Origin of the sequence: uncultured Pontibacter sp. (assembly GCF_947492645.1) — a bacterium.
GTDB lineage: Bacteria > Bacteroidota > Bacteroidia > Cytophagales > Hymenobacteraceae > Pontibacter.
The window spans coordinates 57,672-114,489 of the sequence record NZ_CANLMZ010000016.1 but is presented as its reverse complement, the minus strand read 5'-3'; the positions used below and the strand labels follow the sequence as shown (position 1 = coordinate 114,489).

Here is a 56,818-nt window from a genome sequence, read left to right as displayed (position 1 = left end):
ATTTCCGAGGGCGTTAGCTCCAGGTGCTTCAGGCGGCGCCAGTACTCGGCATCATGGGTATCAAGTATAAACTGCTCGGGCAGCGGTTGCGGCTCAAATAAGTTTTCTGTAGTGATGGTACCTTCATAAAGCAGTTGCTCAGGCAACAGGTCATACTTAGCCATCGGGAAACGGTGGCCTTCTGGCAAGCTGTGGGCAAATATATCAGACCAGGCAATTTTCAGCATATCACAAAGGTAACAACTATTCGGCTACTGAGGTTTGTAACAAACTACCTGCCTTACACAAAACTGTGCAAAAACTAACTTTTTTAGCAACAGAAATGTGCAAAGTGGATAACCTGTTACACTTTCAACTTTTAGATAGCTGCTCTATATTTTACCTGTGCACAATTGTGGATAACTATGTTAATTACCTATAGTTATCCACTAACCCTTGTTAGTTTTTAATAGCTACCACCCTGCAATCTTTACAATTTTATATTTCTGAGCTAAAAAGTATAGTTTAGCCCCCTTTGTTTGCTAAAAATTTTATCCTGCGTTAGCAAATTAATGCCTCACCTTTTCAAGTAGCTGCCTCGCCTCCGTTAACCGGCCATCGCTGCAGGCCTAACCTGCATGCACACGCAACATTATAAGTAACTACTTAAGTATAAACTTATAAGCTTATGTACATTTAATAACCCCAAAGGCTATGAAAAAATGCTTTACTATACTATTGCTCACACTTTATACTTTAACCGCAGATGCGCAGCTAGGACCTACCGCTCAACAGCAAGACCATAACCTGTATGGTGGCTTTAGTGGCCCCAATGCCGGCTTCGGTTTAAAGGGAGGCGTTAATTTTGCAGAAATAAATGGCAGCGACAAAGCAATGCTTGGAGATATAGATGGGTATACCAGCTTTCATGCAGGCATTTTTGCACAGCTTGCCTTAAGCAACTTTTTCTCTATCCAATCTGAGTTGTTATACTCCAGAAAAGGTTACGAACGCACCGACTCCACCTTCAGGTTCGATTACCTCGAGCTGCCCGTGCTAGCTGTCTTTAACCTTACTGACAACATCAGCATACACCTGGGCCCGCAAATAGGCACCATGGTATCGGCCAAACAAGAAGGCAAGGAAGTAAACCTGGATCGCTTTAACACTTTTGACTACGGCGTGGCAGCCGGACTAGAAGCCCGCATCAGTCGTTTCAGGTTGGGCGGACGCTATAACCTTGGTTTTGCAGATGTTATAAAAACCAATGCAGCAGGGCAAAACGTAACCTCTGATATAAAGCAAGGCGTATTGCAGGTATACCTTGGCGTCGGCTTTTGATGCACCTGGTTTGTAACAGCTAAAGTGCGCAGGATACAAATCGTTTCGGATACTGGAAACGTAATTATAATAGTGCTAATGGTGTAGCCTGGCTCTGCCTTAAGATTTAATATATGACTAAACGATACCTGCACATCCTAAAGTATAACACCCTTGCCTTGTTATTTTGCCTGGCAGGATTCACGGCCTGCGACACTTCCGTTAAAACAGATAATGCCCTGGTAGGAGAAGCCATAACCACAAAAACCAAAATCAAAGCCCCTACTGTTTTTTTGATTGATACCGCTAAAAGCCAGCTTACCTGGATTGGCGCCAAAATGACTGGCCGGCACAACGGTTATTTTAAAATAAAAGAGGGGGAACTGCACCTGAATGAAAGCCAGCAGGCCAGCGGCAATATCCTGATTGACATGACCACCATGCAGGCTGATGATAAAACGATTGACAAGGCCAGTAATTTAAAACTAACGAAGCACCTTAAATCCGAAGACTTCTTTGACTGTGAAAAGTATAAGACTGCTGCTTTTGAACTAACAGCGCTTGCCCCCTACGACAGCTCACAGGTTAAGCCTACCCAACCCCGTACTACCCCCGATGATGCGCTTCGCGTAAAAAATCCTACTCATTTTGTTACGGGCAACCTAACTATCAAAGATATAACCAAAAGCGTTACATTTCCGGCCAGGATCACGTTAGAGGATAACCAGCTAAAAGCTAAAGCAAACTTTAACATAGACCGCACAAAGTGGGGCCTTATATACCGCTCCGACAAATCCCTTGGCGACCAGACTATACGCCCCAAAGTAAATATCGGATTCGACATTGTAGCCACAGCACAGCATAACTAAGGCTGCTCACCCCTGTACTAAGCTTACCTTTTTAAACCTTTGCATGCTAAATAAGTAGTTAATGCGTTTCTAGGCAAAAGCCAAAAAGTATAAAGTATGAGAAAACACCTTTGCCTGCTACCCTTGTTGCTGTTTACACTTGCTGCGCAGGCACAGAGCGAGGCCGTATCTGCGTTTAATCTGGAGCAGGAAAGTATACTCAGAGCGGGCATGCTGGTATTGGGGGGCTGGGCAATAGCTAACATTATGCTGGCAAGTTTTAAGCTAACCAATACAACAAGGGCCAGGCGCTACTTTTACCAGATGAACCTGTACTGGAATATCGTTAACCTTATTATCGCCGGGGTTGCCCTGCATTATATTGTATCGTCTGCAGAGGGCACAATGGCCCTGGCAGAAAGTGTGCAGCAGCACGTGTGGTACAAAAAAGTACTCTACTTAAACATCGGGCTTGATGCTGGTTACATCATGCTTGGCGCTTATTTAAAGCAGCGCTCTAAAACAGCTTTGTTTAAAGGAGAGCAGTTCTTGGGCTGGGGCAGGTCAGTTATACTTCAGGGGCTTTTTTTGCTGGTGCTGGATGTGGTGCTGGTAGTAGTACTGGAGGGTAACACCGAGAAGTTGTTTGAGCTAATACCCGGAAATTAAAACCAAAGCGCCGCTCCTTAATAAAAGAGCGGCGCTTTGGTTTTGTAGCTTAAACTGTGCCTGCTAACGGTCATGCTTGCCTTCTGCAAACTCTTCAATCATCTTTTTATTAAAGGCAGGTATATCGTCGGGGTTACGGCTGGTTACCAGTCCCTGGTCTACTACAACTTCCTGGTCCACCCAGTCGGCGCCGGCGTTTTTCAGGTCGGTTTGCAGGGTATGGTAGCTTGTCATTTTGCGGCCTTTTACTTTGCCTGTTTCAATCAGCGTCCAGGGGGCATGGCAGATAGCGGCTACTGGCTTGCCACTTTCCATAAATTTATTTACAAAGCTTACAGCTTCTTTATTCGTGCGCAGGTTATCCGGGTTCATCACGCCGCCGGGCAGCAGCAAACCATTATAGTCGTCTGCATTTACTTCGCTTAGCTTCTTATCAACCTTAAACTTATCGCCCCATTCGGTGTGGTTCCAGGCTTTTATCTCGTTGTTTTTATTTGGCGATATAATGTGTGCTTCGGCACCTTCATCTTTCAGGGCCTGCAGGGGCTTTGTCAGTTCCACCTGCTCAAATCCTTCCTCTACAAGTATAGCTATCTTCTTTCCTTCTAGTTTATTAGCCATTTTTAAGTTTGTTTGTGGGTTATACATGTTTTAAACTAACTAACGGCACCCTTCCCATTTTTGTTAACCACACCCTAAGGTTACACCATTCGCTCAGCCAAAAATTTTTCCGGATTTGTTTTGATGTTATGCATTTAAGAACTTAAGTTTGCATCATTATTTATAATTAGTCTAAATAAACAGAACGCAGCTTAGCTGCATAACTGATAACTCTCCTACCATATACTAAAATGAATAAAAGATTTACACTACTTGCGTTGCTGCTCATGCTTTGCCAACTGGCCTGGGCACAAAACTCTGCTCTCCAACGTGGTGCTGCTATCAGGGGCCAGGTAATGCAGGCAGAAGGCCAGCCTTTAGCTGGTGCCAGCGTTGTGGTTGAGAACACGCAGCTTGGTGCAGTTACCGACGAAAACGGATATTTTGAGATAAAACACCTGCCTGAAGGCAACTACCAGGTAAGGGCCATGATGATCGGTTTTAACAGCATCACGACAGAAGTGCGTATCAATCAAGGCAAATCAGAAGAGATCAACTTTAACCTTAAAGTTAAGGCAAACCAGATGGCGGAGGTTGAGGTTTTTGGAATCAGGGACAAGCAGCCAGAGAAATTAGACGCCATTACCCGCCTACCGCTTAAACCAAGCGAGCAGATCCAGAGCATTTCGGTTATATCAGAAAAGCTAATTGAGCAGCAAGGTGCACTTACCGTTACTGAGGGTGTGCGCAATGTGCCGGGCGTTTATACCTATGCAACCTACGGTGGCGTAAGAGAAAGTATTTCTTCGCGCGGTTTCCGAGGCATCCCTACCCTTAAAAACGGCGTGCGCGTAATGACCGACTTCCGTGGCCAGGGCTTTTCTACGGACATGCAAGGTGTAGAAAGCGTGCAGGTATTAAAGGGAGCAAGCTCTATTACGATGGGTGCCGCTACTGATTTAGGTGGCCCGGGCGGTATCGTGAATATTGTTACAAAAACACCAAAATTTGAAAACACAGGCGCTGTTTCGCTTCGTGCCGGCAGCTGGGGATTGATCAGGCCTACTTTTGATGTGCAGCGTGTACTGGACAAGGGCAACAAAGTGGCCATTCGCTTAAACGGTGCTTACGAGAACGGCGGCAAGTTCCGCGACCACATGGACAACGAGTCGTTTTACATTAACCCATCCCTGGAGTGGCGGCCAAACAACCGCAGTACCTTAACCCTGGAGATGGATTACTTTAAAGAAGAGCAGGGCATTGACGTAGGTACTGTAAACCTATCAGTAGGCAACAAAGAAAACAAGATCTACGACCTGCCGTCGGAGCGTTTCCTTGGTTTTGAGTCTGATAAAACGGACCTGAAGCACTCAAGCTACACAGCGCGTTACAACTACAACATCACCAACAACTTATACGTAAGGGCCGCTGTATTTAACTCTAACTATAACTACGATGCCGTTAAGTCAAACCTGGCAGCGCTGAAGCCCAATGCTAAAACAGGTGTAAACGTGAATGAGGTAAACTGGTACAGACGTTCTATCGCGCACAACTCAACCCGCGAAGATAACAGCACCGTATTACAGCTGGACCTGGTAGGCCGCAAAATACAAACAGGTAAGATCAACCATACTTTCCAGGTAGGCACCGACTATCGCTACATCGACCTGTTCCAGCCTACTTACAATTCTCTTGCCATCGACGAGATCAATGTGTTTGACCCGGCAACTGTAAGCCATACATTACCAGAGAACGTGCCAGCATTTGAGCGTACAGGAGGCACCCAATCTTACGATTACCGCTTCGGGGCTACGTTTCAGGATGTGATTCAGCTGACTAATTGGGCAAGAGTATACGGTGGCGTGCGCTACAGCACGAACAAAACGAAAGACGACGGCGAAGAAAGCGCTACAACAGAGTTCTGGAACCCGCTGGCTGGTGTGATGTTTACTATCAAGGACGGTATAAACATCTTTGGTTCTTACACCAACAGCACCAACCCACGCTCGGCTGCTGTAGTTGATGCAAACGGTGAGCCGCTAGGCGCAGAGCGCATCGACCAGCTTGAGGCAGGTATCAAGTCAGAGTGGTTTAACGACCGCCTGCGCTTTAACCTGACGTTCTTCAAGATCAACAACAAAGACATGAACCTGAGAGCCTTTACCGTTGATGAGAACGGTGTTGTACTGGAGACAGGCTACTACATTAAAGGCGGCAACGATGAGCGGAAAGGTATAGAGGTAGAATTAACTGGCCGTGTACTGGAAAACCTGGAGATCGTAACCGGCTACTCTTACATAGACGCACAGTATAAAGACCACACTACTTTTGTACAGGGCTCTGCGCCAAACAACACGCCAAAGCATACCATTAACGTTTACGCCAACTACACGTTAAAAAGCGGCTTGCTGCATGGGCTTAACTTTGGTGCGGGCGCTTATTATCTTGGCGAACGCCCTTACAACGACTGGACGCAGGATGGCGTGCAGTACCACAACATCGACCCAAACACCGCTCCTTGGTTCAACAAGGCATACACGATCGTAAACGCGCAGGTTGGCTACGACTTCAAGAAGCATTGGGGTGTAAGAGCATTGTTTAACAACGTGTTTGACGAAGTAGGATACGACGCCTACCGCACCAGCTTCATCGACAGAATTCAACCAAGAAACGTGTCTGGTGTAGTTACTTATAAATTTTAATTAGATTTATTCCAAATAACAAAAAAGCTGCCGATATTTACCGGCAGCTTTTTTGTTAGAACTAAAACTTATCTCTCCTTACCTCTCACTTATTATGAAAAAGTATACTTTGCGGAAGCTCTTTAACGATGTGCACTTGTGGCTTGGCATTGCCAGCGGCCTTGTGTTATTTGTAGTTTGCCTTACGGGCACAATTTATACTTTTAAGGATGAGGTAGAGGAGTTTATGGCTCCTGAGAAATACACAGTAGAGGTGCCGGCCAATGCACAGCCAATGGCCCCAAGTATACTGATTGCGAAGCTGGAGCAAGAGCTAAAAGGCAATGTGGTAAGTATAAGCATACCTGAGGATAAAAGCAGCACTTACAGCGTAGGCGTGGCCCCGGCAAAAGGGCCTGAAGGCGACAAAAGAGCTGAGGGTGGCCCGAAAGGCAAGGGTGGCGAAAAAGGAAAACAAGGTAAAGGCGGAGAAAAAGGCAAAGGTGAAGGAAGCGGAGGCAGGCCAGCTACTTACTACGTAAACCCCTATACAGGCCAGGTAGTGGGCACACCTGAAAGCGCTACCGCAGCGTTTTTCTCTACCATCATGAAACTGCACCGCTGGTTGCTGATTGAGGGCGATGCAGGCAAAATAATTGTAGGCGCTTCTACGATCATCTTCACGTTTCTGGTACTTACAGGCCTGGTGCTGTGGTTCCCGGTAAAGCGCAAAAACTGGAAACAAGGCTTAAAGATCAAAACCAACGCTAAATGGAAACGCGTTAACCACGACTTGCACAACACCCTGGGCTTTTACTCCTCAATTCTGTTGCTGATAATGGCGCTTACAGGCCTTTGCTGGTCTTTTGAGTGGTACCGCCATGGCCTGAGCAGCGTAATGGGTTCTGAGGTTTTTAAAGGCCGTAAAGAGAAACCAGCCACCATTGCCGCTGCGCCCACTACAGCCACTACAGAAGATTACATACAGCAGGCTAACTTACTCCTGCCTTACGCCGGCGACCTGCGCGTGTCGCTGCCAGCAGACGATACAACTGCCGTGGTTATACAGAAAAGCAAGACTGGTTTTTTTGCGCTTGCAGCCTCTGATAAAGTACAGCTGAACAAGCACAACGCTGAGCCGCTTAAAGTTGATAAATTCTCTGATAAAGCCCTAAACGAACAAGTTGTATCGCTGATAAAGCCGCTGCACCTGGGCAACGTATACGGCACTTTCTCCAAGATTTTATACTTTATTGCGTGCCTTGTAGCCACTAGCTTACCAATAACCGGTACCTTGATCTGGATAAACAAGCTCCGCAAAAAGAAGAAGCCAAACAAGGCGGTTCGTACCGCAGGAGCTGCCACAGTAGCAAGCTAAATCCAAAATAAGATCAGCAGCAGCCACGGTTTATACTTTAAGCCGTGGCTGTTTTGTTTACACCATATAACCAGTACTTCCAAGAACAAAAATTGCTCCTGATTATACTTTGCCCGCTGTTTACAAAACCCGCTGTAAATGTTAATTTTATGCAGCAACACACGTATATTTTTGCTGCACACGTTACTTATAGGATGATAACACGAAAACTGAACCTGTTACTGGCCGCGCTGGCATTTATACTTATCTCGGCACCTGCTTTTGCCCAGCAGGTAAAAGTAATAAAGTATAAAGAGCTGGAGCAGATACGCAACGCCCCGCACGATACCTTGTATGTGGTAAATTTTTGGGCAACCTGGTGCAAACCTTGTATCAAAGAGATGCCATACTTTGAAGCGCTGACCGCGCAATATAAAAACCAGCCGGTGCGCGTAATGCTGGTAAGTATGGATGCTGCCGAAGACCTGGAAAAACGCGTTAAACCCTTTGTGCAGAAACGCAGTCTAAAATCGGATGTGCTACTGCTGGATGAGGTAGACGCCAACACCTGGATAGACAAACTAGAGCCAAAGTGGAGCGGTGCCATACCTGCTACTATGGTGTTTAACAACAAGCGCAAGCAGTACGAGTTCGTGGAGAAAGAGCTATCGCAGGAGGAATTGCAAAGTATAATCTTAAAGTATAAACCATAACATTTACCTCTATGAAAAAACCGAACCTACCTCTCGTGTACATGGTGTGCCTGCTGCTTGTGGGCGTGTTACTGGCAGCTGTTCCTGCCGACAACGGTTACCAGGTTGGCGATACAGCCCGCGATTTTAAACTAAAGAACGTTGATGGAAAAATGGTATCCATGGCTGATTATAAAGATGCCAAAGGCTTTATAGTTACCTTTACCTGCAACACCTGCCCATACTCAGTTGCCTACGAAGACCGTATCATCGACCTGCACAAAAAGTATGCGCCAAAAGGCTACCCGGTTATTGCCATCAACCCAAACGACGCAACGGCATCGCCTAAGGATTCTTACGCCGATATGCAGCAACGCGCCAAGAAAAAGAACTTCCCGTTTGCCTACCTCCACGACGAAACCCAGGAGATAACCAAAGCCTACGGTGCCACCCGCACACCGCACCTGTACATTGTGCAGAAGCAGAAAGACGGCAAGTATAAGGTAGCCTATATAGGCACCATAGACGATAACTCCCGCGACGCCTCTAAAGTAGAGAAGAAATACGCTGAAGCAGCCCTAGACCAAATGGTAGCCGGCAAAACGATAAGCCAACCAAACACCAAAGCCATTGGTTGTACCATTAAGTGGAGAGAAGCGTAATTTAAGGACAAGCAAAAGTAAAAAGTCCCTGCCAGGTTATGTGGCAGGGACTTTTTGTTTTAAAGTATGCTAGCCGTATATAAACGGATATACTCGGGTAATAACACGGATATAGATAGTCCGGCTATTTAACGAAAGGCGTATTTCTGAGCAAATTGCCAACACAACACCATTATACCTGCAATTAAATCCCTCATTACCAATACACTACATACTACTTAATTTAACACAGTATAGTATTTGCCAGATAACAGCATTAGTATTATCTTGTATTGTGTAAACCCTATATGGTTACCTGCAAAAGCAGTTTTTAATCTAAGTAGAAACACCTTCGCATATATAGCAGATAACCGGAACTGCTCCTTATATACTATAGTTAGGGGCAATAAGAAATTAAAGTGAAAAAGCTCATTTGTTTAACTCTTGCTTTGGTCTTTGGTTTTTTTGGTTGTAGTAGATTCGACAATCAAAAAATAAGCTTTCTAGACTTAAGGTTAGGTATGCCCTATTATGAATACAACCATTTAATCAGTAAATATCTAAAGGATGGTGTTCTCCTAGAGAAGATTATTGAAGAACCCTACGAGCACAAAAGGGTGCTTATTTATAAATGCAATGTGATAAAAAGGGACGGTATACTTGAGCCAATATTCTTTACCGACAGATTGGATAGTTTTAGAATCTTTTTTGGTCAGGGATTGGGTTACGAGCAAAATGAAGAAATATCTAATAAGGAATATTCTGAAATTTTAGAAAAGTTAAAGCTGGAATACGGGCAGCCCATAGAAAATCATAAAGACCCTGACACAGAGCACAGACAAGCAATTTGGGAAGCTGAAAATTTTAAGGTAAGTGCGGCTTTTGTCCCAGAAAGTGAGTTAAGTTCAGCGCACATCAGTATCATATACAACCCAATTGGAGATTTAGAACTGGAATTGGAAAAGTATAATGAAGAAAAGAAGTCACAAAGAGAACAGCAAAATTACTAACCCCTAACCCAACCTATAAGTTATGCTTTGGCTTCGCCTCGCACACCTTATCAGGCAAACCGTTAGGTGGAATAGCAAGTATGGCAAAGCAAGTTTGTCTTTGCTTTGCGCACCCTTCTTTGAATTTTAAATAGAAATCAAGTGGCAAGCTTTAGAATAGAAAAAACAGTCAAGATTTTATTGCTTAGCCTTTTGGCTGTTTTACAGACGGCTTGTAGGTTCACTGAAAATGGATCCGAGCCAGGAGGAGCTCACCAATTCTACATTGAGCTACAGGAGGACGATTGGGTGAAGAAGGCCGTAATGATGTACGCAGAGTGTTACAATCTCGACAATAAAAGCACTGTAATCAATATATTCATGTTCCTTGGTGACACTAGAAAAGTGATTACTGTCAATCATTCTATCCTAAGCTATGCGGAAACGAGGGATTACCCTTTAAATTACACGGTAGTTGAGGGCTTCTTAGTGGCAGTTTATTCAGGTTTGGAAGAACAGATCAAGGATAACCCTGCACAAGAAGAATTTGAAAGCAAAATTAAGGAAATGGGGATTGAGTTATTGAAGGACCCTATTATATTCGATCCTGTTTCATGGAGCTTTATCAAGTGCAACGAAGGTGAAAAAGTGGTAAAGAATGATGGTACAGGGTTGATTTATAACCAACTGCCCTGTGAATTTGAATTGGAGTATTTTGAAAAAGAGGGAAAGATTCGAGTTGTAGTCGATTCTACGTATGCTTTCCCAAATTGAGTGGAGAGAAATTAATTTATAGTAGTTAACATCTTAAACAGAGACAAGAATGTTTGCTACTATTGCCAATATTACTTCACCTAACCCTGTACATAAGTTAAGCTTCGGCTAAGCCTTGCTCACCTAATATACAACACCGTTAGGTGGTATTCAAATTATGAAAAGATTAGATGGTGCCAAATGAAGTAGTTGAAGAAATAGCAAAGTATCTATTGGGTCTTACCGTTCTTGTTTCATTCCTTTGGTACGTCATCTACAGACTTATGGAAGGATGGTCAAAAAGAAAGTCATTCATCTTCATAAATGCATCAATACTTGTCATCTATACCATTTACTTCATCAATGGTAGAATTTATCATTCTGAATACGGCGGAGCTTTGGTGTGGGGCTTCTACATGTTGTTAGTACCGTTCGTTCATACTATCATAATGGGAATTGTAACATTTATAATTAATAGGAATGTCAATAGAGATTAAGAAATGGGAAGCCTTTTGGGAGTTAGTCTTAAAGAAAATGGATATTCAAGAATAGTAGAAAGAATTGAAACAGAACCCCACCTAACAAAATCTATAAGGTAGCTTCGCCATCTTATAGCAGAGCCGTTACTTGCAAGCTGAAAACCGAACTTATGAAGAAAATTGGAACAATAATTTTAATGCTGATTTCATTCAACTTAATTGGACAAAATCTGGCTGAATGTGGAATTGATAATAATCCGAAACTCACTCAAGCGGAATCTGAATTTCTGAATGAATATATGACCGAACATAATAAGCAGAATTTTGACTTTACCGATAAAAAAGTATTTTTCGTAACGGGAAACAGCGGAAATAAATTCGGAACGAAATCTGATTATTTTGACAAAATTAAGCAACGGAATCAAACTGATGATAAAATCGCCACTTGGGTTGTAAAACTGACCGAAAAAGAACAAATCGAATCTGGTTATGATGTTATTGTAACTTATTGGGTTAAGGTTGTAACAGAAAAGCGCAAACGAAAAATATTGAGCGAAATAAAAGCCAGCAGGTAACATCGGCTATAATTTACTGCTACGTATTTTTTCCTTCGGAAAAACCACGCAGCCGTGAATGGTTGGTGTTTTTTTACTAAATTTAGTGCTTAACCTACCGCAGCAAACCATAGCCGAAACACGTTGCGGTGTATTTACTGATGCTAATAAGCAAAAGTAAAACGGGAAGCGCCTGCTTTATTTGCTACAGAAGCCTTTGATTTTATAACTGCACCTAAGACCTACAATGTAACCAACTTTACTTCTAGGAAAAGGCGAAGCGTCACTATTAAAAGAAAAGAACATTGTTAGAGGTAAAGCAGGAAAGGAGCACTTAACCAGATTAGTAAGCGCTGCCATATGGATACTTTACAGAGATTTCTTATCTTGGTATTACATCCACCACAATGGCAGATACTCTATACCCCTACCTCAAATAATGAAAAACAAATTCACGTTCGCCCTACTACTGGTGCTGCTCCTTTGCGCTACCACCTTGTATGCTCAAACTGCCGATACCACAAAAACGGTTATAAACAATGGGGTTGGCTTAGGTTCTGTTATAGCCGTTGTTGCCTCGTGGTCCAGAAACCGGTCTATACTTTGGGCCATACTTCATGGCATTTTCAGTTGGCTGTACGTCATTTATTTCGCCCTGACCCGAACCGCCAACGAGCAGGCATAAAGCAACTTCTGTTTACCTTATTCTATGCAGTTTCCTTTTCATCGCCGGGCAGCGGCAGTCCTGTTGGGCTGATGGCATTTTCGGCGCGCTGTGCTGGGTTCATAAACTTGCGGTGTTTCATGCCTTCTATGCGGGCTTCCACCTCATACTTGTTGTTGTAATAACCTACCCGCCACGACTCTGCCAGGTACAGCCACAGAAACCTGAAAAACCCATGCTCCTTAAACTGCCTGATGTGGCACAACTCATGTGCCACCCAACCATTATCTTTCATGAAGTCATCGCGGCTAACACCACTTAAATAGATGGTTTTGCCCAACACCATTGCCACATTGCTACTTTTTAAAACCACACGGGCAATGCGGGCAAATAAAGAATGTTCTACAATTTTAAAGTCCATTACTCTATCTCCTGAATTGTATTTGATACACTTGCTTTTTTAATTAAAAACTGCACTTTAAGGATAAACAAACACCATTTAAAGGCAGATATACCACATTTACAGGCAAATAGCTTTAGCCCTTTGTTTGGCTCTTAAATATTTTGTACTTATTTTTGAGCGCTGCTAGGCCGTACAGGCTTTAATTGCAGCGCATCAAGCAGGATTTAGTGCAATTTTCCTGCTTTGTTTAGAAAATAAAGGTGTAACTGTTTGCCAACTTCGCGCTGGCCGATAACATGCCAAACCCTATGACTAAAACCATTGTATTAACTGCACTTGCCGTTATCTCTGTTGTATTATCCTTCTTCTACGAAGTAATACCAGCTAAGTCGGCAACGCCAGCAAACACAGCAGCATATGCTATTACCCCCTACGCAATAAATTCAGGCGAAGACATGGTGCGCGCCCTCGAGTTGTACGAACCCGTAGAAGAAGAGAGTGAGCCAGAGGTAGAAGCATACTACTCTAAAAAGCTGAACATGCGTTTTGCCAACCCAGATGCCCGGGAACTGGTAGAAACAGTAGCCAAATGGATAGGAACCCCTTACAGCTACGGCCGCAGCTCCAAAAAAGGTACTGACTGCTCGGGTTTTGTATCTGCCATTTACCGCGATGTGTACGGTGTGGATTTAAGGCGCAGCTCTCACTCTATGTTCCAGGAGGTGCAGCGTATAAAAAAAGACAGCCTGCAAACAGGAGATCTTGTGTTTTTTCGCCGCAGCCCCAAGCAGCCGGTCTTTCATGTAGGCATCTACCTCAAAAACAACAAATTCATACATTCTGCCACTAGTGGCGGCGTAATGGTAAGCTCTTTAAAAGAGCCATATTACCGCAATTACTACTATGCCGCTGGCCGTGTAAATTAAGGCGGCCCAACAACGTATACTTAAGCCACGCAGTAAACCCTGCGTGGCTTTTTTTGTTTACAGCATAAACAACAATTTTACTGGCATCAAGTATAGGAAGCTTATCGTTAGTTCAGCAACTTTGCACCGCAAGTATGGCTACCTGCAAGTGCCTACGCTATAGCAAAGCTAAATTTCGTAAATTAACACAACCCGAATCAGAACGTAAAAAACTATGGAGAACCAAAGACAGGATGGCAAGAAGGTAGCCGATAGCAAGATCTTTAAAAATATCCTTAACAAGGCGGAGCAGTACCTGAAGCACCCTTCTAAAATAGCCAGCCTGCTAAACGATGCATTTAAGAAGGCAACGCATAATAAAAGTGTAGGCACGTTAGCCGGCGAGGTATGGGAAAACCTGCAGTTGCTGTCGCGCATGATAAAAGCTGCCACATCCGGAGAGTATAAAGGCATCCCAACAACTACACTTGTAGGTGGCGTGGCTGTTATACTATACTTCCTGATGCCGATAGACGTGATACCGGATTTTATACCTGTAATTGGTTTATTGGATGATGCCAGCTTGCTTGCCTGGTTTATGGCAAGTATAAAATCTGAACTGGATAAGTTTAAGGAGTGGGAAAGCAGCAGGCCCGCCGAAGAAAAGCAACCTGCTGATGAGGCCCACAATGCGGATCCATCGTTTGGCACACCAAAGTTTGCCGACCAGGCCGCTGGTACAGTTACTACTGAAACTGATAAGAGAGAATAGCATAATTTAACCGCAACTAACTATGGAGACAAAAAACACAGGCAAAGACAGCAACAAGCAAAGCAGCCAGCCTAAAAACCAAAACCAGGAAAACCCTTCGAAGGATCATACTTCGCAAGGGCACACAACAGGTGCCCAAGTCTCTTCCACCAACAGCAAAGAGCCAACCCTGCGCGGCTCTACCACCGACAGCAGCCGTGTACACAAAAACCGGCACGACGACCTGCCAACAGGCGGCAACATACGGTAACGTAAAGTATAAAAACAGGGGCGGCTACACCAGTAACCGCCCCTGTTTTTGTTTTAATTAGCTTAGCGCTGCCTGCCCTGCTTATGCAAATAAAAAAGAGCCGCAGCTGAAGCTGCGGCTCTTCCGGGTAAAGGGTGAAATATAATTAAAGGGATTAGGGGTTATTTCCAGTCTGGCATCTCAGCATCAGAAAACAAAAGCACTCTGTTAGACCCATCCGCTGCATTCATTGCCCATACTTCTTTCTTGCTGATACCATCATTAGACGTGTTTACAAAAATTATCTTTGCTCCATCCGGAGAGAACCTTGGGTTCAGATCATTTGTGCCAGCCGGCTTATTCACAGAAAGATCAACCACACCGGTTCCATCTATATTCTGAACAAAGATGCGCGCATCAAGCTGTCTGCCTTCCGGTGTTTCAAAGCCTGCCACATCCTGAGTATATATTACCCGGCGGCCATCTATAGAGAATGACGGGCTCTCAACCCTACCTGGCACATTATCAACCAACAAGGCCATACCTGTTCCATTTGCATTCATGATATAGATTTCCGAGTCGTTTATATTTGAGCCAATGGTTTGCATAACTATTTTACTTCCCTGCGATGTCCAGTCAACAGCCCTGAAGTGCCTGTTTTGTGGCGCTTTGGCCAGCAAGGTTAAGCCAGACCCATCACGCTCCACGCGGTAAAGGTTATCGTAGTTGGCGTACAATAACTGTCCTCCATCCGGAGACCAGGCAAAACCGATGCCCTGGTTGTGATAACCCGCCACAGGTACTGTCGTTACTTGTTGTTTGTCTGAGCCATCGCGCTTCATGATATAGATATGGTTTTCTATACCGGCATTAGAGGAGTAAGCTATCTCGTTTCTTCTTGGCGACATAACAGGCCACCATTCTCTACTAAAGCTGTTTGTAAGCCTGAACACATTTGTTGGTGCACCATCAGAACTGTAAATGTCGTAGTTGCCGTTTACGCTTTTTGCAAACAGGTACCTTGCATCTGGCAAATCAGCAGTTCTAAATGTCCAGACTGGTCCATTTGTAACGTTGCCATGGTTATCTTTTGCAATTACCTGCCAAAAGTAAGTTGTGCTGTAGTTTAACTGCGAAGCAACAACGGCTGTATCGCTTTTACCCTGAGATATGATGTTCTTCTGGGTGGAGCCAGACACGTACAGTAACACATCGTATTTTAACGAGTCGCCTTTATCCGGGTCTTTTCCTTGCCATCTCAGCGTAACAGCTATAGGCGCATCTACCGAATCCACTTTTGGCACCGGGTTATATGGACGCTCCGGCGACGCCTGCTGCTCTTTGCTTTTAGATAGCACAATAGTGATAGCCGAAATATTCTCTTCAGCTGCTTTCTTTGATTCTTTAACTGCAACAGCTACAGTTTCTGCGCCATAACCATTCTTTTTAGCCGACACAGTATAGTCCCCCCAAGGAACTGCGGTAATTTTAAATCTTCCGTTTTCATCTGTTACAATAGCCGATGTAGCAGGCGTTGTGGTAATGCTCGCAGCCGGAATAGCTACCCCCGTTTCTGCGCTAATCACCACTCCTTCAATCAATCCCTCTCCTTTTGGCTCTATTGTATCTTCGTTGCAGGAGGCAAGCCCAATAAATAGCGCAATAAAATAAAAAAGCTTAAGGGTAGATGCTGTTTTGAACATAATATATTTCTCTAGATAATCACAGATCAAAGTAAGTCGGGTTACGCATTACGCACTTATAGTACATCCATAAGCACCACAACCGTAAAGTACTATTAAATTATAATATACTGATATACGAATATTAAATGAGATAGTTTATACTCTTAGAGATATATTCAAATTTTATGTGAGCTTGTAAACATTTTGTTAAAGGACCAGGACAAGCAGCTTTAATTTGGAGGAGAGGGCACCTCTAAAAGAGGAGCATGGGAGTTTGCAATAGCGTAGCTATAGGAGTTTACACAGTCTGGGTAAAGTATACTTTTGTACCAACAAACCTTATGCTTCTGATTGATTATTGGCAGAACCCACCTTAGCTTATCTGGGGTAACTGACTGTGGCTGCCGCCACTTCTTGTAGCCCATTATATACTGTCAGATCCAATTTATACGCACTATCAGATGAAAAGGAAACCGACACCTTTGAGAGAACTATTGCTTCTCCAGCCGCAGCCCTTACAGCACCTGATTGGCTGGATATAGATGATCCTGATCTGCTAGTGCGCTTACACTTAAATTTATAAGTAAAAGCCCCGGCCTCTGTTGTATTATTTTCAAAGACACCTTTTAGCTTTAAATTATTGCCAATTACTTCTGTTTTGATACAGGCAGCATATCTTTCATCAGTCTTCACAGCATATATATCTTTAAGGGTAGGGTATAGTTAGCAGGGGTTAGTATTCTAAGTTTTACGGATAGCCTACTTTTTTGCACCCGCTGCCGGAGGCAAACCTACATTGCTCTGCTCAATCCTGATGTTCATGTTGTTGCCCTGCTGCACCACCTTATAAGGCTTTGAATTAGAGCTCGTTTCTACTTGGTTTATCGTGTTATTATTACCTATCTGGATTAAAGTATAATCCAGCTGCCTGCCGTGAACCCTTTGATTGACCTCATTAAAAGCGCCTTTCTGCACTACTGTAGAAGAGTTGCCTACGCCATCCAAATCACCTGTATAAGAATTCCTGGTACCAACCTGGGTTGCTGATATACTATTGCCTGCACCTTGCTGTGTAACTGCAGCTCTGTTTAGTACGCCAACCTGCTCAATAAATGCACCATTAGGGCGTGATGACACATTCCGTTGAGCAACGGACGCATAATTTGAAGTACCAGCCTGGTAGACATGTACTTTTGACTGAAGGCTGCTTTTTGCTGTTATTTCAGCAACTCTTTCAGATGCGATGCTTTTAACTAATTGCGTTTCGCTTTGGGTATTTTGCGCAAAAGCCGTCACCTGGAGCAACAGCAAGCATAAGGTTATAAGTAAGTTACTTGTTTTCATAAATCAACATTAAAACGAAAAGCGGTTAAAAGTAAAATATCCGCGATGGAGAAACCCCACCGCGGATATTTAAGGTATTGATATTACTGAGTGATTACTGCAGTATTTCTGATACCACTCTGACCAACTACAGCAGCGTTACCTGCTCCACCTTGTCTCACAGTAGCTGAATGACCCCAGCCAGCCTGACCAACTACAGCTGTACCGTGCTCACCCCACTGATGCACATCAGCAGAGTTACCTCTACCAAGTTGTCCAACAAGGGCAGTATTGCCGTGGTTTTCCTGTAATACTGTAGCCAGGTTATCTTCGCCTGATTGTGCAACTACTGCAGTCTGGTAGTCACCAGTTTGCGTGATAGTTGCTTCGTTACCTTCACCCAACTGAGCTATACCTGCTACATGGTACTCACCATCCTGATCGATAGTAGCCATGTTGTCGTAACCGGCCTGCGCAACACTAGCTAAGTTGTCGTCACCATCCTGGTCAATAGTAGCCATGTTGTCAGCTCCGCCTAACTGAGAAGAATAAGCAGTGTTATCGTCGCCGTCCTGCATGATCTCAGTATCATTGTCATCGCCACCAACTTGAGAAACATAGGCCGCGTTATCATCACCAGTCTGCTCAATGTCACCATCATTATTTTCGCCACCTAGCTGAGTAACCTCTGCGTAGTTGCGAGCACCATCCTGATCGATATCAGCTTCGTTGTCGTAACCGCCAACCTGAGATACTACAGCTGTGTTTCTGTAGCCATCCTGCATAATTTCGGTGCTGTTCTCTTCGCCACCTACTTGAGATACACCAGCCATGTTAAGAGATCCATCCTGCTCAACGTCGATATCATTGTCTTCGCCGCCAGTCTGAGCTGCACCAGCCATGTTTCTGAAGCCATCCTGATCGATATCAGCTTCGTTGTCTTCGCCACCGAACTGAGAGATTCTGGCGTCATTACCAAGACCATCCTGATCGATGTCAGCATCGTTATCTTCGCCACCAGTCTGAGCTATAGCAGCTCTGTTCATTGTTCCTTCTTGTTCAACAGCAGCGCTATTATCCAGGCCACCAAACTGAGCCACAGCAGCTCTGTTCATAGCACCTTCCTGGCTGATTGCAGAAGCATTGTCTGCACCATTAACCTGTAATGAAGAAGCAGCGTTGCTGCGACCTTCTTGAGCTATAGCAGCTCCGTTTCCTGTACCGTTTACCTGGCTAGCTGCAGCCACGTTTAAACGACCTTCTTGGGTGATTGCTGCTGCATTGCTTGTTCCGCTTTGAGCAAAAGCTGGAGTTGCAGCTAAGAAAAGTGCTACTGCACTTGCGTAGATCATACGTTTTTTCATGATTTTTGAATTATTTAAGGTTTCTATATTGTTTATATAAGCCTTATACCATGCAGAATAAATATAGTTACATTATATATATGTTTTTTTTATATTTTTTTAAATAATTATTATACTTAATTAATAAATATAACTTTTAATTGATTAAGGGATGATCTTAAATACAGAAAGCCAGGCAGTTACGCTTGGCTTTCTGTATTTAATTATAAATTATAGTTTATTTATACAGATTTAAGTAAAAATTTAAGCCCACTTTAGCAGTCCAGAAGTAATCATTAAACCTACCCTGCTCTACACTATCAAAATTATCGTTCATCAAGTAAGAACTAGATACATTTAAATCCAGGCCAACTCTATCTGTAACCAGATACTCAATACCTAAACCTGCCTTCACATATGGATCGAAACTATCGATAGAATAGCTTTGCTGATCGCTGTTATACAAAAGTGCGCCACTACCCAACTGGAAGTAGGGTGTATACCTAAGCTTCGGAAAAAAATTATAGTAAAGGTTTGCTTCAGCGAAATTAGTTGACACATTAAAATAAGTTGCTGTTGCTAAGTTACCTCTCCCTGCTTTAATGTCTACAGCCAGGTTGTTACGTGAACTTAATCTCAAACCTCCTTCCATAAACGTTTGCACTTTTTGCCCTGAGTAGTCACCTTTATACAACATTAGCCCAACTCCACCGCTTAACCCTAAGGCTCCACGCCTAACAGCAACATACCTTCCGTTCACATCACTATTTTCTACCTGCTCTTTTTCCTTAGCGTACTCCCGGAACAATGGAGACTGCAGGTCGTCTTTATTTTTAAGTTTCCAGTACCCTTCCTGCACCCCTTCAATAATTAAACTTTGCACAGCTTTATCTATGGCCTCTTTCACAGCCATTTCGGAGGGCTCGTTGTAGGTGAAACCTGTTTCAGCCTCAAGCAATCGCTTAAACTTAACATACCGGAATATTCCGATGTCTACTGCCTGCGAAAGTATAGTTTTAGACGTGTAAACCGTTTTCAGAATCTCGCCTGTGCTGGTAGAAATAGCCCTAAGGTATACCGTTACTTTGTCTTCACGGTACTGGCCTGAGCCACCCGCTCCAAAATAGCGCAAGCCAGCCCCGCCGGTTATTACATTTGCATCGTAGGAAATAATGCCACCCTCTAAAATAATGCCTGCAAATAAAAGACCCGGCAGGTTTGGCTCAGGCTTTTTAGTGATGGCTTCTGCTTCTGCACGTGTCGATCTGATAATCTTGCGCTCGTTCAGCAAATTGCCCAGGTTTTCACGCTCAATGGGAGTAAACCAACCCGACTCCTCTAGTGATTTAAGCAAAATGGTAGTAGTACCTTGCGTAACAGCAGTAGACCAGCTGGCACCATTAACAGATGGCTTATATTGGCCCGTCTGGTCGCGAAACTTATAAACCGCTGCTACTATTTTTTGCTGCGGCGCAGGCAGGTTAACCAAATCGGCATTACCAGGTGCAGGGGCTCCCAAAGATGCCCTAGTAGTTTGGAAAGGCTGACCCAGATTAGGGGAACATGCCGGCATGGCATATATAAATGCAAATAAAAACAAGGCTTGACAACCTTTTTTAAGCTTATACAACATAACTATAAGGGTTAATTGGGGTGGTAAGGCTATGGGTTATTTTGGCGCGAAATAGGAACCTTGTGGGGTTTAGTAGTAGGGTATGGTTACAGAAGTACGGTCTCCTGTGGCACTATCCACAATAATGATATTTATACCTTTACTGTCTTCTGTCACATCGATTTTATAAGAGCCAATTGTATAGCTCCCTGGCGTAATGCCATCCTCTCCAAACTGAGAAGTCACTAGTTGCCTTGACAACTGGCTTAATATCTGTCGGTTAAGATCTTTTTTAAAGTCTTGCAAAGGATTGTCTTCAAAAAGGCTTTTTTGGGATTCTTGTTTAGGATCTTTTAGTTTGTCCTGCGCTTGGGCAGAATTCATCATCCAATTATAGTTATAAGGATCGCCCCCAAAAGCAGGGTTTTTAGCCTGATACACAAAATCCTGTGCCATTGCCTCTCCTGCTCCTATCAGACAAAATGCCGCGAAAAAGCATAATGAGTAAAAAACTTTTTTCATAAGGGTATCTATTTTGATTTACTTTATAAAAATCAGAAAACTTCTTTTGCTCTTTTACCCTCAGCTTCAAGCTGTTGGTTTAACTGGTCTTGCAGTAAGTAGTCATACACTACAGCAACCATATAAGTAGCCACCTCCTCAATTAAATCGTACCGAGGCTGAAGGGCTTCTTCAAAAATTTTTTGTTCATTTACAGTTATGGAAACAATGGAACTGTTACCTCGCGCAGGCTGCTCTTTAATTAGCACAGTAAAGTTTTTTGCCATTGGCGGAGCTTCCCATTGCATCAGAAAAATATCATAGAAGTCGCGCCCTACCTTTGTAATCGTTTCATCTACTACTAAACCATCAATCTCCAGATCAACTGAGTTCTGCAGGCGTTCTTGCAGCAGCTGGTTTAGTAAACCAACTGTTTGCTGTTTATTTGTATTCGATATAGAGATAGAATCTTCTTTAGCTGCTGTATGCTCATAGGCTTGTGCGTCACAGGTATGCGTGTATCCCAAAACAAAGTACAGGCAGCCTAAGCATAGCAAGCTTTTTATAAATAACCCTTTAAACATACCCACAGAAAATGAACTAAATAAATATTAATTTAGCTTTATATAGTGCATATACTTTACTTACACTAAAAAGTTTAATTCAAAATAAAATAATGCCTATTACCTATTAGGTATCCCTACTCCCTATTTTATCATTACCTAGTTGTGAATTGTTGTAGGCTCATCTCTTAATTCGAAAGAATGCAGTTAAGCTACATAAAGGGGTATTATGACTATTGAGAAGTATAAAAGTGAAATGCCGATTGTATATGCAATTTGTGGTAAACCGGAGCAGATCTGCTTTCAGATTAGCTTATATGTATAAGCAAACAACAAACATACTATGCAGAGACACAGCAGATATTAGAGAGAAACATGAATGCAATAATTTATCCGGATGGAAACCGCTAGAGCATCAGCCTCAACAGCATACTTCAAATCAAGCTAAACGCCTTTATTTTTGCACTAAAGCGTGTTTTAAATCTTAAAAAAGGCATTAAACACTTGCTTTAAAACATTAAAATATAGAACAATACTAATACTTAAATTTACTTAAAAACGAATAAAAGGCGCTTCAACTGTAGTTTTGTAAGGAAATTATTCTTTATATTTGACCACAGGAATTTGTATTTTAACTTTTTAGCCAAAGTGTCTTCATCATTTTTACGACTTACATCCGTTAATGTACACATTGACGGAATCGGGAAAGTTCTTATTGAGCGAAGCGATAAAGCAAAGCGACTGAGCATTAGCGTAAGGCCCCTTAAAGGTATACGCGTAGCTGTGCCGCCGCACATCAGCTTCGAAAAAGCAGAACAGCTCATTTACACCAAGTCAGACTGGATAAAAGAGCACCAGGCCCGCATGCAAAAGCAGGAACAACAGGTAACGGTATATGACGGCTCTACGGAGTTTAAAACCAAATACCATACGCTACGCCTGCTCACCCATGCGCAATACAGCATGCGTTGCGTTATCCAGAACGGGTACATCAATGTTTTCTATCCGGCACACAAAGATGTTCGGGACACAGAAGTACAGAAGTTTATCCGGCAGTCTATAGAGGAGGGTTACCGCAAAGAGGCAAAGCAGTACCTGCCGGACCGTGTGGCTTACTTTGCAGATAAATTTGGGTTTGAATACCAGAACGTGTTTATCAAAAATGCAAAAAGCCGTTGGGGCAGCTGCTCCCACACAAACAACATCAATCTTAACCTGCACCTAATGCGCCTGCCAGATGCGCTCTGCGATTATGTGATACTGCATGAGCTGGCACATACTGTAGAGAAAAACCATGGTCCGCATTTCTGGTCGCTGCTTGATAGTGTTTGCGGCAACGCAAGGTCGCTTGATAAAAAACTGAAAGCTTACCGTATTTCAATCTTTTAGGTTAAAAGCTATCGACTAACTCTACTAAGCCCGAATAAATTATTTTCTTAAAACCTTTTACTGGCGCAGCCTGTGCCAGTAAGAAGTGCATCTAGTAATTACAAGCCATACTTTATATGATGGCCTTTGTATAAAAGCACAAAAAAAGCGCGGAGCATGCTCCGCGCTTTTTTTGTGTAGCTCTCCTAAATTAGCTGGCTTTCCTAATAGTGTGCGTAGACACAAAGTCAATAAAATCGCCTACTTTGTCTATTGGCACTTCATCAGGTATGGTAATCTTAAAGTTCTTTTCTAGTTCAAGAATGATATCCACCAGGTCTACAGTATCAAACCCGAAATCCTGAAGCATTCTGTCGGCCCAAAGGCGGTCGGCTTTTATCTCTTTTGTTTTGCTAATGATACGGATAACCTCTTTCTCAATAGCGGTAGTTGTAGCAATCATAGTAGTTTAAACGGTGTATTCTCTAACTTTCCCATTAACCTGGCGTCCTTCCTGCTCCTGCAGCTTTACTCCGCCACGTTTCCTGTTTTTGATTAATCTATCTTTTAATTTTTCGTTCAATAAATACATTACTGGCACAATGAGCAGCGTAACAACTGTAGCAAAACCAAGGCCGAAAATTATTGTCCAGGCTAGTGGCCCCCAAAAAGCTGCGCTGTTACCTCCCATAAAGAAGTTCGGCTTGAACTCTGTAAACAAAGTATAAAAGTTAAGGTTTATGCCCAGCGCTAGTGGTATCAGCCCAAGTATAGTGGCTGTAGCCGTAAGTATAACCGGGTTTAGGCGCGTTTTACCTGCTTCTACAATCGCTTCCTTAAGCTCCTTCCCTTCTTCCAGCAGCAAGTCTGTAAACTCAACTATCAGAATACCATTCTTAACCACAATACCTGCAAGCGCTACAATTCCCACACCCGTCATCACAACGGATACATCCATTCCAAAAATGGAGAAGCCCAGTAATACGCCGATGATACTGAACAGCACCTCCGATAGTATAATAAATGGTTTGGACACAGAATTAAACTGCGTTACCAGGATCAGGAATATGATGAGAAAGGCTGCAACAAGTGCCAGCAACAAGAACTGGAATGTTTCCTGCTGCTCTTCCTGCTGACCACCCATACGCACCTCGTAGCCTTCTGGTGTCTGGAACTGCTGAAGCGACTCTTGTATCTGCTGCACCACTTCGTTCGCATTGTAACCATCCAGCACGTTAGACTCCAGGGTAACCATGCGTTTCAGGTTTTTGCGCTTGATACCACCATAGGTAGTACCATATTCTATACTGGCCAGCGAAGAAAGCGGGATTTGACGCACCAAACCAGAATTCATGTCCCGATAAGTAATGCGCATATCCAGCAAGGCATCAATATTCTTGCGGTAAGGCTCTGCGTAACGCACTTGTATCGGGTATTCGTCTTCGTCTAGTTTAAATTTAGATGCCTCTTTACCGAAGATGGCTGTGCGAACCTCAGAGCCAATCTGGCCTGTGCTTATACCTTCGCGGTTGGCACGCTCACGATCAATGTTGATCACAATCTCCGGTTTGCTGTCTTCCAGGTCAGATTTTAAGCCTTCTATACCCTCTATCTGCTGGTCGCTGATGTATTGCTCTACGTTTTTAGAAAGTGCGATAAGCTCTGCAAACTCCTCACCTGATATCTCGATGCTGATAGGCTTGCCCACCGGCGGACCATTCTGCTCCTGGTCTACTGTAATCTCAGCGCCAGGTATGCCTTTAACTGATTCACGGATCTCGTTAAGAAAATCAGCAGAAGTTTTTTCGCCTACGCGGTCCATGTACTCCACGAAAGCTACCGTTACTTTGCCTTTATGAGACTGGGCAGTTGTGCTGCGGTCGTTTTGGTCTCCGGCACCAATAGCCACATTGGATATAACCGACTCCACATCTGGGTTATCTTTGCCAATAACGTTGTAGATGCGGTTCTCCACTACTTTTGTAACCGAATCTGTAACGACCTGGTCTGTACCAACCGGCATTTGAATGTAGGCATACACAAAATTAGGGTCGCTGGCCGGGAAGAAGACTACTTTAGGAGGCCGTAAGAAGGTGATAAAGCCCGACAGGAAAAGCAGCAGCACAATGCCTGCAAACACACCCACGGGTCGCCAGCCCACCAGTACCCAACGCAGCAATTGCTCATACTTTGCCATAAACTTAGGCAGCGCCCCTTCCTGAAATTTCTGAATGAGGCCAGTAAATACAAATTTGTTTAAGGCAACCAGCACCACTACCAGCATAACCAGGTTAGCCATACCATATGAGCCTGTTATGTAAAAAACAACAGCCAAAACCAGCGCTACGGCCATAATAATTACAAAGCGCTTACCAGTCCCCCTTTTAGATGTCGCCTGCTCTTTTTTCATGAATGAGGCCGCAAACACAGGGTTGATCACAAAAGCCACCAGCAACGAGGCCATCAAAGTGATGATGAGCGTGATAGGCAGGTAAAACATAAACTCACCAACAATGCCCGGCCAGAACAGCAGCGGGAAAAAAGGCGCTATAGTTGTAAGCGTACCAGCCAACACAGGCAAAAACACTTCGCCGGCTGCCACTTTTGCTGATTTTGTAATACTCAGATTGGAAGTATGGAAGATACGGTGCGTGTTCTCTATCACCACAATAGCATCATCCACAACTATACCCAAAGCAAGCAGGAAAGCGAACAGCACAATCATGTTGAGCGATATATCCAGCGAGTGGAATATCAGGAAGGCCACAAACATGGATATCGGTACTGACAAGCCTACGAATATGGCATTAGTGGTACCCATAAAGAACATGAGTATCAGCGTAACCAGCACAAACCCGATTATGATCGTGTTGATCAAATCGTTTAGTGTGTGCTTTGTCTGGGTTGCCTGCTCACCGGTTACAGTTACTTTGAGGTCTGATGGCAGCACAGAGCCTTCCATCTCATTTAGCAGGTCTTCTATTTTGTTTGATGCCGCAATCAGGTTCTCACCGCTTCGCTTGATCACGTTGAGCGTAATTACCGGGGAGTTATCCAGGCGGGCAAAGCTTTCCTGCTCTTCAAACCCTTCTTTTACAGTTGCTATTTCCTTCAGCTGTATATTGCCGCCAGACATCGACTTTACAACAATGTCGCCAATCTTATTTGGGTCTACATATTGGCCAACAATACGCACAGAGCGCTTCATTTCGCCAACGGTTACGTTACCACCCGAGATCGTCATGTTTTCCATGGCAATGGCACGCTCAATATCACTAAATGTAACCTGGGCCACCTGCATTTTATACATGTCTGCATCCACCTGCACCTCTTTGTTAAGTGCGCCGGCCATGTCTACGCGGGTTATTTCAGACAGCCCTTCTATGCGGTCCTGTATATCTTCGGCATAATTCTTTAACTGGTCCAGGCTGTAGTTGCCAGACACGTTTACCTGCATTATCGGAAACTCCGAAAAGTTTATATCCTGCACGCTTGGCTCCTGGTCCAGGTCTGTAGGTAAATCTGGGCGGGCTTTATCTACTGCATCTTTTACCTGCTGCTTCGCTTCTGCCACATCCACATCGGTGTTAAACTCCACCGTTATCATCGAGAAATCCTGCAGGGAATTAGAGGTAACTGTTTTAACCCCTGAAATGGCCTTTATCTCTTTCTCGATTGGCCGCGTTACCAGGTTCTCCATATCAGACGGCGACGTACCCGGGTAAATAGTACCTACGAATACTGTCGGGATTACAATATCAGGGAAGTTTTCCTTCTGTATGTTGATGTAAGAGAAAATGCCCCAAATCGAAATAATGATCGTGATAATGTAGATACTGGTCTTGTTATCAATAGACCAACTGGTCGGCTTGAATTCTTTCATAGTTTATACTTTAAAAGTATGGCTTACTTCTGCGTCAGGTTGTCCTGGGTAAATACCACTGGCTGCCCCTCATTCACGTTCTGGTAACCGGCTGTAATCACCTGATCATCCGCGCTAAGGCCGCTCAGCACTTCTATGTTACCCTTGTAGCTCATGCCTGTTTTGATTTCTCTTCTGGCTGCAACATAATTCTCACCATCTTTTTTGGCCACGTACACATAAGCTGTTTTCTCGTCTTTCTGCACCAGGTTGATAGGCAGCACAACGGCGCCTTCGTTTTTGTAGTCTTCGATGCGCACTACAGCTATCATGTTTGGCTTCAGGTTAATGTTGGTCCCGTTCTTCAGGCGTAATTCAATGCTAAAAGTGCGGCTGGCAGGGTTTATGAAATTGCCTACCACGTCCACTTTCGTCTCTACCTCCTGGTTCAGGTCCGGAAAGAAAACTATTGCGTCATCGCCCTTATTTAGTTTATCCTGGTATGCCTCCGATACTTCTGCCACAATTTTACCTCCTTGCGTGTTTACTACACGGATAATACCCACACCAGGTGCCACAGCCTCACCGGCGTTGGGCATTACATCATCTACCACACCACTTATAGGAGCCTTGATGTTGTACTGATCGCGTTGCTGCTGCAGCGTTGCCAAGCTGCGCTCCAGAGCCTCTTTGTTGTTTTTAGCGGTCAGGTACTGCATTTCGGTACCTATCTTCTGGTCCCACAGGTTTTTCTGCTTTTCGTAGGCAATGTTGGCCAGGTCCAGGCGGGTTTTTACTTCGGCAACATTCTGCTCCAGCACCTGTGCATCTATAGTGGCCATGGTCTGTCCCTTAGCTACTTTGTCGCCACGCTGTACACGCATACTTGTCAGCACACCCGGCACCTTGGCGCTTACCAGTACATTCTGGTCAAAATCTACTCGGCCCTGCACCTCCAGGTAATGGCGGAAGGTATCCTGGTTAACAACCTGCACCGTTACAGGCACCGTTTTCTTTTCAGAAGCAACAGTTTTACCTTCTGCCTTTAGTTCTGTTTCCAGGGTAGCAATCTGCTCCTGCAGCTTTTCCTGCTGCGCTTTCAGCTCCTTTAGCTGCGTTTCTTTATCGGTACTGCCGCCGCAGGCAGCTAAGCCTAGCAACAGGGCAACAGATGATGTTCTTAGTATTCGTCTCATGGGGTTGGTAGCAATTTAGTTTTTCGATAGTTTTATTTTGTAAGCAAGGTGCCGGTTGCTCTCTCTAAATTCACTTTTGCAATCAGAGCGTCGTAAATGGCAGCGTAATAATTTGTCTGGGCCTGGCGCAGATCAGTTTCTGCAGTAACCACTTCCAGGTTAGAGCCTACGCCCTCCTGAAACTTGATTTTAGAAACACGCGCAATTTCTTCTGCCAACTCCAGGTTCTCGCGCTGCGATTCCAGCACATCCAGCGCATTGGTAAGCTCTGTTGCTGATTGGTCTATTTCCAGGTCTATACTTTGGCGTAGGGTTTCAAAACCATACTTTGTATTATCGAGCGTAAGCTTGGCCTGTTGTATCTGGTAGTGCTTGCGCAACCCGTCAAAGATCGAAAGCTGTATCTGCCCGCCTACATAGCCGTACTCCAGCCAGTTCCTGGTTTTGGTTATCTCTCTAAACTCGTTGTTGGCTGCATTGTAACCGTACCGGGCATTTAAGTATAATTTAGGCAAATAACCTGATCGCCTGTTGCGCAGGTCCAGTTCTGCCAAATCGCGCTGTGTCTCAAGTATAGAATATTCGATGCGGTTGCTGTAGTTAAAGCTTTGAGGCGCTGCCTGTGCTGTGCTCACTTCCACTTCATCCAGCTTATCAGTTAATACAATGGCCTGGCGGTGATCTATACCCATCTGGAACTTCAGCAGACTTTCGCTTAGCACCATCAGTCGCTCCGCCTTTTGCTTCTCTACCTTCAGGTTGTTAAGCGACACACGCAAACGGTCTACATCCAGTTTCTCTGCCACACCGTTTTCAAACATTATTCGGGTCTGGTACAGCACCGTATCCAGTCTGGAAATATTCTGGTTCAGGAGCCCAATGCGTTCACGGTTTACCAACACACCGTAGTATGCCTTGGAAACCTGCTCGGCCACCTCAATTTCGCTTTGCGTAGTGCTTTTCTTCGATAGTTCAGTATAGGTTTTTGCTGCCTTCAGGCCGATAAGGTAGGTGCCATCAAACAGAAGCTGGCTGCCGTTGAGCAAAGCATTACCTGTATAGGCTGGCGTAAAAGTAACGGGCACAAACGTACCTGGCTGCGGCGACTCCGGGTCATTAGGGTCGTTGAAAAACTCTGCCGGCAAGAAAGTCTGCTGCTGTATAAAGTTATCGCCAACATCCAAAGTGCCACTTATCTGCGGCAAGCCCATTGCCCTTATTTCGCCAACCTTTGCCTTGTCAATCTTTTCCTGGTTGCGGGTAACCTGCAGGCTTGCGCGGTTCTGGAGGGCATAGTTTATACTTTCCTGCAGGCTAAACGATTGTACGCTTTGCCCTTGTGCGTAGGTGGAGCCGATCAGCACAAACAAGGCACCCATCAGGCTTAGGTAGTTTTTCATAATTTTATTTCGATAGTAGGTCGTGTTATTCTTCTTCAATGCGTTGCTTATACTCGTTAATCATTTTGTGCCCGCGCAAAGTGGCCATGCCCAGCATATAGTGCTCCAGCATATCCAACTGTACTTTTTGCAGGTTAAACTCGCCTGGCGGAAACAGCCTGACATCATAAGCTGCCTCAATCTGGGCAAGACGCAAACGTGCCATTATCTCAACATCCAGGTCGCCTCTGTACAGCCCCTCGGCCACGCCACGGAGTATGTTCATCTTTAATTTCTCGAGCATAAAGTCATACTTGTGCGCCATCCAAAGCTGCCAGCTGTCGCCGTGATACTTCTGCACATCATGGAAAATGGCAGGATGCACTTTTGCCACAAGCCGCTTGGTCATTTCCATTAAACTCCAAAGTTCTTCTATAGCATTTGCGGCACCTCTCATTGAGCACATACAATCCTCTTCCATCTCTTTAAGGAAGCACTTGCAGGAGTAATACACTATTTGGTCTTTGTTATCAAACCACTTGTAAATGGTTTTTTTAGACATCGATAGATGCTGCGCAATGTCATCCATAGACACACTTTTAATACCCTTCCGGCAGAAGAGCTCAAAGGCGCTCTGTGTGATTTTAATTTTTAACTCTAGATTCTCTACTGTCTCCATTTCGGCACAAAACTATGGAAACGTTTTTCATTACCAAAGTTTCCAATGTTAAATTTTGTGTACCTTTTAAGTTCAGATCAGGGTTTACAAGGCTGTATATGAACAATATGCAATTTCACGATATTCACTAAGCTCAGCCCATAGCATATATGAAACAGACAAACGCAACAGAACACAAGACACAAGGCATCTACAGCCGTATGAATGGGAACAGGAGTTCAGAAAATTGCCAGAAGCAGTCTCTGTAAAATCACAATCCTAATACAGACCTTAATTTTGTATATCCGCTCTTGCTCAGGGGTATGCGTATGCCGCTTTTAAGTAAGGCCACATGGGTGTCTTTTTCGAGAGGCTCTATGCGGGTGAGGCTGGAAAGGGCAAGTATAAAAGAGCGGTGCACGCGCACGAACTGGCTTGGGTTAAGGGTTTGTTCGTAGTAGCCCATGGTTTTCTTCTTCAGGAAGGTACCGTCTTTGGTGTGTATCTTCACATAATCATCGTAAGCCTCCAGGTACTGTACATCAGCAACTGGTATAATGCGTATGTTGTTGCCGGCTTTAACTACGATCCGTACCTGTTCCTCGGGTTGCTTGGCAGGTGTTTCTTCCAGCTGCTGCAGTTTAGCCTCAGGCACTATGCTTTTTCGTTTTTCCTGCCACTTTTGCAGGGCGGCATCAAAGCGTGCTCTGCTAAATGGCTTTAGCAAATAGTCTACGGCATTGGCCTCAAATGCTTTAATGGCGTACTCATCAAATGCTGTGGTAAAGATAACCGACGGCGCATGCTCTACCAGTTCCAGCATTTCAAACCCATTTATTTTAGGCATCTGCACATCCAGGAACACCAGGTCCGGCTGGTGCTGCATAATGGCTTTTACACCTTCAAAGCCGTCGCCGCACTCCTGCGCCACTTCTATATCCGGGTGGTTTTGCAAGTACTCAGCTACTATACTTCTGGCCAATGGCTCGTCATCAATAATCAGGCACTTACTCATAGTTTTGCGGTATCTTGATAGTGGTTATAAAAGTATGGTCTTTCTGCTGCGTTTTTAGCAGGTCCTGGCGTGCGTACAGCAAGTATAGCCTGCGCTGCACCGAACTTAACCCGAAGCCTGTGCCTCGGTTTGGCCGCGCAGTATCAGGGTCGTAGGGGTTTTGCACCTGGAGCTGCAGGTAATTATCCTCTGCCGATGCTTTTATACTTATGGCAGTTTCACCTATCGTGTCGTAAAGGCCAAACTTAATGGCATTTTCTACTATGGGCTGCAGCAGCAGGGCCGGCAGGCGCATACTCACCGTTTCATCCTGCACTTGTAAGGCAGTTTGCAGCCTATGCCCAAAGCGCACTTTTTCTATTTCCAGGTATAAATCAAGGTGTTTCAGTTCTTCTTCTAGTGTTACCAGTTGCTGGTCCTCCTTGCGTAGTGTGCCGCGTAAAAAGTCAGACAGCTGGTGAATCATGGTTCTGGCCTGCTCTGGCCTTGCCCCAACTAGAGCGCTGATGGAATTTAAGCTGTTAAACAAAAAGTGCGGCTGCAACTGTTGCCGCAGGCTGTAAAGCTCGGCTTCGCGCGCCAGCTTATCGGTAGCCGATTTCCTGCTTTCTTCCAGTTGCCGGTTTTGAGTGTAATACCACATCCAACTCAGCAGCACCATCAGCAGCACCATCAGCCAGGCAAACACCATGCGCACAGGCAGCGTGGCATCCACAAAAGCCAGGTAGCTACTCTCCCCTTTAAGTATCTTGCCTATAAGGTAATCGAACAACAGGATACAGATACCTGCCATACCCATACTCCAGCCAAACAAATAAGCCCCTTGCTTTATACTTGGCTGGTAGTAGCGCAGCCCCGTGCCCATAGCATAACCACCGCTTACCAGCAGCAGGTTTGTAAGCAGGGCATCGGTAATGGCTATACTTAGCCCCACCCCCACTAGCCACAGCAGTACCGCATGCACCGCACTCCAAAGTATAGCCCAGCCTAAGTATACCAGTAAGACACGTAGTGGAGACATCACTTATACTTTAGTAACTCTTGATTTGAAGCCCGCCAAATAGTGAAGTGCCTTTTATAATGAGCACTTTGTTAGGATCGTAGCCTCCGGGCATTATCGGGCGCTTATCGTCTATACCGCCAAGTATGGCCACCGCTTCAGACTTTATTTCCCAATGCGCAGGAACCACCAGCGTAGTGCCGCCAAAGATCTGGGTAGCCTCCAGTACTGCGGGCTGCTGCAAGTCGGCCTGGCTCATGTTAAGCTCTGTACCACCAAAAACGCTTACCACTTCACCGCCTCTAAAATTTTTAGAGATAATGTTCTTCTTCACTCCTCCGAAAATAGCCGTAGCATCCACATACTCCTCAGTAGAAGCATCGCTGCCAAGTAAGTTAAAGTTAGTGTCTTCTTCTATAGCAAAGTCCTGGGTATAATCATTGATAGGTTGCTGGTGCTGGTGCGGCTGCGGTTGTGGCCGTACTGGCGGAATGTACTGCTGCGTATACTTTTTAGGCTTCATCATTACCCAAACTCCAATGCCGATGAGCAGAATAGGCCAGAAGTAAAATCTTATATTGATTCCTGGTATCAGCTCATTAAAAAGAAATACGCTACCGATAATCACTAAAATTAACCAGGATGGTTTTCTGAAGTTATGCTTAAAACCGATAAACAAACCAATGACAATCAGGAGCATTTGCCAGGAGAAAACCCAGTTAGGCAGGAAAAAATAGTCGAGCTTAGTGGCAAGTATAACCAAGCCGATTATAACCAGCAGCAGGCCTGCCATTACCTTACCGCCGCTACCGCCACGCTGTGGGTTCTCCCAGTTACCGCCGTAGTTGCTATTCGAGTTTAAATTTCTGTGATCCATAGTTTTTTGATTTAATGTATGATCAAATGTACTCTTATAGCTAGCGTTGGTCTACAGTTAATAGGCAAGCCTTGAGTAGAAGTCGGTAAACGAGGGGGTTGCGTCGGTAAATATAGCAAGTACATAGTAGTTATACTATACTTACCCCACTACAGCTTTGGGCTTAACTGCTGCTTATGCAGCGGTTTGCAGGAAAAGCCGCTTAAAGAATAGGCAGGCATTTTGCCCGCACTTTTTACGTATTATCCCACAGTAATTTTATCTTTGCATATTATGGTGGAGAATATACAAGCAGTAGCACAAGAGATAGAGGCAGCACAACTTACCAATGCTGCCGAACTGGAGCAGTTCAGGATTGCATACATTGGCCGCAAGGGCCGTGTGGCAGCGCTTTTCGACAACCTAAAGCAGGTTGCTCCGGAGCAGCGCCGTGAGGTGGGCCAGCAACTAAACACGCTAAAAAACCGTGCTCAGGAGCGATTTGACCAGGCGCAGGAGCAACTGGCAAGCACCGCTGACACAGCCGGAGACACAGGCTTTGACTTTACGCTGCCAGCCTTACCCAACACCCTAGGCACACGCCACCCGCTGTCGCTGGTTCGCCGCGAGATTGTGCGCATTTTTGAGCGCATCGGTTTTAACGTGGCCGAAGGCCCAGAAATTGAAGATGACTGGCACAACTTCTCCGCCCTTAACTTTCCTGAAAACCACCCTGCCCGCGAAATGCAGGATACGTTCTTCCTGAGCGAAGACAAGGATAAACTACTGCGTACCCATACTTCTAACGTGCAGGTGCGCCTGATGGAAAACAACCAACCGCCGCTGCGCAGCATCATGCCTGGCCGCGTATACCGTAACGAAGCCATCTCGGCACGTGCGCACATGGTGTTCCACCAGGTAGAGGGCCTGTACGTGAACAAGGGCGTCAGCTTTAAAGACCTGAAGGAGACGCTTTATTATTTTGCGAAAGAGATGTTCGGCCAGGACACGCAGATCCGCTTCCGCCCGTCATTTTTCCCTTTTACTGAGCCAAGCGCCGAGATCGATATTACCTGCTTCATTTGCAAAGGCGAAGGTTGTAATATTTGCAAAGGAAGCGGCTGGGTAGAGATTGGTGGCTCCGGCATGGTAGACCCTGCTGTGTTAGAGAGCAGCGGCATCGACTCTAAAGTATACTCCGGCTTTGCCTTTGGTATGGGCATAGAGCGTATTACCATGTTAAAGTACCAGATAAAGGACCTGCGCTTGTTCACCGAAAACGACGTGCGCTTCCTGCGCCAGTTTGAGGGAGTAATATAATTGCTGATTGTTGAACTGGCGTGTTCGGCCAGCAGCTATCACCTATACTTCCTTACCTGTTGCCATTCTGCAAGAAACCTGGTTGAAGGGAGGTAAAGCACAGCTAAAAGTATAGAGGTTTCTGGTGCCCAACAGCAGAAACAACAATCTAACTATTTAACTATTCAATATATGAAGTTAGAAGATATCAAAACAATAGGCGTTGTGGGTGCCGGCACAATGGGACAAGGTATTGCGCAAATTTGTGCCCAGGCAGGTTATAAGACCATACTTTTTGATATCAATGCGCAGATATTGCAAAAGGCTGAGGCTACAACTGCAAAAAACTTTGACAAAGGCATTGAGCGTGGCAAGCTAACAGAGCAGGAAAAGCAGGTTGCCTTAAGCAACCTTACCTTTACCGGCGATACGTTACAATTAAGTTGTGATGTAATTATAGAGGCCATTGTGGAGCGCCTGGAGGTAAAGCAAAGCATTTTTAAAGAGTTGGCAGGTATAAATACTCCAGACACTATACTTGCCTCCAATACTTCCTCTATTCCGATTACGCAGATAGCAGCTGCTGTGCCAAACCCTGAGCGTGTGGTTGGCATGCACTTTTTTAACCCTGCCCATATCATGAAGTTGGTAGAAGTTATATCTGGTGCAGCCACAGCCCCTGAGACGGCCACTACAATAAAACTGCTAGCCGAAAAACTTGGCAAAACTGCCGTAATGGCAAAAGATTCTCCAGGATTCATCGTTAACAGAGTAGCGCGCCATTTTTACGTAGAAGGACTCAAGTTGCTTGAAGAAGGCGTAGCCGACATCGAAACGATAGATAAACTGATGCAAGCCAGCGGCTTTAAAATGGGACCTTTCGAGTTGATGGACCTTATCGGAGTTGACACAAACTACTCTGTAACAACATCTATGTTTGAGGCTTTCCATTATGACCCGAAATTTAGGCCTAGCCGCATACAACAGCAAAAAGTGGATGCAGGCCACCACGGGCGCAAAACGGGCAAAGGCTTTTACAAGTATGATTAAATACTTTTCTCTTTTTATACTTCTACTCCTATTTGGCTGCAAAGACACCTACAATGGCCCTAGCATACCAGACGTACCCGTAAGCGAGCAGATAAACGTTACCAGTCTGCAATACCCCGAGTTAAGGCGCGATGGCGGCTATGTATATCTGAATGGTGGCTACAAGGGCATTTTAGTTGTTCGCCAGAGCGCGAATTTGTACCTGGCTTTTGAACGTGCCTGCACCTACGACCCAACTGCCGCTTGTGCACAGGTAGAAGCAGATCAATCCGGCTTGTTTATAGTAGACAGTTGCTGCGGTTCGCAGTTCAATTTTCAGGGTGGCGTTATGGCTGGCCCTGCCGTTTATAACCTGAAGCAATACAGAACATCACTTTCAGGCTCACTACTATACATTACCAACTAAAAATTTTTATTTGATTTACAGCAGCTTACATTTTTAGTAAAGTTTTTTTTAGCCACACACTTGCGTTCTAAGTAAAACCGCCGTAATATTGCATCATCAATCGGCGAGAAAGTCGCAGATGATTTGTCGAAATTCCTCCTTAGCTCAGTCGGTTAGAGCACCTGACTGTTAATCAGGGGGTCCCTGGTTCGAGCCCAGGAGGGGGAGCAAAAGCCACTCAGAAATGAGTGGCTTTTTTGTTTTTATAATTTAAAGGCTCAAAACTAAACCTGAATTTGGTATAAGTATGTTTAGGCAGTTAACCATGTATAAGCCTGCGCCTCATCGGTAAAATACCTGAATTCAAATGTTTCTGAATGAATCGGAGGGCGGCTCCGGAGTTTTTCCTGAAGATTTAGTGAGTCGAGTAGCAGCAGGCTGTTTGCTGTTTCTACACGTGCATATCTTAAAACCGAAGACTTTACCAATACAGGAATAAACTCCTCAAGCAGCCACCTTGCATCCTGAATCGTTGTATAATAGGTTGCTTTGGCATTTCCCAACCATCGCTCAGGCTTAAATTTATCAATCAGCTTCAGCAACATCAGAAACTTATCTTTCAGTATGTCTCCCTCCAGGTGGCATTTCCAATGCACGTATAACAAAGAAGGTTTCTCGTGCACTTCAACTCGGTAGAAATCATCTTCTGCTACAACTATGATGTCACTCTCGCTCATTTTCATTTAAAGGTGTGGGTAGGTTGCTACTAAATATACAAAACCCACAAACCTCAAACAAAAATTTATCTACGGGTATCCATAATCTATGCGCGACCTCCAACTTACAACTTGCCTGCAAGGCCATCTAACAGGTTAATCAAAACACCTTCGTTATTAAACTAAACATAAAAAAATGAAGCATAACAAATAGGTTAATCATGGTTTAAACCTGCCATTAGTTAACCTTTTAAGCACTTATCCAGTAACAATAGATATGGCAATATCTTCATATAAAGCAGACTATGCTTTGGATGCACGTAGCTTATTGCCGCTTAACTATAACGTCTAAAACTATGAAAAACATAAGAGTATATTTAATGACCCTGCTTGTGCTGCTAACCTTTACACTTAGTAGCTGCGAGTTAGTTGGGGATATTTTTGAAGCCGGCATGTGGACAGCCCTGATCATTATAGTGATAATTGTGCTGATCGTTACCTGGATATTCCGAAAAATAAGACGCTAATAATATTTTAAACTAAAAAAGGAGCCTTAAGGGCTCCTTTTTTAGTTTAAATGCCTCAGATTGGCATGTTAGTTCTTTATCAGCTTATACGATCTTATATCATCGTTGCTTTGCAAGCGCAATACATAAGCCCCATCAGCATAACGGCTTAAGTCTAAGCTTATCAGCTCGCTACCCGCAGGTATGGCTCTACTTTCGATCACATTGCCCGTTATACTCATTACTGTTAACGTATGGCTTGCAGCAGATGGTAGTTGTACTGTAACTTTTCCTGATGTTGGGTTTGGCGATGCCATTAACTGCTGGTGCTCATACCTTTTAGCCTCTACAGCCACTATGTTTGAATAGTTTGTCTCCCCGCTCAGGTCTACCTGCTTTAACCGGTAGTACACAATGCCTTCCATAACCGGCTTGTGCTTGTAGCTGTAGTTTACCAGTACGCTACTGTTGCCTCTGCCTTTTACCTCTCCTATTTTTGTAAAGCTATCCAGGCTATAACCTACTTCTACCTCAAAATGGCTATTGTCTTTCTCGCTGGCCGTTTTCCATAGCAAACTCGTTTCTCCTTTGCTATGCAGGGCAGTAAAGCTAACCAACTCAACCGGGAAGGGCTGCATATTCGTAAACACCGCTATTTCAGTTCTGCCAGAGCCCTGCGAAGCCATTGTTTGAGGCGTACTGCCTAACCTAAGCGAGTTGCCACTTTGCGCCGATGAACCTAAAGGCGCTGTAGTGCTAGCGGCGGAAAAATCGTCTGTAAGCGTCAGCTCGTGCATGTTTGTAGTACTGTTAAAACTATAAGCTGATGCCTTTTTGATTTGCCACTTCCCCTCCTCATTAAAGCGCCCGACAAACATCTTATCCAGTTCATACACCTCAGTTGCCTTACCTCTCCATTGCAGCACAATAGTAGCCGACGACGTTCCATCCACTTGTTCTTTCTCTATGATCCAGGTTTTGTTTGTGGCCGTTCTTTGTGTGGAGCCGGTATGGTTAAGCGGGTTATTCACATTCTCTTTAACACTTACATTATAAGTAACCGGGTTGCTACTATTGCTTATGATTTTAAGAGGTGCATACTCCTTGCTGGTGCCCACCGGGAAAACAACCTCAGATTGCACTCCTGCTGCTGCCACTTTACTAAGTGCTCCTGTGCCATCGGCTATAATGTAACTGCTAGTATCAGCATTTAAAAGAGTACCTGTTTCTGAAATCGTTAAAGTTTTATCCGCTAACTTTAGTTTTTTACCCTCCAACTGCATCTGCCCTTTAATTGTAAGAGACTCCGCTAAGTTATTATACTTTATATGCGACTTGCTGTACTCATTTCCTAAGATCACGAGGTTGCCGTAAGCTGTATTCACGATATCCAGATCTGTGCTATCAGAATACACGACAGTACTTGTTGGGTGCAGCGAGCCAAAAGTAGGCAGTATTTTAGGCACTGCGTTTTTATCCTTTTTATCTGTATTGATAACTAAAGTGGCATTGGCAGAAATATCCAGCGGCCCATCATAGAATTTGTCTTTATGAAAAGCTACCTTTAACGGGTTTACACCATCTCCTAACACCACCTTAGAGCCTTCACCGGAAACTACCCAGCCGTCTTTCGATTTGATGGATAAAGTATAATCGTCCTCCCTGAATTTCTTCTTCTTACCGTCAGTTTTCACAGGCGGCATATTTTTTATCATGAAAGTCTGCTGAGGATCTGTAAAGTTCCGCGGATGGGTGCCGGATCCGTTTTGGTCTGTACCCCAAGAGCGTGTATCGTCCAGCGGTTTACCCGGAATGTTGTAGTATGTTATAGCCTTGGTTTCAGGAATATCCTCTGCCCCTCCTACACCATGCGGACGCACAGTAACATCATCCAGCGCCACGCCATTAAATTTAGTATGGTTGCTTGTAATCTTCAGCGCCCATCTGAACACAATTTCCTGCCCAACCGGTATGTTTATATCCGAAAGAGTAAACGTTTTAGACACCCTGTTCTCTGCTCTGTTTCCATTCATGCTTCTTGGCAAGCCTTCACTAACCGGTGTAGCGATGCGATCTATAGGGTACCAGGTTACACTAGTCGTTGTTGCTGATATAACGTTAGGGCCTATAGCGTACTCCAGGTGCACATCTGTAACTTCGCCACCGTAATACCACTGCTCAACAGCAAAGCTTACATCAAAATTCTTGATTATTTGTGTGCTGTTGTTCTTCATGCGCAAAGCGGCATAAAAAACGCCATACTGCCCCAGCTGCCCCTTGTAACCTACTGAGCGCTCTGTACTGCCGTTGCTTCCGTAGCTGAATGCTGTAGCTACCGGATCTGTAAATGATGAATCGTTGCCTATAAAATAGACTTCCCGAATATTTTGATTTTCAACACCTAGATACCATCCAGGTATTGTTGAAGGAGCACTTAGGGTGCCGTTTACCCATTTACTTGACATACCGGCACCAGTATATGGGTACACCGCCTTTTTGGTAGGCAACATATTCTCTGGCTTGCTCTCAAAGTCTTGCATGTATGATTTGAAATAGCCTGTGTTAGCATCATACGTTATACTTACTTGCCCTAGAGCAGAAGTTGATTGGAACCCTACTAGAAGGGCAATAAGGAGCCAGGGCAAATTTTGCCTAGTTAATAGTTTGTATAAAAGCATGATTATGTAGAAGTAACCCAAATAAACCTATGAAACAGATTGTTTTATTAATACAACATTATATAGTCACAGCCATATACTATGATACAAACATATATGTTTCAAATTATATTTAAAAATTTTAATATAATTTTTTAGAAAAATTATCCTATCACATAACCATGAAAATCAACCGTTTACTTAAAATGCGTTGCCAGCCCATTTTTATGGATATGTTAAAGCACAAAAAAAGGAGCCCTTTAGAGGCTCCTTTTCTTATGCGCTTATCTGCTACTTGCTTCTTTTGGGCATAGTCCCTAAAATATAATCCCACAGCGGCGACGAAACACCGTATGCTACTTCAGGGTCTTTGTAATGGTGAATACTGTGATGGATCCAGAGCTGCTTCAGAAAGTTTTTAGGCGGCGCATAGGCATGCACCACATAATGCACAAACAGGTACATGGCATAGCCAAACAGTACACCAGCCACAACACCAAAAACATACTGCCCAAATATTACCTCGAATATAAAAAAGAACATGGTGGCATAAAGTATACTTACCACAGGCGGCATTGCCAGGCGCTTCTTATCTTTCGGGAACTCGTGATGGTTGCCATGAAACAAATACTGCACCCGTGACTTAAAAGGCGTGTCGGTATCCATGTGGAACACGTAGCGATGCGCCAAGTACTCGATCAGCGTAAATATCAGCCATCCCAAAAAGAAGAAACCAACTGCTTGTACCAGGTTTATGAAGCTGTGCATCAAACCATAGTATAATAAACCTACGGCTATGATGATGAAAATAGATATGGGAAGGGCAATGTGTGTCCTTGTCAGCTTTTCAAGAAACGGGTTCTCGAAAAGCTGAGCTTGTCCTTTGTGATTAGGTTTCATAGTTAAATTTTGCTGAACGTATTAATACTGCAAAACTATTCAATTTTTGAAAAACTGTACAACTGCCAGAGCTATACAAATTAATAACGCGACTGCTACACTATGGTTTAGCCAGCAACAGCGCTACTTGCGAAGCAGTAATAGTATCTCCTTTTAGCTTATACTTTGCCTGCTCATAAAACTGATTTCTGTGCGCTAAGGTTTTGCGCAGATAGGAATTAATTTCTCCTTCATTTTTACCGGCCAGTAGTGGCCTCAGCTCCAGGTTTGTAGCCATAAGTCTCTTGGTGATGCTTTCGGGAGGGGTATCCAGAAAAACCGTTATGCCGTGGCTGTTCATGTGATTGATGTTATCGAAGAAGCAGGGAGTGCCTCCGCCTGTGGCAACCACAGCATTATTGTGTTGATGCACTACAGCCTCCAGGGCAGCCCGTTCCTGCCGCCTGAACGCTTCCTCGCCTTGCTCCTCAAAAATGGCTGCAATGCTTTTCCGCTCTTGCTGTTCTACCCACGCATCAAGATCCACGAAAGTATAACCCAGCCGCTGCGCCAATTGCCTGCCCAAAGTGGATTTACCGCTTCCCATCATACCGAGTAAAAAGATGAGCATGTTCCTAGTTTTAAATTAAAGGTTTGACTTCATGAATGTGAGGCGTACAAACTGGAGCAGCTTCAATAACCATACTGTTCCAACTTAACTTTTATACTTATTGTATCACCCTAACTTTACTCGTGGGTCGAGGGCAGCATAAAGCAAGTCTACAAGTATGTTGATGAGGATGAACAGGAACGCGACAAACAGCGTGGAGCCCATTACCAACGGAAAGTCCAGATTTTGAACAGCCTGGAGCGTTACAGAGCCTAATCCCTTCCAGTTAAAGATATACTCAATAAAAAAGGCGCCTGCCATAAGCGAGGCCAACCAACCCGATACAGCCGTAACAACCGGGTTTAAGGCATTCTTAAGCGCATGACCTGCAACTACCTTATACTTGCTCAGGCCCTTGGCGCGTGCTGTCCGGATATAATCCTGAGACATCACATCTAGCATAGAGCTGCGGGTAAGCTGCACCACAATGGCCAACGGGCGAATACCCAGGGCAATGGCTGGCAGCAGCAGGTTGCGCAGCATCAGCTTCTTGCCCTCAAAAGCATCTATCTCGTAAAGTTGTCCGGTTAAACTAAGGCCTGTCCAGTTGCTCCAGTAAAAGCCAAAAGTTATCGCTATAAGTATGGCGGCTACAAAAGAAGGCACCGAAATACCCAGCACCGAAGTTGTAACCAGCGTATGATCAAGTATGCTGTGGGGTTTAAGGGACGCGAGCACACCGAAAAGTATACCGAATACCGTGGCAATAAGCATGGCCGCAGCAGCCAGCCATAGCGTCCCCGAAAAATGATCGGCAAGTATATCTGTCACATTTTTGTTGCTCTGGAAAGAACGGCGCAAGTATGGGGTTTTCCACACCAGCACATCCTCCCCAAAATCTGCCAGTTTGCTATACTCATACTTGGCTTGGTTTGCCTCTGTATCCTCGTGCACCGACACCGGCGATACATCGTTCAGGTAAAAGAGCAACTGCAAGGGCATCGGTTTGTCTAAGCCCAGTTCTTTGGTAATTGCCTCGCGGGTGCTCAGGTCGGAGCGCTGCCCAGCCAACATGGCCACCGGGTCGCCGGGCAACACGTTAAACAGGAAAAATATCGCTACAAGCACGCCCAGCATAATTAACAAGCCATGCCCTAACCGGCCAAGTATAAATCCTATTAGCTTCATTGCTGATCTTATTGCTCGTTAATTATTGTTTAGTTTGATAACATTGGCGCATGCTGCAACCCCGATCCTAAAATGGCCATGGCTGTTGCTGCACCCATCAGTTACCATTTACAGCAACTCTTTTACCTCATTTATACTTGGCGTGTCATTGTAGTGCCATTTGCCTTTTACAGTACCATCTTGCAGTAACATGGTGCCCGGGTTAGAGCGCATAATGGTTTTGATAACGGTACCATCGCCAAAGAAGTATGGAACGGCCAGGTTTACCTCGTGCCTGAACTCCTCGAATTGCTGGCTGCTGCTGCTGGTTACTACCATGGGGGTTATTCCTTGCGCCTCTGCTGCCTGCACCAACTGGTTTATTTCTTTAAAGGAATCGCGGTCTGCTTTGGCTGTGTTTTGCACGAAAATAAGCAGTTTGGTACCGGTTAATACTTCCTGTGTAAAGTCGCCCTGCTCGTTCCAAACGTTAAAGTCGGTAATTTTCGGGCCATCCTCCGGGTTAATGGCTACCATTTGCTTAAAAGTGTAGCTTTGGTCGGTTGGGTACTCTTCAAACTCCTGCTCTTCGCCGTTCTTAACCATTATATACTTATAGCGCAGTTGTGCCGAAGGCTTCATTAGTGTTGGGATGTTATTGCCTACTTTATAAGCACGGAAATCGATGTATGGCAGGTGCTCGTAAGCATACCAGCCAATGCCTACCGAAAGTATGGCTGTAAGAGCTGTGGCAATGGCTCCGGCTTTCTGGCTGATAAACGGCTGCAGGTAACGCTGCGTCATCAACAAAATCACGATCATCACCAGCAGCACGATGTCTTTTGTAAACGACTCCCAAGGGGTAAGTTTAATCGCATCGCCAAAGCAGCCGCAGTCTGTTACCTTGTTAAAGTATGCCGAGTAAAATGTAAGGAAGGTGAAAAACACGATCATCACCAGCAGGGCAACCAGTACCTGCTTTAGCTTCCAGCGCACTAGCAAGGCTACGCCCAAAACTATCTCTGCCGCACTCAAAAAGATAGACAAAAACAGCGAGTATGGCTCAAAGGCTTTAAAGAAAGGAGCAATGTCTGTAGAAAACACTTCAAAATACTCCTCCAGCTTAATGGCAGTCCCAACCGGGTCGTTTATCTTAATCAAGCCCGAAAAGATGAACAGTACACCTACAAAAAGCCAGCAAAATTTGCTTATATATTTCATATTGAATGTGAAAATTTGAGCGTTTTAAAGTTAATCAAGACCGGGCCCAATTACCCCTGCCCCCTGCCTTGCCCAAGGTGGGGGATTTACTTACTACTTCTTCTGAACTACCCTATACCTTCACTTCTCTTCTGCCATCCTGAAAGGATCTTGTTAGAAGGGATGTTAAGCAGAAGCCACAGAGCTTACACTTTTGCCAGAGTAACAACAGAACTCCCCGCCTTGGGCAAGGCAGGGGTTAGGGGCAGATGTACACCCCCACGCCATACTTTGCTTACTTCACAGGCGCTACAAACCCCGACTTGATGAGCGCAAAAACAGCGTAGTTAATCATATCGCGGTAGTTAGCGTCTACCCCTTCTGATATAAGCGTCTGGCCTTCGTTGTCTTCTATCTGCTTGGTGCGGTACAGCTTCATAAGTATGATATCAGTAATGGAGCTTACACGCATGTCGCGCCACGCCTCGCCGTAATCATGGTTTTTGGCGGTTAGCAGCTTTATGTTTTCCTCAATGTGGTGCGTGTATTCGCGCTCAACCTCCTCAGCTGACAAACTTAAGGGCGCATCGGCTGGCAGGTTTAATTGCATCAGGGCTATCACGCAGTAATTTATAATGCCTACAAACTCCCCATTGATATCATCCTCTACCAGTTGCTTGCCCTTTTCCTGTATCGAGCGGATGCGCTGCGCCTTGATAAAAATCTGATCTGTAATGGAAGGCAACCGCAATACGCGCCAGGCAGTACCGTAGTCTTTGGTTTTCTTTACAAAAGTATCTTTGCAGCGGTTTACAACGCTATTATATTCCTGGAGTGTTTGACTAATCAACTTTTTAGCTTTAATTTTATAACGATAGACTAAAATGCCACCATTGAATTCGAAAGATAAGCTTTTTCAAAAAAAAAGCACACTTAACTGCCGCGGAAATATCCTCTCGCTGCGTACGCCGCAGGTAATGGGCATTCTAAATCTAACCCCTGATTCTTTTTACCCAAATAGCAGGCTAACCTCTACAGCAGAGGCCGTAAAACGAGCCGAGGCAATGCTTGCCGACGGGGCCGATATACTTGATATTGGCGGTTACTCAAGTCGCCCGGGTGCAGCCGATGTGTCGGAGCAGGAAGAGCTGGACCGCGTGATCCCTGCCATAGAGGCCATCCATGCTGCTTTTCCCGAAGCCATCATCTCAATAGACACTTTCAGGGCTGGAGTGGCCGAGGGAGCAATAAACGCAGGGGCAGCTATCGTAAACGATATTTCTGGTGGCAGCCTGGACGAGGAGATGTTCCGGACGGTGGCAAAGCTGCAGGTGCCCTACATCTTAATGCACATGCGCGGAACGCCGCAAACCATGGCTACGTTGACTAAGTATAACGATCTGGTTATCGATGTGCTGGATGAGCTACAAGAGCAACTGGCAAAGCTCGCGAAGCTTGGCGTAAAAGATATTATACTTGACCCTGGCTTTGGATTTGCCAAAACTACCGATCAAAATTTCGAATTGCTGCGCCGTATGGATGAATTCCGTATCTTAGGGCTTCCTGTACTTGCCGGCATGTCGCGCAAGTCCATGGTATACAAATCGTTAGATATTGAGCAAACCGATGCCCTTACCGGCACAATAGTAGTTAACACGATTGCGTTGATGAAAGGCGCCGACATTTTGCGCGTGCACGACGTAAAAGAGACAAAACAGACAATACAACTTTACACGAAAACATTACTTTGATATTTTTATTCAGCATAGGTTTTTTAGAAATAGAGCTGCTCGATATAATCGACATCTTGCTCGTGACGGTGCTTTTGTACCAGTTGTACAAGCTCCTGACGGGCAGCGTGGCGCTTAAGATATTCCTGGGCCTGCTTTCTATCTACCTGCTGTACCTGGTGGTGCGTGCCGCTGGCATGGAGCTGCTTAGCATTATACTTGGCCAGTTTATGGGCGTAGGCGTACTGGCGGCCATCATACTTTTCCAGCCCGAAATCCGGCGTTTTCTGCTGCTTATCGGTAAAACCACCGCTTTTAATAATGATCGCTTTTTCCGTGGTTTTCCGTGGCGGCGCGAGCAGGGCGACAAGCTTAGCCTTACCCCCTTTATAGAGGCAGCCAAATCGCTGGCAGGCAAAAATACGGGTGCCCTGATCGTGTTCACCAAAAGCTCTGAGCTAAAGTATTACGCCGAGTCCGGCGACTTGATTGATGCCGTTATTTCGAAGCGATTACTTGTATCCATCTTTAACAAAAACAGCCCGCTGCACGATGGTGCTGTCATTATATCGGGCAACAGAATAAAAGCGGCCCGTTGTATTTTACCAGTTTCCGAAAACCAGGAGATACCTGCGTCTATGGGCCTTCGTCACCGCGCGGCTATTGGCCTAACAGAGATAACAGATAGCATAGTACTAGTAGTATCAGAAGAAACTGGTCAGATTGCCCTGGTGCGCAACGGCGAAGTATACCGCAACCTTTCTTCTTCGGACTTGCGTGTTAAGCTCAACCAATTCCTGTTCGATACAGACCAACGTGCTGCAGCAACTCCTGCTGCCCCCGAAAAATCGGTAAGCGCGGCTTAGCAAAGTATAAAACTGATAAGTATACTGCAGGTAGTTTATACTTTTCTGCTTCGCCAATAGTACCAGTAAGTAATTAAGCCGAGCACGGGCAAAATCCAAAGCAATACCATCCAGTTAAGGCGCTGCGTTAGCGTATAATCTGTTTTAAGGATAAGGTGAAAAATACTCAGAAACACCAGTAGGTAGTTGGCAAGTATAAGCACAACCAGGAAGGGATATTGGCTAAAAAGGTATTCCATGTGGCAAGAGTGTTCTAAAACAATATTTCGCTAACAAACCAGATCAAATACAGCAAAGCCGGCGCAATAAATAAAAGTATATTCCCCAGATTTACACGCGTCCATTGCGGGTTTAGCAGCATACTTATATAAGCCTCTGCAGATAAAAGTATAGAAAAGTAAAACGTGATCTGCAGCAAAGTATAAACGATGTTTACCTCACCACGCATACCCGCCGTTGCATAAGCCAGAAACGAGATAACCAGCCACGACAACACCGTGCCTACTATCAGCTGCCCTGGTTTTATCTTGATGTTGTTCATATTGCTCCCTTTGAAGTTGCGACAATATACAAAAAATAAAGCCACTCCCTTACCGGAAGTGGCCTTTGTGCTAGTACAAAGTATAAACCTTATTTGATCACACCAAGCTCTCTACCAACCTCTGTAAAAGCTTCTATACACTTATCCAAATGTACTCTATCATGCACAGCAGATATTTGCACACGGATGCGCGCCTGGCCTTTTGGCACCACCGGATAGTAGAAGCCAATCACATAAATGCCTTTATCCAACATGCGGGCAGCAAACTCCTGTGCCAGCGGCGCATCATACAGCATTACCGGTACAATGGGGTGGTCACCGGGCTTGATATCAAAACCTGCGGCGGTGATCTGCTCACGGAAATACTTGGTGTTCCACTCCAGTTTGTCGCGTAGTTCTGTGGTAGAGCTCAGCAGATCCAGCACGGCAATAGAGGCACCAACAATAGACGGAGCCAACGAGTTGGAGAACAAGTATGGGCGCGAACGTTGGCGCAGCATATCAATAATTTCTTTATGGCCGGAAGTAAACCCCCCCATGGCACCGCCAAGTGCTTTACCCAGCGTACCAGTAATAATATCAACTTTGCCCATTACGTTGCGGTACTCGTGCGTACCACGACCTGTTTTGCCAAGGAAGCCCGTTGAGTGCGAATCATCTACCATCAGCACAGCATCATACTTTTCGGCCAGTTCCGCGATCTTATCTAGCTGGGCAATGGTGCCATCCATCGAGAAAGAGCCGTCTGTTACAATTACACGGTGTTTTGTATTTGCGTTTACAGCTTCCTGCAGCTTCGCCTCCAGGTCGGCCATATCGTTGTGGTTGTAGCGGAAGCGCTGCGCTTTGCACAAACGTACGCCATCTATGATAGAAGCATGGTTCAATGCATCAGAAATGATAGCAGAGTCGGTATCGAAAAGCGGTTCAAATACACCACCGTTCGCATCAAAAGCAGCCGCATATAGTATGGTGTCTTCTGTGCCCAGGAACTCAGAAATCTTACGCTCCAGCTCTTTGTGAATGTCCTGTGTTCCGCAGATAAAACGCACAGAGCTCATACCATAGCCATGCGTATCGATGGCCTCTTTGGCTGCCTCTATCACTTTTGGGTGCGCGGACAGGCCAAGGTAGTTGTTGGCGCAGAAATTAAGCACATGTGGCTGTTGCGTTGTATCAATATCAGCGCCCTGCGGCGTGGTAATAATGCGCTCTTTTTTAAACAATCCAGCCTCCTGTATCTCGGCAAGCTGCTGCTCTAAATCTTTTTTTAAACTCTCGTACATAGTTTCGTTTGTTCTTATCCGTTATCGTTATTCGGTTTAATGCAAGTATAAGTATGGCTGCTTAAACACCTGTTGCCTCTCCGCCTTCATCTGCTTTGGGTGGTGGCCTGCGAATGATTGGCCGTGGCCGCGGTGGCTTTGGTTTAGCTTCTTCGTCAGCTGCAGTCGCTGGTTTTTCTGCTGCCGGTGATGCTTCTGGTTTATCAGTAGCCTCTGCCGGTGGCGGAGTTGGCCTTTTTATAACCGGCCGTGGCCGTGGTGTAACCGGCTTCTGCTCTACTGGCTGTACTGCGGGCGTTTCTGCTGCTGGTGTACTGCTCCCGCCTTGCGTAGCTTCGGTTTCTGGCTTTTGCAGGGGTACCGGCCGCTTTATTGCAGGCCGTGGCCGGGCAGTAGCAGGCTTTGGAGCTTCGTCTGTGTTTGGTGCGGTGTTTGGTTCTTCTGCTTTAACCGGAGGTTGTTCCTCGGTTGGCTGCTGCAAAGCTGTTGGCCTTTTAATGACAGGCCGCGGCCTTGGAGCGGCAGGCATTATACTTTCTTCTGATGCTGTTTTTTTTGCAGCAGCTGGTTCTTCTGGCTTCTGCAGCGCAGCCGGTCGTTTTATAACAGGGCGAGGGCGTGCTGGTTTGGGTTCTTCGCTGGCACCTGGCGCCGCTATACTACCTCCCTCCATACCTGGCTTTATTGGGCCTGCCTCTGAAGTTGGCTTTGTTTGGCTTTCTCCTGCAACTGGCTTGCTAATAACAGGCCGTTTAATTACAGGCCTTGGCTTAGTTGATGGCTCCTGTTCTGTTGTTGGTGTTCCGGCTGCTTCATCTTCTTTTTTAGGTAAAGCAGTTGGCCTTCGTATTACAGGTTTGGGCTTAGGGGCAGCAGTATCTGCAGCAGATGTTTCCTGTGGAACAGCAGGTTGCGCTTTTTCAGCATGACTTGCAGCTGGTGCAACCGCTCTTCTGGCAGCTGGCCTTGGTGCTGCAGTAGCAGGCGCTGCCTTTGGAACGTCTTCTTCGGCCAGGTGGTAGCGCAAACGCACATTGTTTAGCTGCATCTTAACAGCCACTAAAAAACTGTTCGGGTGCATTTGGGCATACATAGCCTCCCAGGCCGCAAAGCGAACAGGGTCTCCAGCCTTGAAAGCTGACTTATTTATTCGTTTTTTTATCAGGTATTCTTCGTAAGTCATTTTTTGCCTTGCTTGCAGCCACTATCGCAAAGTTACGGGGTTCGCATCCAAAAGTAGCTTTTTGCACTTAAAATGCCACTCACGTTTAAACAAATATAAGAAAATCCGACACTCAAAACGGCTACACGTTATTTATACTTTAACCTTTGGTTATCTCTTAGTTAAATCTACCCATACCTGTTTCGGGCCCGCAAAAGCCGGTTTACCTTTGTGCCAAGGTTAGTAATAGGTTAGTTTAGATGAATGAGTAAAAGGGGGAGTTGCCTGCAACTCCCCCTTTATTTACTGCTGGAAAACCTTATCTGATTAAACCCAAAAAGCTTAGCAGCATGGCGCTATTGTTTGATGCCTTACCTGCAGCTCTGTTTCGGTTTATACTTTAAACCGACTTTCCCATAATTTATTCCCTGTACTTTCTGATAACTCCCTGCCATTGTTGGTGCTTATACTTTTAGTATTGCATTGAATTCGGTTACTTTGTGCAACAAATTTTTAATTTATCTATGGCAAACACAACTGACACGGTATTGGTGATAGGTGCCTGCGGGCAACTTGGTTCTGAGCTTACTTTGGAGCTGCGTAATATGTATGGAGGAGCAAATGTTGTAGCGGCAGATATTGCAGCACCAAAACAGACTGACTTGCGTGACTCAGGCCCGTTTGAGAAGATCGACGTGCTTAACACCAAGCAAATGGGAGAGTTAGCCTCAAAGTATAAATTCAAGCAGATTTACCACCTGGCAGCAGTTTTATCGGCAACAGGAGAGAAAAACCCAAAATTTGCCTGGCAACTAAACATGGACGGTCTGTTTAACGTGCTGGACCTTGCCCTGGAGCAAAAGGTAGAGCGCGTATATTGGCCTAGTTCAATTGCTGTTTTTGGACCGAACACACCACGCCAAAACACGCCGCAACATACTATCATGGACCCCAACACGGTTTATGGCATCAGCAAGCAAGCCGGTGAGCGTTGGTGCGAATACTATTTCGAGAAGTATGGCCTTGATGTGCGCAGCCTGCGTTACCCTGGCCTGATCGGTTATAAAGCCCTGCCAGGTGGCGGCACCACCGATTATGCTGTAGATATTTACCATAAAGCCCTGGAAGATGCAAAGTTTGAATGCTTCCTGAGCGAAGACACGTACCTGCCGATGATGTACATGCCGGATGCACTTAAATCAACGATTGATTTAATGCACGCGCCGGCAGAGCAGGTAAAAGTGCGCAGCTCTTATAACCTGAGCGCTATGAGCTTTTCGCCAAAAGAGATTGCAGCTTCCATCCAAAAGCACATACCTGAGTTCGAAATTACTTACAAGCCAGATTCACGCCAGCAGATAGCCGACTCTTGGCCGCAAAGTATAGACGACAGCGCCGCACAACAAGACTGGAACTGGAAACCAGCTTACGATCTGGATGCCATGACAGCTGACATGCTTCTAAACCTTAAAAAAATGAAGCAGCAGGAACAGTCGGTTGATGGCAAATAGCAGAACATAACCAAAAGTATAAACTAAGAAGGCGGTGCAAAAACACCGCCTTCTTAGTTTATACTCATCCAGAAAGTGTACAAAAACTGAAGCTTAAACGCTACCACGCCGTATGACTGTTAAATGTATGTAAAAGAACTTTGCATACAATTTTGGGTTGTATGCTAAAGCTGCACCTATTAACAAGTATTAGTAAAGTATAATTTATGGATATTCTGGAGTCTGATGACAAGCATTTAAGGCAATTAATTTTTGAAAAACCGAGGGTGATCGTAAAGTTTATAGATGAGTCCTGCCCGGTATGTGAGCAGCTTGCCCCGACTTTTGAGAAACTTGCAAACGACACTACTTACAGCGATATAACCTTTGTGCGCATGCACGCCAACCAGAACCCCGTTTCGAGCCAGGAAGTTAAGCTTAAAGGCACTCCCTTCTTTGCCACATACTTGAATGGCACTCTTCAGGAGTGCGGCTTGTTGTCTTCTGAAATGGAGATAAGACAAATGCTGCAAAAGCTTAAATAGCTACTCCACAAAAATTGCAGCGGTGGCAGCGCAAACTATAGCTCTAATGAGAATAGCGTAGTAACTTGCGCCGCTTTTTAAACCAGGCATTATCCGTGAAGAAATCATTCCGCTCAATTACAGGCTTTATACTATTGTTCGCAAGTATAAGCTTGACCCAGACAGGGTGCTCCAGCACCGAAAAACTAAATGCCTCTGCTCCTGCTGCAACAGCAACAGAAGCACCTGTTTACAAACCGCAGCTATCGTCTATCTCAATCCCTGTTTCCATTTCTATTGCAGCGATGGAAGAAAAACTGAACGACGAGGTAAAAGGCATTCTGTACAAAGACACCAACCTGGATGATGATAACGTAGCGGTTACTGTTTCTAAGAATGGCCGCATGAACATCAGGGCTGATAAAGACAAAGTATATTTTAGTGTGCCGCTGCGCATCTATGCCAAAGGCCGCTGGAAATGGGACCCTTGCAAGCTTTGCCCTGCCATTGATAAAACCGAAGACACCAGCTTTGACATGGTCATCAAAACAGAAAGCAGAATTGGCCTGACAGATGATTACAAGATTAACACCATTACCAGCGGCGACTTTGAATGGGGCAATACAAAGCCGGTGCTGGAGCTAGGCCCTCTTAAAATTGGACTGGCGCGTTTTGTCGAGCCTGCGCTTCGTAACCAAATGGCTGTCCTCACCAAGCAACTGGACAAAGAACTACAGAACCGCCTGGACATGAAAAAGTATGTGGCGCAGGCATGGCAACTGCTACAGGAGCCCGTTAAACTGGACGATGGCATGAACGCCTGGCTAACTGTTGTACCCAAAGATGTACGCATGGCCCCACTTTATGCACATAATGGCACCTTGAACACACGCCTGGGCATTACATCTTACATAGCGGTAACCACCGATGGCAAACCGCAAACGCAAATAAACAAAACGCTTCCTAAGTTAATTTTAGACAACCGCCTGGCAGATGACATACAGATTGGCCTGACCACTACCATACCTTACGCCCATGTAAGCAAAATGCTGCAGGCGCAGGTAGCAAAGCAGACCTATAAATTTGATGGCGGCAAAAGCGAAGTAACCGTTAACGATGCCGCCGTTACGCCCGCGGGAAACCAACTGGTAATTATGCTTGATGTGAACGGTAAAACAAAGGCAGGCATGTTTACTAAAAAGATTGTCGGTAAAGTATACCTGCGCGGCACACCCTATTACGATGCGCAAACGGCGTCTATAAAAGTACGCGATGTAGATTATGACCTTGAGACGAAAGACAAACTGCTCAGCACCGCCAGCTGGCTTGCCAAAAATAAGTTTAAAGACATTATTCAGGAGCAGGTAAACGTACCGGTGCAAAGCCAGCTAGACGATGCTAAAAAGATGCTGCAAAACACGCTGGATAAACAAGGCCGGGTGCACGAGTCGCTGCTGATACGCGGAAGTATAAAGCATATTACCCCAGATAACATTTACCTGACCCAGGATGGCATAAAGGCTGTTGTAAATGCCAAAGGCACCCTTACCGCAACTGTAGATAAGCTGTAATTCGGAGTTTAAAGACAGACAAAGGACTTCTCTTTACCTTGAAAGAAGTCCTTTGTCGTTTGTTAAACAGTATGTTAGCAAAAGCTAAAGCTTTTCGATAGGTGTGGGGCTATTAAATACGTGCTCTGGCACAGTTGCCGGCGCTGCAATATGGGTTAATTTAAAGTCGCTTTGAGGGTTGCTGCGGTTGCTGGCCAGTTTTATACTTCCGTAGGTTTTATAATCGCTCCATTGGCGCGTAAAGGCCGGTTCGGCATCATTGTAGTTCCGGAAAAATGCCCATTGCCTAATCAAGCCTTCTTCCTTATCCACCCAAAGCTTATACTTGTTCTGCGGTGTCAAGCCTACATTATCAAAGCTCATCTCCAGCACATCTGCTTTGGCACCATCCATAGTTGTTTCCTCTCCTGCATACTTTAGCGTTACCCCCGGGTCCTGCAGTTTGTAGGGCATCACCAACCAATAAGAGTTATTTATCCAGAGGGCGTAGGCACGCTCCAGCAGCTTTTGCTTTTCTTCAGAGTTTTGCAACTCCTGCCCTGCCACGTATACTTTGCCATCTTTGGTTTGGGTGTTGATGATAGCAACCAAGCTGTCCTTCTCCCACCTGAAGCGGTTTTCATGCTTATCCCAAACCTGGTATTGGTTGTTAAAGGTCCAGGCAAGGTAGCGTGTGCTATTCCAGGCAGCCTCGCCGCCCATGTGCTGCATTACTTTTCCGGCTATACTTTTAGCTTTCGCATCAGAGGTTTGCGCCAGGCCTGCAGCTGTTGGCAGCACCAGCAGGCAAAGCAACACCAGGGCTTGTAGTTGGTTTTTAAATAACATAATCGTCTATGGCTTATCTGCTTTTAGGATACATTGGTAATACGTTTAGCCACTACTTTACAGCTATACCATCAAGATACTATATTTTACCTTTTTAACCATAATATATAAGGTGCCGTATCAAAGTCAATAACCTGAAAAGACTTTAGAAGCCCATGGCTAGATATACTCTCAAAGAAATTTTTAAACTGCTTAAGTTGTCGGTAAACGAATTTTTAGACAACAACTCGCTTCGGCTTGCGGCGGCACTCGCTTTTAATGCCATCTTCTCGATACCTCCGCTGCTGCTTATTATCATAAAAGCGGCTGGCTTTTTCTTTGGCGAAGAGGCTGTATCAGGCCAACTGGAAGAACAGGCCTCTACTGCTATCAGCCCAGAGGCGGCAGCAGAGATACAGACAATGGTTAAAAATGCCAGTACTCAGGAATCGTCAGGGTGGGCACTTTGGGTAGGTATCGGCACGCTTATTTTTGCCTCTACCACTTTCTTTGTTACGCTGCAGCAATCGCTTAACAGCGTCTGGAATTTAAAGGTTAAGCCTACCAGCGGTATCTTGCGCATGGCAAAAGAGCGTGTTTTCTCGTTTGGCCTTATACTGAGTATATCGCTGCTGATGCTGATTTCTTTTGTTATAAGCGCGGCCGTGTCTATTCTGAGTGGCTATTTATCTGATATGTTGCCGGGTATTGGCGTCTGGCTAATCAAAGCCTTGGATTTTATTATCTCTATTGGCCTTACAACCTTGTTGTTCGCTCTTATCCTTAAGTTTTTGCCAGACGGCATTATCCGCTGGAAAGACACCTTGATAGGCGCTTTGATTACAGCCTTGCTCTTCACGATCGGTAAGTTTCTTATCAGCTGGTACATTGGCACTTCAGATCCGGGGTCGGCTTACGGCGCGGCAGGCTCTATTATACTTATACTTGTCTGGATCTACTATTCCTCGATGATCGTGTTTTTCGGGGCAGAGTTTACGCAGCAATATGCCCAAAAGTACGGCCAGCGCATCAGGCCTAAAGCGCATGCTGTTTTTGTGGAGGAACGTGAAATAACCGAGGACAAGAATGACAGGCAAAGCGGAAGACCTCCGGCAGAGGGAAGGTTTAAAGGTGATTAGCTTTAGGCTCTATACTATGGCAGCATAATATCACACAAAAAGGCCATTTGGTAAAAAGCTTTCAGAAAACGATCTGTTGTCTTTTTGCCAAATGGCCTTCTATTATTTTTCTAAAATCCTTAAGCTGTCTTCTCTTTTACGGCTAGCTGACCGCAGGCGGCATCAATATCTTTGCCACGGCTGCGGCGCACATTTACTTGCAGGCCTCTGTCTGCCAGGTAGTAAATAAAGTCCTGCAAACGCGCATCATCTGTGTTAACAAAATCGGCGTTCTCTATCGGGTTATACTCTATCAGGTTGATCTTGCAAGGTATGATTTTAGAGAAACGCAGAAGCTCCTCAGCATCCTGCACCGAATCGTTAAAGTTATCAAACACAATGTACTCGTAAGTAACTTTACGGCCAGTAACCTGGTGGTAATGCTTTAGTGCATCCGTTAAGGCCTCCAGCGAGTTAGTTTCGTTGATAGGCATGATCTGGTTGCGCTTCTCATCGTTGGCGGCGTGTAAAGAAAGTGCCAGGTTGGCTTTTACGCCATCGTCTGCCATCTTCTTAATCATTTTGGCAATACCAGCTGTACTTACTGTAATACGGCGCGCAGCCATACCCAAACCATCGTGTGCTGTAATGCGCTCAATGCTCTTCATCACGTTGGCATAGTTAAGCATCGGCTCGCCCATACCCATGTAAACAATATTAGTGAGGGGCTCGCCGTACTGGCGCATGCTCTGCTCGTTTATTCGCACCACCTGGTCATAAATCTCGGCAGCATCAAGGTTGCGCACGCGGTCCATGTAGCCGGTGGCGCAGAACTTGCAGGTAAGCGAGCAGCCTACCTGGCTACTTACACAGGCGGTTTTTCGCTCGTTATGCGGTATCAGCACACCTTCTACAATGTTGCTGTCGTGCAGCCTGAAAGCAGATTTGATTGTACCATCGTTGCTTACCTGCTCAGTAGCAACCTCTACCGCATTAATGGCAAAGTGCTGCTCCAGCTTTTCGCGCAGGGCAAGGCTCACGTTGTTCATCTCCGAAAAAGACTGGGCAGAATGCTTCCAGAGCCACTCGTATACCTGCTTGGCACGAAACGGTTTTTCGCCCTGCTCCACAAGCCACGCCTTCATATCGTCGAGGGTTAGCCTACGGATATCTTTCTTATTGATGATATTTATGTCTGCAATCAAATTCATACTGCAAAATTACAAAAATCTTCAGGTTTTAGTTTCAATTTTCGCCTTTACTTCGGTTGGCAGGGGCATTAATTTACGGTTCTGGTAGTCAAAGCATAGCATTCCGGTTTTAGCGCGCGCCACTTCTTTGCCGTGCTGGTTTACTACGTGGTACGTTATGTCAAAGCCATACTTACTGATGTCATCGAATGCCAGCTTTATACGAAGTACATCGCCATAAAAGCCCTCGCCCTTATACTCTATCGCCACATCAGCCATAATCATACTTGCCCCGCCTATCCTTAGCTCGCTCCAGCCAAATTGTCCCAGCAGCTGCATGCGTGCCTCATGCAGTATGGATAGCAGCGCATCGTTACCAAGGTGGTTGCCATAGTTCAGGTCGGTAACACGTACAGGTATGGTTGCCGTAAAATGAATATGGTCTGGTATAGCTACTTTTATTCTTGCCATTTTGCTTAAATGTAAAAGATTTATTTATAAAATTGCAGAAAGGCGCAAACTGCCAAAACCCAGCATTTGTTTGTATTCTTTGATTTATGATTACCAATAAATCATTAATAGTTGCAGCCTGTGCCTAGGTTTACTTACCTTTGTAAAGTAACACAAAAAACATGCACCTCGAAATCCGAAAAACGAAAGACGGCTCTAACACCCTTTTTGTACCTGAGCTCAATGAGCACTATCATTCGGTACATGGGGCACTACAGGAGTCGCTGCATGTGTTTATAAAGCATGGCCTTGAGCACGTAACATCGTTTAAAAAAGATGTTAAAATACTGGAGATTGGTTTCGGAACGGGCCTGAACGCTATACTTACCTACCCTGTTGCGCTGGCAAAAAAAGCCTTTATACAATACGATACACTAGAGAAATTCCCGCTGCAGAATGAGGTAGTAAACCAATTGCAGTTTGATAGGGCCATACTTAACCCTGAGTTGCATGATGTTTTCCTGCGCATGCACCAAACCCCCTGGAACGAGCCGGTAGACCTTATACCATACTTCACATTACAGAAGATACACGAAACCCTTGAGGAGTTTGTGGCGCCTCAGTCTTACTACGACCTGGTGTATTTTGATGCCTTTGCCCCTGAAAAACAGCCCGAGCTTTGGTCGGAGGAGATGTTTACGAAGCTTTACAATGCCAC

General features: G+C 45.0%; 58 protein-coding genes and 1 tRNA gene (2 of these 59 only partly in view). 27 read left to right on the top strand and 32 right to left on the bottom strand.

The features are described from left to right. Positions 1–227, bottom strand: partial view of a histone deacetylase gene (locus tag Q1A23_RS19080; RefSeq protein ID WP_299826411.1) — the start only. The gene continues 676 nt to the left of window position 1, outside the view; only the first 227 of its 903 coding nucleotides appear in the window; its start codon is at positions 225–227; its stop codon lies off the left edge, out of view. Positions 228–693: 466 nt separating this feature from the next. On the opposite strand from Q1A23_RS19080, the gene Q1A23_RS19075 reads away from it, so the two are divergent. The 3 genes from Q1A23_RS19075 to Q1A23_RS19065 all read left to right on the top strand — a co-directional run bounded on the left by Q1A23_RS19075 (position 694) and on the right by Q1A23_RS19065 (position 2,816). Next, positions 694–1,320 carry a porin family protein gene (locus tag Q1A23_RS19075; protein WP_299826410.1) on the top strand — a complete coding sequence of 209 codons (627 nt, stop codon included), beginning with the start codon at positions 694–696 and terminating at the stop codon, positions 1,318–1,320. Between the two features lie 113 nt (positions 1,321–1,433). Next, entirely contained in the window at positions 1,434–2,168 is a 735-nt protein-coding gene (locus tag Q1A23_RS19070; protein WP_299826408.1) for a YceI family protein, read from the top strand. Between the two features lie 96 nt (positions 2,169–2,264). Then, complete coding sequence (locus tag Q1A23_RS19065; protein ID WP_299826406.1) at positions 2,265–2,816, top strand: hypothetical protein; 552 nt, start codon at positions 2,265–2,267, stop codon at positions 2,814–2,816. A 63-nt stretch (positions 2,817–2,879) separates the two neighbouring features. Here Q1A23_RS19065 and Q1A23_RS19060 read toward each other — a convergent pair whose 3' ends face one another. Continuing rightward, entirely contained in the window at positions 2,880–3,437 is a 558-nt protein-coding gene (locus tag Q1A23_RS19060; protein WP_299826404.1) for a type 1 glutamine amidotransferase domain-containing protein, read from the bottom strand. A gap of 230 nt (positions 3,438–3,667) precedes the next feature. On the opposite strand from Q1A23_RS19060, the gene Q1A23_RS19055 reads away from it, so the two are divergent. The 8 genes from Q1A23_RS19055 (at position 3,668) to Q1A23_RS19020 (ending at position 12,247) form a co-directional block, all read left to right on the top strand. Then, on the top strand, positions 3,668–6,118 hold the full coding sequence (locus Q1A23_RS19055) for a TonB-dependent receptor (RefSeq protein WP_299826402.1): 2,451 nt from the start codon (positions 3,668–3,670) through the stop codon (positions 6,116–6,118). Between the two features lie 94 nt (positions 6,119–6,212). Next, positions 6,213–7,475 carry a PepSY-associated TM helix domain-containing protein gene (locus Q1A23_RS19050; protein ID WP_299826400.1) on the top strand — a complete coding sequence of 421 codons (1,263 nt, stop codon included), beginning with the start codon at positions 6,213–6,215 and terminating at the stop codon, positions 7,473–7,475. A 194-nt stretch (positions 7,476–7,669) separates the two neighbouring features. After that, positions 7,670–8,167 (top strand): TlpA disulfide reductase family protein, encoded by a 498-nt coding sequence (locus tag Q1A23_RS19045; RefSeq protein WP_299826398.1) that lies wholly within the window; start codon positions 7,670–7,672, stop codon positions 8,165–8,167. Positions 8,168–8,178: 11 nt separating this feature from the next. After that, the gene (locus tag Q1A23_RS19040; RefSeq protein ID WP_299826396.1) at positions 8,179–8,808 is read left to right on the top strand and encodes a thioredoxin family protein; all 630 of its coding nucleotides are present in this window, start codon (positions 8,179–8,181) and stop codon (positions 8,806–8,808) included. Positions 8,809–9,206: 398 nt separating this feature from the next. Beyond that, positions 9,207–9,797, top strand: a complete 591-nt coding sequence (locus Q1A23_RS19035; RefSeq protein ID WP_299826394.1) for a hypothetical protein — start codon at positions 9,207–9,209, stop codon at positions 9,795–9,797. 141 nt (positions 9,798–9,938) lie between these two features. Further along, entirely contained in the window at positions 9,939–10,550 is a 612-nt protein-coding gene (locus Q1A23_RS19030; RefSeq protein ID WP_299826392.1) for a hypothetical protein, read from the top strand. A 628-nt stretch (positions 10,551–11,178) separates the two neighbouring features. Then, the gene (locus tag Q1A23_RS19025; protein WP_299826390.1) at positions 11,179–11,583 is read left to right on the top strand and encodes a hypothetical protein; all 405 of its coding nucleotides are present in this window, start codon (positions 11,179–11,181) and stop codon (positions 11,581–11,583) included. 418 nt (positions 11,584–12,001) lie between these two features. Next, positions 12,002–12,247: a hypothetical protein gene (locus Q1A23_RS19020; RefSeq protein ID WP_299826388.1), complete on the top strand. Its 246-nt coding sequence runs from the start codon at positions 12,002–12,004 to the stop codon at positions 12,245–12,247. Between the two features lie 22 nt (positions 12,248–12,269). On the opposite strand, the gene Q1A23_RS19015 is transcribed toward Q1A23_RS19020, so the two are convergent. Then, positions 12,270–12,647: a hypothetical protein gene (locus Q1A23_RS19015; RefSeq protein WP_299826386.1), complete on the bottom strand. Its 378-nt coding sequence runs from the start codon at positions 12,645–12,647 to the stop codon at positions 12,270–12,272. 290 nt (positions 12,648–12,937) lie between these two features. Here Q1A23_RS19015 and Q1A23_RS19010 point away from each other — a divergent pair, with 290 nt between their 5' ends. The 3 genes from Q1A23_RS19010 (at position 12,938) to Q1A23_RS19000 (ending at position 14,556) form a co-directional block, all read left to right on the top strand. Next, positions 12,938–13,555, top strand: coding sequence for an NlpC/P60 family protein (locus Q1A23_RS19010; protein ID WP_299826384.1), 618 nt, complete (start codon positions 12,938–12,940; stop codon positions 13,553–13,555). 214 nt (positions 13,556–13,769) lie between these two features. Further along, complete coding sequence (locus Q1A23_RS19005; protein ID WP_299826383.1) at positions 13,770–14,306, top strand: YkvA family protein; 537 nt, start codon at positions 13,770–13,772, stop codon at positions 14,304–14,306. 22 nt (positions 14,307–14,328) lie between these two features. Continuing rightward, positions 14,329–14,556: a hypothetical protein gene (locus Q1A23_RS19000; protein WP_299826381.1), complete on the top strand. Its 228-nt coding sequence runs from the start codon at positions 14,329–14,331 to the stop codon at positions 14,554–14,556. 161 nt (positions 14,557–14,717) lie between these two features. On the opposite strand, the gene Q1A23_RS18995 is transcribed toward Q1A23_RS19000, so the two are convergent. The 7 genes from Q1A23_RS18995 to Q1A23_RS18965 all read right to left on the bottom strand — a co-directional run bounded on the left by Q1A23_RS18995 (position 14,718) and on the right by Q1A23_RS18965 (position 21,526). Further along, positions 14,718–16,238: a carboxypeptidase regulatory-like domain-containing protein gene (locus Q1A23_RS18995; protein ID WP_299826379.1), complete on the bottom strand. Its 1,521-nt coding sequence runs from the start codon at positions 16,236–16,238 to the stop codon at positions 14,718–14,720. 360 nt (positions 16,239–16,598) lie between these two features. Then, complete coding sequence (csgH, locus tag Q1A23_RS18990) at positions 16,599–16,913, bottom strand: curli-like amyloid fiber formation chaperone CsgH (RefSeq protein ID WP_299826377.1); 315 nt, start codon at positions 16,911–16,913, stop codon at positions 16,599–16,601. A gap of 66 nt (positions 16,914–16,979) precedes the next feature. Continuing rightward, on the bottom strand, positions 16,980–17,564 hold the full coding sequence (locus Q1A23_RS18985) for a hypothetical protein (protein ID WP_299826375.1): 585 nt from the start codon (positions 17,562–17,564) through the stop codon (positions 16,980–16,982). Between the two features lie 83 nt (positions 17,565–17,647). Then, positions 17,648–18,907, bottom strand: a complete 1,260-nt coding sequence (locus Q1A23_RS18980) for a hypothetical protein (RefSeq protein WP_299826373.1) — start codon at positions 18,905–18,907, stop codon at positions 17,648–17,650. Positions 18,908–19,124: 217 nt separating this feature from the next. Continuing rightward, complete coding sequence (locus tag Q1A23_RS18975; RefSeq protein WP_299826371.1) at positions 19,125–20,459, bottom strand: CsgG/HfaB family protein; 1,335 nt, start codon at positions 20,457–20,459, stop codon at positions 19,125–19,127. A 129-nt stretch (positions 20,460–20,588) separates the two neighbouring features. Next, the gene (locus Q1A23_RS18970) at positions 20,589–21,020 is read right to left on the bottom strand and encodes a curli production assembly/transport component CsgF (protein WP_299826369.1); all 432 of its coding nucleotides are present in this window, start codon (positions 21,018–21,020) and stop codon (positions 20,589–20,591) included. Between the two features lie 32 nt (positions 21,021–21,052). After that, entirely contained in the window at positions 21,053–21,526 is a 474-nt protein-coding gene (locus Q1A23_RS18965; RefSeq protein WP_299826367.1) for a CsgE family curli-type amyloid fiber assembly protein, read from the bottom strand. Between the two features lie 684 nt (positions 21,527–22,210). Between Q1A23_RS18965 and Q1A23_RS18960 the strand changes: the two genes are divergently transcribed. Beyond that, on the top strand, positions 22,211–22,951 hold the full coding sequence (locus tag Q1A23_RS18960) for a SprT family zinc-dependent metalloprotease (protein WP_299826365.1): 741 nt from the start codon (positions 22,211–22,213) through the stop codon (positions 22,949–22,951). A gap of 190 nt (positions 22,952–23,141) precedes the next feature. On the opposite strand, the gene Q1A23_RS18955 is transcribed toward Q1A23_RS18960, so the two are convergent. The 8 genes from Q1A23_RS18955 to Q1A23_RS18920 form a co-directional block, all read right to left on the bottom strand. Beyond that, complete coding sequence (locus Q1A23_RS18955) at positions 23,142–23,393, bottom strand: phosphopantetheine-binding protein (RefSeq protein ID WP_299826363.1); 252 nt, start codon at positions 23,391–23,393, stop codon at positions 23,142–23,144. Between the two features lie 6 nt (positions 23,394–23,399). Beyond that, positions 23,400–26,813, bottom strand: coding sequence for an efflux RND transporter permease subunit (locus Q1A23_RS18950; RefSeq protein ID WP_299826361.1), 3,414 nt, complete (start codon positions 26,811–26,813; stop codon positions 23,400–23,402). Between the two features lie 23 nt (positions 26,814–26,836). Further along, positions 26,837–27,988: an efflux RND transporter periplasmic adaptor subunit gene (locus Q1A23_RS18945; RefSeq protein ID WP_299826359.1), complete on the bottom strand. Its 1,152-nt coding sequence runs from the start codon at positions 27,986–27,988 to the stop codon at positions 26,837–26,839. A 32-nt stretch (positions 27,989–28,020) separates the two neighbouring features. Further along, complete coding sequence (locus Q1A23_RS18940) at positions 28,021–29,388, bottom strand: TolC family protein (protein WP_299826357.1); 1,368 nt, start codon at positions 29,386–29,388, stop codon at positions 28,021–28,023. A gap of 25 nt (positions 29,389–29,413) precedes the next feature. Beyond that, entirely contained in the window at positions 29,414–30,046 is a 633-nt protein-coding gene (locus Q1A23_RS18935) for a TetR/AcrR family transcriptional regulator (RefSeq protein WP_299826355.1), read from the bottom strand. Positions 30,047–30,296: 250 nt separating this feature from the next. Further along, a complete protein-coding gene (locus Q1A23_RS18930) occupies positions 30,297–31,040 on the bottom strand; it encodes a response regulator (protein ID WP_299826353.1) in 744 nt (247 codons plus the stop codon). Beyond that, positions 31,033–32,061, bottom strand: a complete 1,029-nt coding sequence (locus Q1A23_RS18925) for a histidine kinase (RefSeq protein ID WP_299826351.1) — start codon at positions 32,059–32,061, stop codon at positions 31,033–31,035. Before Q1A23_RS18925 ends, Q1A23_RS18930 begins: the two co-directional genes overlap by 8 nt. A gap of 10 nt (positions 32,062–32,071) precedes the next feature. After that, positions 32,072–32,917, bottom strand: a complete 846-nt coding sequence (locus Q1A23_RS18920; protein WP_299826349.1) for a hypothetical protein — start codon at positions 32,915–32,917, stop codon at positions 32,072–32,074. 273 nt (positions 32,918–33,190) lie between these two features. On the opposite strand from Q1A23_RS18920, the gene pheS reads away from it, so the two are divergent. The 4 genes from pheS (at position 33,191) to Q1A23_RS18900 (ending at position 35,858) form a co-directional block, all read left to right on the top strand. Beyond that, positions 33,191–34,216, top strand: coding sequence for a phenylalanine--tRNA ligase subunit alpha (gene pheS / locus Q1A23_RS18915; protein ID WP_299826347.1), 1,026 nt, complete (start codon positions 33,191–33,193; stop codon positions 34,214–34,216). Between the two features lie 171 nt (positions 34,217–34,387). Further along, positions 34,388–35,245 carry a 3-hydroxyacyl-CoA dehydrogenase NAD-binding domain-containing protein gene (locus Q1A23_RS18910; RefSeq protein ID WP_299826345.1) on the top strand — a complete coding sequence of 286 codons (858 nt, stop codon included), beginning with the start codon at positions 34,388–34,390 and terminating at the stop codon, positions 35,243–35,245. Beyond that, entirely contained in the window at positions 35,238–35,651 is a 414-nt protein-coding gene (locus Q1A23_RS18905; RefSeq protein WP_299826343.1) for a hypothetical protein, read from the top strand. Before Q1A23_RS18910 ends, Q1A23_RS18905 begins: the two co-directional genes overlap by 8 nt. Before the next feature lie 133 nt (positions 35,652–35,784). Further along, positions 35,785–35,858, top strand: a tRNA-Asn gene (locus Q1A23_RS18900). A gap of 83 nt (positions 35,859–35,941) precedes the next feature. On the opposite strand, the gene Q1A23_RS18895 is transcribed toward Q1A23_RS18900, so the two are convergent. Continuing rightward, positions 35,942–36,367 (bottom strand): hypothetical protein, encoded by a 426-nt coding sequence (locus Q1A23_RS18895; RefSeq protein WP_299826341.1) that lies wholly within the window; start codon positions 36,365–36,367, stop codon positions 35,942–35,944. Between the two features lie 335 nt (positions 36,368–36,702). Here Q1A23_RS18895 and Q1A23_RS18890 point away from each other — a divergent pair, with 335 nt between their 5' ends. Beyond that, positions 36,703–36,873 carry a hypothetical protein gene (locus Q1A23_RS18890; protein ID WP_299826339.1) on the top strand — a complete coding sequence of 57 codons (171 nt, stop codon included), beginning with the start codon at positions 36,703–36,705 and terminating at the stop codon, positions 36,871–36,873. 68 nt (positions 36,874–36,941) lie between these two features. Here the strand turns inward: Q1A23_RS18890 and Q1A23_RS18885 are convergent, their stop codons facing one another. From Q1A23_RS18885 to Q1A23_RS18860, 6 genes are all read right to left on the bottom strand, one after another. After that, the gene (locus Q1A23_RS18885; RefSeq protein WP_299826337.1) at positions 36,942–39,392 is read right to left on the bottom strand and encodes a T9SS type A sorting domain-containing protein; all 2,451 of its coding nucleotides are present in this window, start codon (positions 39,390–39,392) and stop codon (positions 36,942–36,944) included. Between the two features lie 408 nt (positions 39,393–39,800). Then, on the bottom strand, positions 39,801–40,409 hold the full coding sequence (locus Q1A23_RS18880) for a sterol desaturase family protein (protein WP_299826335.1): 609 nt from the start codon (positions 40,407–40,409) through the stop codon (positions 39,801–39,803). Between the two features lie 100 nt (positions 40,410–40,509). Further along, positions 40,510–41,019 (bottom strand): shikimate kinase, encoded by a 510-nt coding sequence (locus tag Q1A23_RS18875; protein ID WP_299826333.1) that lies wholly within the window; start codon positions 41,017–41,019, stop codon positions 40,510–40,512. Between the two features lie 105 nt (positions 41,020–41,124). Next, a complete protein-coding gene (locus Q1A23_RS18870) occupies positions 41,125–42,186 on the bottom strand; it encodes an ABC transporter permease (RefSeq protein WP_299826331.1) in 1,062 nt (353 codons plus the stop codon). 108 nt (positions 42,187–42,294) lie between these two features. Continuing rightward, positions 42,295–43,386, bottom strand: coding sequence for a BT_3928 family protein (locus Q1A23_RS18865; protein ID WP_299826330.1), 1,092 nt, complete (start codon positions 43,384–43,386; stop codon positions 42,295–42,297). 274 nt (positions 43,387–43,660) lie between these two features. Then, positions 43,661–44,215, bottom strand: coding sequence for a DUF1599 domain-containing protein (locus Q1A23_RS18860; protein ID WP_299826328.1), 555 nt, complete (start codon positions 44,213–44,215; stop codon positions 43,661–43,663). 34 nt (positions 44,216–44,249) lie between these two features. On the opposite strand from Q1A23_RS18860, the gene folP reads away from it, so the two are divergent. Beyond that, the gene (gene folP, locus Q1A23_RS18855) at positions 44,250–45,116 is read left to right on the top strand and encodes a dihydropteroate synthase (protein ID WP_299826326.1); all 867 of its coding nucleotides are present in this window, start codon (positions 44,250–44,252) and stop codon (positions 45,114–45,116) included. Continuing rightward, on the top strand, positions 45,113–45,961 hold the full coding sequence (gene cdaA, locus Q1A23_RS18850) for a diadenylate cyclase CdaA (protein ID WP_299826324.1): 849 nt from the start codon (positions 45,113–45,115) through the stop codon (positions 45,959–45,961). Before folP ends, cdaA begins: the two co-directional genes overlap by 4 nt. A 35-nt stretch (positions 45,962–45,996) precedes the next feature. Here cdaA and Q1A23_RS18845 read toward each other — a convergent pair whose 3' ends face one another. From Q1A23_RS18845 to Q1A23_RS18830, 4 genes are all read right to left on the bottom strand, one after another. Next, positions 45,997–46,200 (bottom strand): hypothetical protein, encoded by a 204-nt coding sequence (locus Q1A23_RS18845; protein WP_299826322.1) that lies wholly within the window; start codon positions 46,198–46,200, stop codon positions 45,997–45,999. Positions 46,201–46,214: 14 nt separating this feature from the next. Next, on the bottom strand, positions 46,215–46,502 hold the full coding sequence (locus tag Q1A23_RS18840) for a hypothetical protein (RefSeq protein ID WP_299826321.1): 288 nt from the start codon (positions 46,500–46,502) through the stop codon (positions 46,215–46,217). 89 nt (positions 46,503–46,591) lie between these two features. Continuing rightward, positions 46,592–47,788 carry a glycine C-acetyltransferase gene (gene kbl, locus Q1A23_RS18835; protein WP_299826319.1) on the bottom strand — a complete coding sequence of 399 codons (1,197 nt, stop codon included), beginning with the start codon at positions 47,786–47,788 and terminating at the stop codon, positions 46,592–46,594. Positions 47,789–47,849: 61 nt separating this feature from the next. Beyond that, a complete protein-coding gene (locus Q1A23_RS18830; protein ID WP_299826317.1) occupies positions 47,850–48,971 on the bottom strand; it encodes a hypothetical protein in 1,122 nt (373 codons plus the stop codon). Positions 48,972–49,474: 503 nt separating this feature from the next. On the opposite strand from Q1A23_RS18830, the gene Q1A23_RS18825 reads away from it, so the two are divergent. From Q1A23_RS18825 to Q1A23_RS18815, 3 genes are all read left to right on the top strand, one after another. Beyond that, positions 49,475–50,461 (top strand): NAD-dependent epimerase/dehydratase family protein, encoded by a 987-nt coding sequence (locus Q1A23_RS18825; protein ID WP_299826315.1) that lies wholly within the window; start codon positions 49,475–49,477, stop codon positions 50,459–50,461. A gap of 206 nt (positions 50,462–50,667) precedes the next feature. Continuing rightward, a complete protein-coding gene (locus tag Q1A23_RS18820; protein WP_299826313.1) occupies positions 50,668–50,985 on the top strand; it encodes a thioredoxin family protein in 318 nt (105 codons plus the stop codon). 95 nt (positions 50,986–51,080) lie between these two features. Next, complete coding sequence (locus tag Q1A23_RS18815) at positions 51,081–52,535, top strand: DUF4403 family protein (protein WP_299826311.1); 1,455 nt, start codon at positions 51,081–51,083, stop codon at positions 52,533–52,535. A gap of 84 nt (positions 52,536–52,619) precedes the next feature. Here the strand turns inward: Q1A23_RS18815 and Q1A23_RS18810 are convergent, their stop codons facing one another. Further along, a complete protein-coding gene (locus tag Q1A23_RS18810) occupies positions 52,620–53,363 on the bottom strand; it encodes a hypothetical protein (RefSeq protein ID WP_299826309.1) in 744 nt (247 codons plus the stop codon). Between the two features lie 155 nt (positions 53,364–53,518). On the opposite strand from Q1A23_RS18810, the gene Q1A23_RS18805 reads away from it, so the two are divergent. Then, on the top strand, positions 53,519–54,481 hold the full coding sequence (locus Q1A23_RS18805; RefSeq protein ID WP_299826307.1) for a YihY/virulence factor BrkB family protein: 963 nt from the start codon (positions 53,519–53,521) through the stop codon (positions 54,479–54,481). A gap of 119 nt (positions 54,482–54,600) precedes the next feature. On the opposite strand, the gene rlmN is transcribed toward Q1A23_RS18805, so the two are convergent. After that, positions 54,601–55,671 carry a 23S rRNA (adenine(2503)-C(2))-methyltransferase RlmN gene (gene rlmN / locus Q1A23_RS18800; RefSeq protein WP_299826305.1) on the bottom strand — a complete coding sequence of 357 codons (1,071 nt, stop codon included), beginning with the start codon at positions 55,669–55,671 and terminating at the stop codon, positions 54,601–54,603. Between the two features lie 21 nt (positions 55,672–55,692). Then, positions 55,693–56,121, bottom strand: coding sequence for a thioesterase family protein (locus Q1A23_RS18795; protein WP_299826303.1), 429 nt, complete (start codon positions 56,119–56,121; stop codon positions 55,693–55,695). A 161-nt stretch (positions 56,122–56,282) separates the two neighbouring features. Here Q1A23_RS18795 and mnmD point away from each other — a divergent pair, with 161 nt between their 5' ends. Continuing rightward, positions 56,283–56,818, top strand: partial view of a tRNA (5-methylaminomethyl-2-thiouridine)(34)-methyltransferase MnmD gene (mnmD, locus tag Q1A23_RS18790; RefSeq protein ID WP_299826301.1) — the 5' portion only. The gene runs 142 nt beyond the window's last position; only the first 536 of its 678 coding nucleotides appear in the window; it begins with the start codon at positions 56,283–56,285; its stop codon lies beyond the right edge, outside the window.

Excerpts from the sequence above, each read along its gene's own strand:
- Q1A23_RS19075 (WP_299826410.1), top strand. The coding sequence starts at position 694 with ATGAAAAAATGCTTTACTATACTATTGCTCACACTTTATACTTTAACC.
- Q1A23_RS19070 (WP_299826408.1), top strand. The coding sequence starts at position 1,434 with ATGACTAAACGATACCTGCACATCCTAAAGTATAACACCCTTGCCTTG.
- Q1A23_RS19065 (WP_299826406.1), top strand. The coding sequence starts at position 2,265 with ATGAGAAAACACCTTTGCCTGCTACCCTTGTTGCTGTTTACACTTGCT.
- Q1A23_RS19060 (WP_299826404.1), bottom strand. The coding sequence starts at position 3,437 with ATGGCTAATAAACTAGAAGGAAAGAAGATAGCTATACTTGTAGAGGAA.
- Q1A23_RS19055 (WP_299826402.1), top strand. The coding sequence starts at position 3,668 with ATGAATAAAAGATTTACACTACTTGCGTTGCTGCTCATGCTTTGCCAA.
- Q1A23_RS19050 (WP_299826400.1), top strand. The coding sequence starts at position 6,213 with ATGAAAAAGTATACTTTGCGGAAGCTCTTTAACGATGTGCACTTGTGG.
- Q1A23_RS19045 (WP_299826398.1), top strand. The coding sequence starts at position 7,670 with ATGATAACACGAAAACTGAACCTGTTACTGGCCGCGCTGGCATTTATA.
- Q1A23_RS19040 (WP_299826396.1), top strand. The coding sequence starts at position 8,179 with ATGAAAAAACCGAACCTACCTCTCGTGTACATGGTGTGCCTGCTGCTT.
- Q1A23_RS19025 (WP_299826390.1), top strand. The coding sequence starts at position 11,179 with ATGAAGAAAATTGGAACAATAATTTTAATGCTGATTTCATTCAACTTA.
- Q1A23_RS19020 (WP_299826388.1), top strand. The coding sequence starts at position 12,002 with ATGAAAAACAAATTCACGTTCGCCCTACTACTGGTGCTGCTCCTTTGC.
- Q1A23_RS19015 (WP_299826386.1), bottom strand. The coding sequence starts at position 12,647 with ATGGACTTTAAAATTGTAGAACATTCTTTATTTGCCCGCATTGCCCGT.
- Q1A23_RS19010 (WP_299826384.1), top strand. The coding sequence starts at position 12,938 with ATGACTAAAACCATTGTATTAACTGCACTTGCCGTTATCTCTGTTGTA.
- Q1A23_RS19005 (WP_299826383.1), top strand. The coding sequence starts at position 13,770 with ATGGAGAACCAAAGACAGGATGGCAAGAAGGTAGCCGATAGCAAGATC.
- Q1A23_RS19000 (WP_299826381.1), top strand. The coding sequence starts at position 14,329 with ATGGAGACAAAAAACACAGGCAAAGACAGCAACAAGCAAAGCAGCCAG.
- Q1A23_RS18995 (WP_299826379.1), bottom strand. The coding sequence starts at position 16,238 with ATGTTCAAAACAGCATCTACCCTTAAGCTTTTTTATTTTATTGCGCTA.
- Q1A23_RS18985 (WP_299826375.1), bottom strand. The coding sequence starts at position 17,564 with ATGAAAACAAGTAACTTACTTATAACCTTATGCTTGCTGTTGCTCCAG.
- Q1A23_RS18980 (WP_299826373.1), bottom strand. The coding sequence starts at position 18,907 with ATGAAAAAACGTATGATCTACGCAAGTGCAGTAGCACTTTTCTTAGCT.
- Q1A23_RS18975 (WP_299826371.1), bottom strand. The coding sequence starts at position 20,459 with ATGCCGGCATGTTCCCCTAATCTGGGTCAGCCTTTCCAAACTACTAGG.
- Q1A23_RS18970 (WP_299826369.1), bottom strand. The coding sequence starts at position 21,020 with ATGAAAAAAGTTTTTTACTCATTATGCTTTTTCGCGGCATTTTGTCTG.
- Q1A23_RS18955 (WP_299826363.1), bottom strand. The coding sequence starts at position 23,393 with ATGATTGCTACAACTACCGCTATTGAGAAAGAGGTTATCCGTATCATT.
- Q1A23_RS18950 (WP_299826361.1), bottom strand. The coding sequence starts at position 26,813 with ATGAAAGAATTCAAGCCGACCAGTTGGTCTATTGATAACAAGACCAGT.
- Q1A23_RS18945 (WP_299826359.1), bottom strand. The coding sequence starts at position 27,988 with ATGAGACGAATACTAAGAACATCATCTGTTGCCCTGTTGCTAGGCTTA.
- Q1A23_RS18940 (WP_299826357.1), bottom strand. The coding sequence starts at position 29,388 with ATGAAAAACTACCTAAGCCTGATGGGTGCCTTGTTTGTGCTGATCGGC.
- Q1A23_RS18935 (WP_299826355.1), bottom strand. The coding sequence starts at position 30,046 with ATGGAGACAGTAGAGAATCTAGAGTTAAAAATTAAAATCACACAGAGC.
- Q1A23_RS18930 (WP_299826353.1), bottom strand. The coding sequence starts at position 31,040 with ATGAGTAAGTGCCTGATTATTGATGACGAGCCATTGGCCAGAAGTATA.
- Q1A23_RS18925 (WP_299826351.1), bottom strand. The coding sequence starts at position 32,061 with ATGTCTCCACTACGTGTCTTACTGGTATACTTAGGCTGGGCTATACTT.
- Q1A23_RS18920 (WP_299826349.1), bottom strand. The coding sequence starts at position 32,917 with ATGGATCACAGAAATTTAAACTCGAATAGCAACTACGGCGGTAACTGG.
- pheS (WP_299826347.1), top strand. The coding sequence starts at position 33,191 with ATGGTGGAGAATATACAAGCAGTAGCACAAGAGATAGAGGCAGCACAA.
- Q1A23_RS18910 (WP_299826345.1), top strand. The coding sequence starts at position 34,388 with ATGAAGTTAGAAGATATCAAAACAATAGGCGTTGTGGGTGCCGGCACA.
- Q1A23_RS18905 (WP_299826343.1), top strand. The coding sequence starts at position 35,238 with ATGATTAAATACTTTTCTCTTTTTATACTTCTACTCCTATTTGGCTGC.
- Q1A23_RS18895 (WP_299826341.1), bottom strand. The coding sequence starts at position 36,367 with ATGAGCGAGAGTGACATCATAGTTGTAGCAGAAGATGATTTCTACCGA.
- Q1A23_RS18890 (WP_299826339.1), top strand. The coding sequence starts at position 36,703 with ATGAAAAACATAAGAGTATATTTAATGACCCTGCTTGTGCTGCTAACC.
- Q1A23_RS18885 (WP_299826337.1), bottom strand. The coding sequence starts at position 39,392 with ATGCAAGACTTTGAGAGCAAGCCAGAGAATATGTTGCCTACCAAAAAG.
- Q1A23_RS18880 (WP_299826335.1), bottom strand. The coding sequence starts at position 40,409 with ATGAAACCTAATCACAAAGGACAAGCTCAGCTTTTCGAGAACCCGTTT.
- Q1A23_RS18875 (WP_299826333.1), bottom strand. The coding sequence starts at position 41,019 with ATGCTCATCTTTTTACTCGGTATGATGGGAAGCGGTAAATCCACTTTG.
- Q1A23_RS18870 (WP_299826331.1), bottom strand. The coding sequence starts at position 42,186 with ATGAAGCTAATAGGATTTATACTTGGCCGGTTAGGGCATGGCTTGTTA.
- Q1A23_RS18865 (WP_299826330.1), bottom strand. The coding sequence starts at position 43,386 with ATGAAATATATAAGCAAATTTTGCTGGCTTTTTGTAGGTGTACTGTTC.
- folP (WP_299826326.1), top strand. The coding sequence starts at position 44,250 with ATGCCACCATTGAATTCGAAAGATAAGCTTTTTCAAAAAAAAAGCACA.
- Q1A23_RS18845 (WP_299826322.1), bottom strand. The coding sequence starts at position 46,200 with ATGGAATACCTTTTTAGCCAATATCCCTTCCTGGTTGTGCTTATACTT.
- Q1A23_RS18840 (WP_299826321.1), bottom strand. The coding sequence starts at position 46,502 with ATGAACAACATCAAGATAAAACCAGGGCAGCTGATAGTAGGCACGGTG.
- kbl (WP_299826319.1), bottom strand. The coding sequence starts at position 47,788 with ATGTACGAGAGTTTAAAAAAAGATTTAGAGCAGCAGCTTGCCGAGATA.
- Q1A23_RS18830 (WP_299826317.1), bottom strand. The coding sequence starts at position 48,971 with ATGACTTACGAAGAATACCTGATAAAAAAACGAATAAATAAGTCAGCT.
- Q1A23_RS18825 (WP_299826315.1), top strand. The coding sequence starts at position 49,475 with ATGGCAAACACAACTGACACGGTATTGGTGATAGGTGCCTGCGGGCAA.
- Q1A23_RS18820 (WP_299826313.1), top strand. The coding sequence starts at position 50,668 with ATGGATATTCTGGAGTCTGATGACAAGCATTTAAGGCAATTAATTTTT.
- Q1A23_RS18810 (WP_299826309.1), bottom strand. The coding sequence starts at position 53,363 with ATGTTATTTAAAAACCAACTACAAGCCCTGGTGTTGCTTTGCCTGCTG.
- Q1A23_RS18805 (WP_299826307.1), top strand. The coding sequence starts at position 53,519 with ATGGCTAGATATACTCTCAAAGAAATTTTTAAACTGCTTAAGTTGTCG.
- rlmN (WP_299826305.1), bottom strand. The coding sequence starts at position 55,671 with ATGAATTTGATTGCAGACATAAATATCATCAATAAGAAAGATATCCGT.
- Q1A23_RS18795 (WP_299826303.1), bottom strand. The coding sequence starts at position 56,121 with ATGGCAAGAATAAAAGTAGCTATACCAGACCATATTCATTTTACGGCA.